General features: G+C 58.5%; 40 protein-coding genes and 2 pseudogenes (2 of these 42 cut by a window edge). 27 read left to right on the forward strand and 15 right to left on the reverse strand.

Features of this window, described 5'->3' with window-relative positions:
* Positions 1-414, reverse strand: partial view of a sulfate ABC transporter substrate-binding protein gene (locus tag PHX60_RS02150; RefSeq protein WP_300074032.1) — the beginning only. Its footprint begins 594 nt before the window's first position; 414 of the gene's 1,008 nt are visible here — the first part of the coding sequence; it begins with the start codon at positions 412-414; its stop codon lies off the left edge, out of view.
* Between the two features lie 143 nt (positions 415-557).
* Positions 558-788, reverse strand: a complete 231-nt coding sequence (locus PHX60_RS02155; protein WP_300074034.1) for a hypothetical protein — start codon at positions 786-788, stop codon at positions 558-560.
* A gap of 158 nt (positions 789-946) precedes the next feature.
* Between PHX60_RS02155 and PHX60_RS02160 the strand changes: the two genes are divergently transcribed.
* The gene (locus tag PHX60_RS02160) at positions 947-2,926 is read left to right on the forward strand and encodes a CotH kinase family protein (RefSeq protein ID WP_300074036.1); all 1,980 of its coding nucleotides are present in this window, start codon (positions 947-949) and stop codon (positions 2,924-2,926) included.
* Positions 2,927-2,951: 25 nt separating this feature from the next.
* On the opposite strand, the gene PHX60_RS02165 is transcribed toward PHX60_RS02160, so the two are convergent.
* Entirely contained in the window at positions 2,952-4,064 is a 1,113-nt protein-coding gene (locus tag PHX60_RS02165) for a site-specific integrase (protein WP_300074229.1), read from the reverse strand.
* 118 nt (positions 4,065-4,182) lie between these two features.
* Here PHX60_RS02165 and PHX60_RS02170 point away from each other — a divergent pair, with 118 nt between their 5' ends.
* The 5 genes from PHX60_RS02170 to PHX60_RS02190 all read left to right on the forward strand — a co-directional run bounded on the left by PHX60_RS02170 (position 4,183) and on the right by PHX60_RS02190 (position 9,190).
* On the forward strand, positions 4,183-5,184 hold the full coding sequence (locus PHX60_RS02170) for a DNA-binding protein (protein WP_300074038.1): 1,002 nt from the start codon (positions 4,183-4,185) through the stop codon (positions 5,182-5,184).
* A gap of 214 nt (positions 5,185-5,398) precedes the next feature.
* Complete coding sequence (locus tag PHX60_RS02175) at positions 5,399-6,514, forward strand: FAD-dependent oxidoreductase (protein ID WP_300074232.1); 1,116 nt, start codon at positions 5,399-5,401, stop codon at positions 6,512-6,514.
* On the forward strand, positions 6,511-7,422 hold the full coding sequence (gene gluQRS, locus PHX60_RS02180) for a tRNA glutamyl-Q(34) synthetase GluQRS (protein ID WP_300074040.1): 912 nt from the start codon (positions 6,511-6,513) through the stop codon (positions 7,420-7,422). Before PHX60_RS02175 ends, gluQRS begins: the two co-directional genes overlap by 4 nt.
* Complete coding sequence (gene trmB, locus PHX60_RS02185; protein ID WP_300074042.1) at positions 7,419-8,159, forward strand: tRNA (guanosine(46)-N7)-methyltransferase TrmB; 741 nt, start codon at positions 7,419-7,421, stop codon at positions 8,157-8,159. The genes gluQRS and trmB overlap by 4 nt, the downstream gene beginning before the upstream one ends.
* 8 nt (positions 8,160-8,167) lie before the next feature.
* On the forward strand, positions 8,168-9,190 hold the full coding sequence (locus tag PHX60_RS02190) for a GGDEF domain-containing protein (protein ID WP_300074044.1): 1,023 nt from the start codon (positions 8,168-8,170) through the stop codon (positions 9,188-9,190).
* 2 nt (positions 9,191-9,192) lie between these two features.
* On the opposite strand, the gene PHX60_RS02195 is transcribed toward PHX60_RS02190, so the two are convergent.
* Positions 9,193-9,948 (reverse strand): dihydrodipicolinate reductase C-terminal domain-containing protein, encoded by a 756-nt coding sequence (locus PHX60_RS02195; protein WP_300074047.1) that lies wholly within the window; start codon positions 9,946-9,948, stop codon positions 9,193-9,195.
* A gap of 151 nt (positions 9,949-10,099) precedes the next feature.
* On the opposite strand from PHX60_RS02195, the gene PHX60_RS02200 reads away from it, so the two are divergent.
* The 12 genes and pseudogenes from PHX60_RS02200 (at position 10,100) to PHX60_RS02255 (ending at position 19,271) form a co-directional block, all read left to right on the forward strand.
* The gene (locus PHX60_RS02200; RefSeq protein WP_300074051.1) at positions 10,100-11,143 is read left to right on the forward strand and encodes an ArsJ-associated glyceraldehyde-3-phosphate dehydrogenase; all 1,044 of its coding nucleotides are present in this window, start codon (positions 10,100-10,102) and stop codon (positions 11,141-11,143) included.
* A gap of 1 nt (position 11,144) precedes the next feature.
* Positions 11,145-12,383: an organoarsenical effux MFS transporter ArsJ gene (gene arsJ, locus PHX60_RS02205; RefSeq protein WP_300074054.1), complete on the forward strand. Its 1,239-nt coding sequence runs from the start codon at positions 11,145-11,147 to the stop codon at positions 12,381-12,383.
* Positions 12,376-12,555 (forward strand): annotated as a pseudogene (locus PHX60_RS02210) (helix-turn-helix domain-containing protein); the annotation flags it as partial. The gene arsJ and the pseudogene PHX60_RS02210, both read left to right, overlap by 8 nt.
* 177 nt (positions 12,556-12,732) lie before the next feature.
* A complete protein-coding gene (locus PHX60_RS02215) occupies positions 12,733-13,236 on the forward strand; it encodes an arsenate reductase ArsC (RefSeq protein ID WP_300074235.1) in 504 nt (167 codons plus the stop codon).
* A gap of 6 nt (positions 13,237-13,242) precedes the next feature.
* Positions 13,243-14,271 (forward strand): ACR3 family arsenite efflux transporter, encoded by a 1,029-nt coding sequence (arsB, locus tag PHX60_RS02220; RefSeq protein ID WP_300074057.1) that lies wholly within the window; start codon positions 13,243-13,245, stop codon positions 14,269-14,271.
* Positions 14,268-14,603 (forward strand): annotated as a pseudogene (arsC, locus tag PHX60_RS02225) (arsenate reductase (glutaredoxin)); the annotation flags it as partial. The gene arsB and the pseudogene arsC, both read left to right, overlap by 4 nt.
* 78 nt (positions 14,604-14,681) lie before the next feature.
* Positions 14,682-15,395 (forward strand): arsenical resistance protein ArsH, encoded by a 714-nt coding sequence (gene arsH / locus PHX60_RS02230; protein ID WP_300074238.1) that lies wholly within the window; start codon positions 14,682-14,684, stop codon positions 15,393-15,395.
* 9 nt (positions 15,396-15,404) lie between these two features.
* On the forward strand, positions 15,405-15,962 hold the full coding sequence (locus PHX60_RS02235; protein ID WP_300074059.1) for a sigma-70 family RNA polymerase sigma factor: 558 nt from the start codon (positions 15,405-15,407) through the stop codon (positions 15,960-15,962).
* 179 nt (positions 15,963-16,141) lie between these two features.
* Entirely contained in the window at positions 16,142-16,612 is a 471-nt protein-coding gene (locus tag PHX60_RS02240) for an OsmC family protein (RefSeq protein ID WP_300074062.1), read from the forward strand.
* The gene (locus PHX60_RS02245; RefSeq protein ID WP_300074065.1) at positions 16,612-17,535 is read left to right on the forward strand and encodes a cation diffusion facilitator family transporter; all 924 of its coding nucleotides are present in this window, start codon (positions 16,612-16,614) and stop codon (positions 17,533-17,535) included. Before PHX60_RS02240 ends, PHX60_RS02245 begins: the two co-directional genes overlap by 1 nt.
* A 20-nt stretch (positions 17,536-17,555) precedes the next feature.
* Positions 17,556-19,001 carry a permease gene (locus PHX60_RS02250; protein ID WP_300074068.1) on the forward strand — a complete coding sequence of 482 codons (1,446 nt, stop codon included), beginning with the start codon at positions 17,556-17,558 and terminating at the stop codon, positions 18,999-19,001.
* Positions 19,002-19,031: 30 nt separating this feature from the next.
* A complete protein-coding gene (locus PHX60_RS02255) occupies positions 19,032-19,271 on the forward strand; it encodes a thioredoxin family protein (protein ID WP_300074071.1) in 240 nt (79 codons plus the stop codon).
* A 63-nt stretch (positions 19,272-19,334) separates the two neighbouring features.
* Here the strand turns inward: PHX60_RS02255 and alaS are convergent, their stop codons facing one another.
* The 4 genes from alaS to recC all read right to left on the reverse strand — a co-directional run bounded on the left by alaS (position 19,335) and on the right by recC (position 31,390).
* On the reverse strand, positions 19,335-21,962 hold the full coding sequence (gene alaS, locus PHX60_RS02260) for an alanine--tRNA ligase (RefSeq protein ID WP_300074074.1): 2,628 nt from the start codon (positions 21,960-21,962) through the stop codon (positions 19,335-19,337).
* Positions 21,963-22,030: 68 nt separating this feature from the next.
* Positions 22,031-24,109 (reverse strand): exodeoxyribonuclease V subunit alpha, encoded by a 2,079-nt coding sequence (gene recD, locus PHX60_RS02265; RefSeq protein WP_300074077.1) that lies wholly within the window; start codon positions 24,107-24,109, stop codon positions 22,031-22,033.
* A complete protein-coding gene (gene recB / locus PHX60_RS02270) occupies positions 24,106-27,831 on the reverse strand; it encodes an exodeoxyribonuclease V subunit beta (RefSeq protein WP_300074080.1) in 3,726 nt (1,241 codons plus the stop codon). The genes recD and recB overlap by 4 nt, the downstream gene beginning before the upstream one ends.
* Entirely contained in the window at positions 27,818-31,390 is a 3,573-nt protein-coding gene (recC, locus tag PHX60_RS02275; RefSeq protein WP_300074083.1) for an exodeoxyribonuclease V subunit gamma, read from the reverse strand. The genes recB and recC overlap by 14 nt, the downstream gene beginning before the upstream one ends.
* A gap of 139 nt (positions 31,391-31,529) precedes the next feature.
* Between recC and PHX60_RS02280 the strand changes: the two genes are divergently transcribed.
* Together PHX60_RS02280 and PHX60_RS02285 are read left to right on the forward strand one after the other, a co-directional pair.
* A complete protein-coding gene (locus PHX60_RS02280) occupies positions 31,530-31,772 on the forward strand; it encodes a hypothetical protein (RefSeq protein ID WP_300074086.1) in 243 nt (80 codons plus the stop codon).
* Positions 31,773-32,007: 235 nt separating this feature from the next.
* Positions 32,008-32,709 (forward strand): pirin family protein, encoded by a 702-nt coding sequence (locus PHX60_RS02285; RefSeq protein WP_300074089.1) that lies wholly within the window; start codon positions 32,008-32,010, stop codon positions 32,707-32,709.
* Positions 32,710-32,723: 14 nt separating this feature from the next.
* Here the strand turns inward: PHX60_RS02285 and PHX60_RS02290 are convergent, their stop codons facing one another.
* Positions 32,724-33,560: a MinD/ParA family protein gene (locus PHX60_RS02290; protein ID WP_300074092.1), complete on the reverse strand. Its 837-nt coding sequence runs from the start codon at positions 33,558-33,560 to the stop codon at positions 32,724-32,726.
* Between the two features lie 10 nt (positions 33,561-33,570).
* Positions 33,571-34,347, reverse strand: a complete 777-nt coding sequence (locus PHX60_RS02295; RefSeq protein ID WP_300074241.1) for a GGDEF domain-containing protein — start codon at positions 34,345-34,347, stop codon at positions 33,571-33,573.
* 170 nt (positions 34,348-34,517) lie between these two features.
* Between PHX60_RS02295 and PHX60_RS02300 the strand changes: the two genes are divergently transcribed.
* The 7 genes from PHX60_RS02300 (at position 34,518) to PHX60_RS02330 (ending at position 49,357) form a co-directional block, all read left to right on the forward strand.
* Entirely contained in the window at positions 34,518-35,099 is a 582-nt protein-coding gene (locus PHX60_RS02300; protein ID WP_300074095.1) for a DUF2760 domain-containing protein, read from the forward strand.
* Positions 35,096-36,976, forward strand: a complete 1,881-nt coding sequence (locus tag PHX60_RS02305) for an Hsp70 family protein (protein WP_300074098.1) — start codon at positions 35,096-35,098, stop codon at positions 36,974-36,976. The genes PHX60_RS02300 and PHX60_RS02305 overlap by 4 nt, the downstream gene beginning before the upstream one ends.
* A complete protein-coding gene (locus PHX60_RS02310; protein WP_300074101.1) occupies positions 36,973-39,765 on the forward strand; it encodes an Hsp70 family protein in 2,793 nt (930 codons plus the stop codon). Before PHX60_RS02305 ends, PHX60_RS02310 begins: the two co-directional genes overlap by 4 nt.
* 115 nt (positions 39,766-39,880) lie before the next feature.
* Positions 39,881-43,405 carry a chromosome segregation protein SMC gene (gene smc, locus PHX60_RS02315; protein WP_300074105.1) on the forward strand — a complete coding sequence of 1,175 codons (3,525 nt, stop codon included), beginning with the start codon at positions 39,881-39,883 and terminating at the stop codon, positions 43,403-43,405.
* A gap of 28 nt (positions 43,406-43,433) precedes the next feature.
* Positions 43,434-44,624 (forward strand): cell division protein ZipA C-terminal FtsZ-binding domain-containing protein, encoded by a 1,191-nt coding sequence (locus PHX60_RS02320; protein WP_300074108.1) that lies wholly within the window; start codon positions 43,434-43,436, stop codon positions 44,622-44,624.
* A gap of 23 nt (positions 44,625-44,647) precedes the next feature.
* Positions 44,648-46,798, forward strand: coding sequence for an NAD-dependent DNA ligase LigA (ligA, locus tag PHX60_RS02325; protein ID WP_300074111.1), 2,151 nt, complete (start codon positions 44,648-44,650; stop codon positions 46,796-46,798).
* 24 nt (positions 46,799-46,822) lie between these two features.
* Positions 46,823-49,357: a transglycosylase domain-containing protein gene (locus PHX60_RS02330; RefSeq protein WP_300074113.1), complete on the forward strand. Its 2,535-nt coding sequence runs from the start codon at positions 46,823-46,825 to the stop codon at positions 49,355-49,357.
* Positions 49,358-49,426: 69 nt separating this feature from the next.
* Here the strand turns inward: PHX60_RS02330 and katG are convergent, their stop codons facing one another.
* The 5 genes from katG to PHX60_RS02355 all read right to left on the reverse strand — a co-directional run.
* Positions 49,427-51,604 carry a catalase/peroxidase HPI gene (katG, locus tag PHX60_RS02335; protein WP_300074116.1) on the reverse strand — a complete coding sequence of 726 codons (2,178 nt, stop codon included), beginning with the start codon at positions 51,602-51,604 and terminating at the stop codon, positions 49,427-49,429.
* Positions 51,605-51,712: 108 nt separating this feature from the next.
* Positions 51,713-51,964 (reverse strand): hypothetical protein, encoded by a 252-nt coding sequence (locus PHX60_RS02340; RefSeq protein ID WP_300074119.1) that lies wholly within the window; start codon positions 51,962-51,964, stop codon positions 51,713-51,715.
* 39 nt (positions 51,965-52,003) lie between these two features.
* The gene (locus PHX60_RS02345) at positions 52,004-52,885 is read right to left on the reverse strand and encodes a DNA/RNA non-specific endonuclease (protein ID WP_300074122.1); all 882 of its coding nucleotides are present in this window, start codon (positions 52,883-52,885) and stop codon (positions 52,004-52,006) included.
* 62 nt (positions 52,886-52,947) lie between these two features.
* A complete protein-coding gene (locus PHX60_RS02350) occupies positions 52,948-55,524 on the reverse strand; it encodes a chemotaxis protein CheW (RefSeq protein WP_300074125.1) in 2,577 nt (858 codons plus the stop codon).
* Between the two features lie 98 nt (positions 55,525-55,622).
* Positions 55,623-57,671, reverse strand: the 3' portion of a protein-coding gene (locus tag PHX60_RS02355; protein ID WP_366144325.1) for an EAL domain-containing protein. It continues 147 nt past the right edge of the window; 2,049 of the gene's 2,196 nt are visible here — the last part of the coding sequence; its start codon lies off the right edge, out of view — the gene reads right to left on this strand; the stop codon is at positions 55,623-55,625.

Raw genomic sequence — 57,671 nt, forward strand, 5'->3', positions numbered from 1 at the left:
CAAATCATCCCAGTCTTTGATGTTTTTCGGGTTGCCATTGCGTACCAAAAACAGCATGGTGGAGGTGGTGGGCGAGGCATCGTGTGGGAATTTTTTGGCCCAATCTTTGGCCACTACCCCATTGGCGGCCAAAAATTCGATGTCGGTGGTGGTATTCATGGTGACCACATCGGCATCGAGGCCATCTTTCACGGCGCGTGCTTGGGCGCTAGAGCCGCCATGCGCTTGGTCAATCTTGACATCTTTGCCGGTGGTATTGCGGTAGTGGGCGACAAAGGCCGGGTTGTAGTCTTTGTAAAACTCGCGCGCCACATCGTAGGAGGCATTGAGCAAGGTGGTGGTTTGTGCCGAGGCCATGCCACTGAGAGCCAGGGCGGCAGCCGCCAGAACGGACTTGAGTTGGAAAGAGGTCATGGACACGCTCACAAAAAAACAGCTTAGATGCGGCGATTGTGCCCATGCTCCCTTAAAACCACAAAGAATATATTTTTGTTAATTTATCAGGATATGGATATAAAGCCCCGCAATGCGTCCCTCGAACCCAACGGGACAGCGGCTTACTGGACACGGTACGCCGACGTATCGACCTTGAGCTGACCTGCAAGGCCACTCACCTGCCTTGTCCCCATTGCCAAACAGTCGGGCAAGGGTTCAGGAAGGCCCGCTGGTACACCGCTGTCTTTGATGTTGTCAAGTCCTACACAAAACGACGAAGAACCTTTTTTGGTCACGGATTCAGGCAGGTTGTCACCTTTGCATGAACGGCAGAGATAGATAATTTTTTTCAATCATTAAATTTCTTAAAATAATCAATCAGTTGTGATTTTATCACTACCAAAATTTCATCAGCGCATTAAAGATTGCGTAGTTTTCTATCGCACAGGCAGCTTAGAATTACGTGGCGAAAGCGGGAGCCAGTCTAAACACCGGAAATTAGTCAATCATCATGTCCCATTCAATCAAACAACTTTGTTGCGCGGCTTCTTTCCTGCTGCCAGCCTTGGCCGGCAGCCAAGAATTCCCTTTTTTTAGCGCCGCTCAAAACGGCTTCCGACTCAGTATTCCTTATCTGGAATACCACAGCGGGGCCAGCAAACAGGGCTTCCGGGCAGCGTTGACCAGCAACGACGGCGGACTCTTTCAGCTGGAACCGGGTTCGGTCGGTAGCGTCAGCCCACTCACTTCAGCGGTACATGCCACCACTATCGCTGAAGCCAACGGCGCTTTCAGGCTGAACATTCCCTATCTGGAGTATGCCGATGCCGGTGTCACCCGCGCCTTTCAGGCCGCGCTCAGCTCCACTGACCTCAACGTTTTTAGGCTAGACCCGGCATCGCTGCTCGAAGTGCCGGTGGAAGAATCGCCCTATGTCAAAGACAAGCCATCCGTCTATGCAGTCGAAGAAGCGAAAGTTTTGAACGCCACCGTAGTCACCACGGACGGAACTTATACCTTTGCCGACGTGAATGGCGATATAGATGGTAACGACGCAATCGTTCCAGAAGTGGCCGCCCATTTCATCATTGAGGGCTATCCTGATGATGGAAAAACGAGCAATGCCACGCTGCGCTTACGCGGCCAGAGTACACGCCTCTCGGCACAAAAATCCTACCGCATCAAACTCGCCAACGATGCCGCCGCTTGGCGCAATGAAAAAACCCTGCAATTCAACAAACATCCGTATGACCTGACCCGGATGCGTAACAAACTGGCCTTTGACCTGTTCCGAGACATTCCGCACCTTCCCAGCTTACGCACGCAATTTGCCCGCATCAGCATCACCAACAACAACGCCAACGGCATCAGTTACGCCAGCGGAAACTTTGGACTTTTCACCCATGTCGAAAAAATGGGCAAGGACTACCTCAGCAAGCGTGGCTTACCCACCGACGGCAACATTTACAAGGCCGAGGATTTCGATTTCCGCTGGAGTGCCAATCTCGCCCTGGACAGCAGTGGCAAGCCGCTCAATAAAACCGATTTCGAAAAGGTGTTAAGTCTGGAGGCCGACAACGGCAATCATGAAAAACTGCTGGCCATGCTCCAGGCGGTCAATGATGCAAGCACCGATTTTGAGGCCGTCTTTAGCCAATATTTTGACCGAAACAACTACCTGACTTGGTTGGCCACCAACATCCTGATAGGCAACCGGGACACCGTCAACCAAAACTTTGCGCTTTACCAGCCCAAGGCCAACGACAAATTCTATTTTCTGCCTTGGGATTACGATGGTGCCTTTGGCTTTGAAGACCAACCGGACCAACAAGCCGCTGGCCCGCTGTATGCCCCCTACCAGCAAACGCTGGCCAACTGGTGGGGCGTGGCCCTGCACCAGCGCTTCCTGAGTTCTCCCAAGCACCGGGACGAACTGGTGGCGATGGTGAACCAGCTTGCCGAACGTTACCTGACCGAAGCCCAAATCAAGGCAAAAATTGATGCCTACCGCCCCTTGATTGAACCCTTGGTAACCAGCCCCCCGGATTTGGAGCATCTGCCACTGGCCAGCCAAAGCGCCAGCAGCGAATGGGATGCCGAATGCAGCCGCATCGCCAAGGTGGTTCAAACCAATCTCGCTAACTTCACCCGCACGCTGGAAAGCCCCATGCCCTTCTGGCAATCGGCGACCAGCCAAGGTAACCAAATCAAGTTGAGCTGGGGGCCATCGGTGGATTTACAGGGCGACGCGGTGCGTTACAGCGCGATGATTTCGGCAAACCCCGATTTCTCCAATGTCAGACTGCAAAACAATTTGACCGAAAACGAATGGCTGGCACCGATGTTGCCGGATGGACGCTGGTATTTGAAGGTATCCGCCACCGACAGCAAAGGCAACACCCAAGAAGCGTTCGATAGAACCGAATCGGCCAATGCGCGCTATTTTGGCATCCTTCCTTTTGTGGTTCAGGGCGGTCAAATCGTGCAGTAATGCCAATGGCCAGTGGCCAATGGGGTCAGGGTTGCTGGTCTGGCCCCGCTGGTTTTGCCAAGGCATCGCCATCGAGCAACTGTGCCGCTGGATTGAGTACGCTGGTCTGGGCGCGAAAGTAACCCAACACCGTGGCCACGCTTTGGTGGCCGGTCATGGCCATCGTATCGGCCAGCGGCACATTTTGCCGCCCCGCCTCCGTCACAAAACCCGAGCGCAAAGAATGCGCCGAAAAATCCCCTTCTAACCCAGCCAAGGCGCAACGCGCCTGCACAATGTCGCGCACTGCGGCCGCCGACAATGGCCCACCCAAATGCCCTCCTTTGAGTACGCGCCTAAAAATCGGCCCACTGGTGATGCCGCTGGCTTCTAGCCAGACGTGCAGCGCTTGCCCAGCCATGCCCAAAATCGGTTTGTGGTTTTCTGGGCGGTCTTGGCCGCTTTGGTTGCTTTTAGAGCGTTGCAGGGTATAGACGAAATCCGTTGGCCCCACGCGCTGCAAGTAGTGCATTTCGGCCTCTGCCACTTCCGAGCGCCGCCGCCCGCCACTGGCCCAAGCAAACAACAACAAAGCCCGGTCACGCTGCCCGCGCAAAGCATCGTCACAGGTAGCCAGCAGGGCTTGGAGCGCATCTTTGGTCAAGGCGGCTTTTTTCTGTGCCAAAGCGCCACGCCGGGCATAGGCTTTGCGCGTGCGCGAGAGCAAATCCCGCACCTGCACATCCATACACGGATTGGCCAAGCCGCGCAGCTGGTGCGCCTTGGACATCACCGCCACCCGGTGCGCCAGCGTGGCATAGGCCATCGGGCCACTTTTGCCTTTGTAACCCTCTTTTTCTAATTGCGCGGCGATGGCAGCGGGCAATTCTGCCGCCAAGCCCTTGGCCGTGATGCGCTGGGCGTGGTCCACGATGAACTGAAACACACAAGCCACCGGCAGCGGCAGCTGGATACGACTGCCATAGCGCAAAGCGTACCACGCCGCCCAATAGCGCATCGCCGCGCGGTAGCTGGCCACGGTGTTGGCCGATTCACCTTCTTGCATCAGGGCGTCGATGGCGCTTTGTGTGTCCTCGCTCAGGCCACTGGGTTGTAAAGCAGCAGCGTGGTGCAGCAAAGAGAGCGGATTTTCTGTCATTGGCATGTTGTTTGTTCTAAAAAATATGTTAGATGTATGATATATTACAAATAATAGAAATAGCCCACGATAAGCATTCCTTATCGAGACCTATTTTACAAAGAAGGCCCTATCCCCCATGAACTCCCCCCTCTCTGGCCCCCGTGGCATCCAATACGAAGATGTGGCCCAAGCCGCTGATGCTCTGCTGCACGAAGGCTTGCGCCCCACCATTGAACGCATCCGCCAGCGCATAGGCCGAGGCTCGCCCAATACCGTCAGCCCGATGTTGGAGCGCTGGTTTGCTGGTTTAGGACAGCGCTTGCAAGACAGCGCCAGCGCGCCCGAACCCGCCGCTGGTTTGCCGCCGGTACTCTGGCAAGCGGTGCAAGAGGGGTGGTTGCAAGCCTGCCAGCAGGCCGAACAACAGGCCGCTGCCGCCCACCATGCCGAGCGCGAAGCCTTGGCACAGCAGGCGCAGCAGCTAGAGCAAGACCGCGTCCAGCTCCATGCGCGTGAAACCGCCCTGAATGAACGCCTACGCGCCTTAGAAGAATCTTTGCAGCTGTGTACGCAACAACTGCACGAAAGCAACGAACGCTGGAAAGCCAGCCAACGCAGCCTCGCCCAGCGTGATACCGAGATGAGCGCGCAACAAGGTTTGTTCGAGCGTCTATCGGCACAACACGCCACCTTACAGCAGCGCCTAGAAGAAGTGCAAACCCAGGCCCAGCAAGAGCGCCAGCAACTGCAAGAGCGCTACCAGCAAAATGAGCGCCGCTGGATGACCGAAGTGGACCGCGCCCGCCAACTCAACAAACAACTCAATCATCAGTTTGAGCAGGAATTGGAGGCGCAAGAACGCCAAAGCATCCAAATGCAAACCCAGCTAGAGCAGCAACTGGCCACACAACAACAACAAACCCAGCAACAACAAACACAAATCGCCCATTTGCAGCAGCAACTGGCGTTGGCGCAAGGCCAAGCCAGCCAAGCGACCTTGTTGCTCACGCAATGGCAAAGCCAGCAAGCTGTTGCCCCTCAAGCTAAAGTGCAAGCGCCAGAACGCAAACGTACTGGTTTGCGCCCGGCATTGCGGCGCAGTGCTACGCCGAGCAAGCGTTTGCCGCGCGGTGTCTAGCCACAGCGCCGTATAGCAAGGCCATATTTTTGCAGCCCATGCCGCTGGCAAACGCTGCAAAAGCTGGTGTTGGCAAAATTCTCGGGCGCAGGCAGTGTAGAGTGTGCCAAGGTCTGCGTCTCTGTTGTTTTCTTCTGCACTTGCTGAAAGGTTAGCCATGCCCCGTTCCTCTGCTGCCCGCGCTTCTAGCGCCTCCGTTGCCAAGGTACCTCAGATGCCCGCCAAAGTGCCGCGCCATTTCGCCGTGGTGGGTGCTGGCTTGGCGGGTATTGCCTGTGCGCGTACCCTGTTGCAAGCTGGCCATCGGGTCACGGTGTTTGAGCAGGCCGAGCGCGTGGGCGGACGCACCGCCAGCCATGAGTCCCCGTTTGGCAGTTTTGATGCCGGGGCGCAGTATTTCACCATCCGGGATGAGCGTTTTGCCTTGGCTCTGGATACCGTGCCCGGCCTGTATCGCCCTTGGAGTGCCAATGCCATTCGGGTGTTAGATGCCACCGGCCATGTGGCCTCGCCCAGCCAGCCGCCCGGCGAGGCCCATTGGGTCGCCACCCCCGGCATGGACGCTTTGGCCACTGCGTGGGCCGAGCCACTGCAACAGGGCGGCCACCTGCACACTCAAGCGCAAGTAGTCGCCATTGAGCGCGACCCGATTCATCCGCAACAATGGCAATTGCGTATCCAAGGCCCAGCGGGCGCGCAACAGGTGCTGGCGGGTTTTGATGCGGTGCTGTTGGCCCAACCAGCCGACTTGGCCCGCACGCTACTCACGCAATCCCAAATCGCCCCAGCGCTGGCGGCAGAGATTGCGGGCGTGATTACCGCCCCCTGCTGGTCGATGATGCTGGCCTTTCCGCAAGCGGTACACCCCGGTACCTTGGGGCCGCAATGGAATGCCGCACGCAGTACCCACCACCGCATCGCGTGGCTGGCGCGCGAGTCTTCCAAACCACAGCGCGGCTTGGTGGAGCGCTGGACGGTGCAAGCCAGCCCGGCATGGTCGCACGAGCATTTGCACGATGACCCCAGCCGCGTACAAGCCAAGCTGCTCAAAGCCTTTGCCGAAGTGACGGGCATCCACGCGCAACCCCAGTATGTCGAAATGCGCCGTTGGGCCTATGCACAAACCACCCAGCCGCTGGGCAAAACCCATTTAATCGACAGTGAACTCAACATCGGGGCCTGTGGTGATTGGTGTTTAGGCCATCGCTTAGAAGATGCCTTTATTTCTGGCCTAGAGCTGGCTTTGGCCGCAGACTTTAGTGCCAACTTTGAGCACAACATCATGCAGGCGATGCTTGATGCAGCAAAGGACTTGCCAGACGAGCAATGAGCCACCAACGCGCTTACCGGGGCCGCTTTGCCCCGTCCCCTACCGGGCCGCTTCATGCTGGCTCCTTGGTGGCAGCGCTGGCCAGTTGGTTAGATGCACGCGCTTGGAACGGCGGCCACGGTGGGCGCTGGCTGGTACGCATCGAAGATGTGGACACGCCGCGCTGCTTGCCCGATGCCGCAGAAACCATCTTGCACCAATTGGCCGCTTGCGGCTTGCAGCCCGATGGGCCGGTGCTTTGGCAATCGACACGCTCTGCCGCTTACCAACAAGCGTTAGACCATTTGCTGGCCCAAGGCTTGGCCTACCCCTGTGCCTGCTCGCGCAAACAGATTGCCGCCATCCAAGCAGCACAAGGCCATGCCCCAGAACGCCATGCCACCTTGCCTTACCCCGGCACTTGTCGCAATGGATTGCAAGGGCGCACCGCACGCGCATGGCGCTTTAATACACAAACGGCCCCGATAGTCGATTGGTACGACCGACGCTTGGGGCCACAGCAGCAAAATGTGGCCCAAACCGTGGGCGATTTTGTCCTGCGCCGTGCCGATGGCCTGTGGGCGTACCAACTGGCGGTGGTGGTGGACGACGCAGCCCAAGGCATCACCCATATCGTGCGCGGCCAAGATTTGGCCGACAATACGCCACGCCAAATGCTGCTGCAACGCGCCTTGGGTGTACCCACACCCCAGTACCTGCACACGCCGCTGGTGTGTGATGCCCACGGAGAAAAACTCTCCAAACAACAGGGTGCCCCGGCTTTGGATGTGAGCCAGCCGCTCACAGCCCTGGCTGCCGCCGCCCAAGTGCTGGGGCTAACAAAACCGACATCAGAACACGCTACACTGTCCGATGCCCTGAACCTGTGGGTACAAGCTTGGTCGCATCTCTACAATCGGCCCCCGTGACTGAAATTTCCCCTACTCCTCCTTCCGCGTCTGACAGTGCTGCCCCTGCGGGTGTGGCCTATCCCAAGACGATTAAAAGCTTTGTGCGCCGCGCTGGACGCACCACTACCGGCCAAACCAAAGCCTTTGCTGAGTTAGGGCCGCGCTTTATCTTGCCTTATAGCCCGCAACCCTTGGATGCACCAGCTGCCTTTGGTCGTGAGGCCCCACTGGTATTAGAAATTGGCTTTGGCATGGGCGAGGCCACCGCGCACATTGCGCGTGTGCGTCCCAACGACAACTTTTTGTGCTGCGAAGTGCATGAACCCGGCGTGGGTGCCTTGCTCAAACGCATTGGCGAGCAAGACTTGCACAATATCCGCATCGTGCAACACGATGCCGTAGAAGTCATAGACCAAATGCTGCCTCTGGCCAGTCTGGATGGCATCCACATCTTCTTCCCAGACCCGTGGCACAAAAAAAAGCACAACAAGCGCCGCCTGATTCAGCCGCCGCTGGTGGCTAAGTTGGCAGCACGGCTCAAGCCCGGCGGCTACCTGCACTGCGCTACCGACTGGCAACCCTACGCCGAGCAAATGCTGCACGTGCTGGGCATGGAACCCTTGCTGCACAACAGCAGTCAACAAGCCGATGGCTACGCCTTGCAACCCGATTACCGCCCCCTGACCAAGTTTGAAAACCGAGGCCTGCGCCTAGGCCACGGCGTGTGGGACTTGGTATTTTTGCGTCGCAGCTAATTTTGTTCATGAAGCCTATTTTGCAAAATCTGGTCGAAATGACAGGGCAGCGGGATCACCTGCGCCTAGAAGTTTCGGTGTTGTCCACCTTGCAAAAGCTGTCCAACATTGTCGAAGTGCGCGCCCTAGAACTGTTTTTGTTGGATGGGGTAATGCACCTGCGGCCACGCACTTGGAAAAACGCGCAAGAATGGGCCTCTACCGATGCCGACCCCGGCCAAGACCCGCAACGCCAGCCGCTAGAAAATGTGCCCGAACTGCACGCCTGCATCCAGCGCCGCGAAAGCTACGTCATTGCCACGCCACGCCGGGGCCGCCATGTGCTGTGGTTGCCCGTGTGGATGCACGACAAGGTTGGTACCTGCCTAGAAATTAGCCAAAAGCGGCCGTTTTCGGCACACCGGTTGGAAGTGATTACGGGCATCTTCAACGTCTATCAAAACTACCAAAGTTTGTTGGACTACAGCGAACGCGATGCTTTAACCGACCTGTACAACCGCAAAACTTTTGACGAGCAGTTTTCGCGCCAAGCTTATAGCAACGCCCCCATTTGCAATGATGATTTGCCCGATGGCCAAACAGCGGCACAGCAATGGCTGGCCGTGATTGATATTGACCATTTCAAGCAAGTCAACGACCGCTTTGGCCACCTGTATGGCGATGAGGTACTGATTTTGGTAGCCAATGTGCTACGCAGCTCGTTTCGTACCCAAGACCGCATTTTTCGCTTTGGCGGCGAAGAATTTGTGGTGTTGCTACGCTCGGTGCAGCTGGACGAGGCACGCAATGCCTTCAACCGCTTTCGTGAAAAAGTGCAAGAGTATCCGTTTCCACAGGTGGGCCAAGTCACCGTCAGTGTGGGCTTTGTCAATGCCACCCAAGGCTCGCCGGTAGAAATTTTGGGCCAAGCCGACCAAGCACTTTATTACGCCAAAGAACATGGGCGCAACCAAGTCTGTTTTTATGAAGACTTGATTGCCAGTGGCGATTTGGTTACCCAAGTCGCCCACGATGACGTAGAGTTTTTTTAGCCTTACGCCTGCGAGTGGCCTGCCAGCAGTTGATGGCGGATTTTTTGCATCAATAAATCGTCAAAACTGTAAAAGCCCTTGTCGCATTGGGCCAGTTCTTGCAAAGCAAAAGCAGCCCCAGTGCCAAAGGCTTCGCGGCGAATCGAGTCGTGAATCAGGCGCACGGTTTGGTGCGGAAAACCAAAAATCACCTCGTGGTGGCCCACAATGCCGCCCAGCCGCAGCGAGGTGATGCTACCGTCTTCTAGCTGCAAGGATTCGGCAATTTTGCGCGCCGTGCCCGAGATTTCGGGCTTTTCGCGAAAGTGCTGTTCTACCACTTCCACATCGGCAAACGGCGCAATTTCGCGCAGCATTTTGGCCGCCAACAGCAAAAAATTGATGCCCAAGGTGATGTTGGGTGAACTCATCACGCGCGTATCTTGGCCCATTTGGCGCAGGTACTCTAAATGCTCTGGGCTGTAGGCCGAGATGGCACTGACCAGCATGATGCCGCGTTGGCGCAGCACGGGGCCATAGCGATAGACGGCATCGGCCTGAGAAAAATCCACCAGCGCATCAACGGGATGCTGGTCCAACCACTGCTCTAAGTCCAAACCGTCTAAGCCCACCAGCTGCACTGGCTCTAGCCCTTGCAGCGGTGTGGCAGGCGCAGCACGGCCACGCATCACCCAGCACAGCTCAAAACGTGGGTCACTCGACAGCACATTGACTACCGCTTTACCCGCCCTGCCATAACCTAAAACGCCTACTTTCATCAAGTTGTCTCTCCTGCTTGTGGTTGGATGGCTATAAGACCGCGAACACGCTCTTAGGCTGCCACTATAACCAAAGACATCTTTTCGTCATAAAATTGTGCAATAGTTCAATAGTTATTAAATTATTGAATAGTTAGAAAGGCAAAAAATCATGAGAGTCGGTATCAACGGTATGGGGCGTATTGGGCGCTTGGCACTGCGGGCTGCTTTGGGGGCCGCAGAACGCGGCTTGGATGACCCCCGTGCAGGCAACCGCTTAGAGGTGGTACATCTGAACGAAATCAAAGGCGGTGCTGCCGCTACCGCGCACCTGTTGGCTTTTGACAGCGTGCAAGGAAAATGGCGTACTTCCATCCAAGCCGAGGGCGAAGCGGCCATTCTGATTGGCCAGCGACGCTTATCCTTTAGCAGCCATGCCCAAGCGGCAGACATTCCTTGGGGCGATTTGGGCGTGGATGTGGTGTTGGAATGCACCGGCAAATTTTTAACCCCCGAGACCCTCCAAGGCCATCTGCAACGCGGGGCCAAGCGGGTGATTGTGGCTGCACCCGTCAAGGTGGGTGGGGTGTTGAACATCGTGGTAGGTATCAACCACCAACAATACAACCCAGCGCATGACCAGATTGTGACGGCGGCCTCTTGCACTACCAATTGTTTGGCCCCCGTGGTCAAAGTGGTGCATGAGAACATCGGCATTCGGCATGGGCAAATCACCACTATCCACGACCCAACCAATACCAATTTAGTGGTGGATGCACCGCACAAAGACCTGCGCCGCGCCCGCAGTGCCATGCTCAGTTTGGCCCCCACCACCACCGGCAGCGCCAGCGCGATTGCCCTGATTTACCCCGAGCTGAAAGGCAAACTCAACGGCCATGCGGTGCGCGCACCCGTGCTGAATGCTTCACTCACCGATTGCGTGTTTGAACTGCAACGCGCTACCAGCGCTGAAGAAGTGAATGCCCTGTTCAAGGCGGCAGCAGCCGGGCCACTGGCAGGTATTTTGGGCTATGAGGAGCGCCCCTTGGTCAGTGCCGATTACGCCCACGACACGCGCAGCTCGATTATTGATGCCCTGTCCACACTGGTTACCGATGGCACTTTGCTCAAAGTTTATGCTTGGTACGATAACGAAATGGGCTATGCCTGCCGCATGGTCGATTTGGCCTGCCACATGCAAGACGTAGGCATTTAGTATGAACGCCGCTGAGCGCAACTATGCCATCGTCACGGCCTCGTACTGGGGCTTCACGCTCACCGACGGTGCTTTGCGGATGCTGGTGCTGCTGCATTTTTACCAGTTGGGCTATTCTTCGGTCACGCTGGCGTTTTTGTTTCTGCTCTATGAGGCGGCTGGTATTGCGGCCAATTTGCTCGGCGGCTGGCTGGCCACGCGCTACGGCATCACGCGCATGTTGACGGTCGGGCTGGTGACGCAAATTATCGGCTTTACCCTGCTGTCCTTGCTCAATCCGGCGTGGACGGCAGCCATGTCGGTGGCTTGGGTGGTGCTGGCGCAGGGCATTTGCGGTGTCGCCAAAGATTTGACCAAAACCGCCAGCAAATCCGCCATCAAAGTCACGCAAGCACAGGCCAAAGAGCAGGGCGCGGGCCAGTTGTTCCGCTGGGTGGCTTGGTTTACCGGCAGTAAAAATGCCATGAAGGGCATTGGCTTCTTTTTGGGCGGCTTGCTGTTGCAAACGCTGGGCTTTCAAGCCTCGCTCTGGGCGATGGCGGCTTTGCTGGCGCTGGTGTTGTTGGGGGTCGTCACCTCGTTGCCGCAGATGATGGGCAAGAGCAAAGCCTCTGGCTCGGCCAAAGAGTTATTTGCCAAAAATGCCGGTATCAATGCACTGGCCGCTGCCCGTGTGGTGTTGTTTGGTGCGCGTGATGTCTGGTTTGTGGTCAGTTTGCCGGTATTTTTGTATTCGGCGGGCTGGAACTTCACGATGGTGGGCAGCTTTTTAGCCGCTTGGACGATAGGTTACGGCCTGGTACAAGCACTGGCCCCGAGCTTGGTGCGCCGCAGCAGCGATGGCCTGAGCGCGGAAGTGCCAGCGGCACGCTGGTGGTCGGCCCTGCTGGCGCTGATTCCGGTGGGGCTGGCTTTGGCCGTGGCCTTCCAAGTGCCTGCTTTAGAGTGGGTGGTGGTGGGCGGGCTGTGCCTGTTTGGCTTTGCCTTTGCCGTTAATTCTTCGGTGCATTCTTACCTGATTTTGGCCTACGCTGGCTCCGAAAAGGCCGCAGAAGATGTTGGCTTTTATTACGCCGCCAATGCCCTGGGGCGCTTTGTGGGCACCTTGCTGTCTGGGCTACTCTACCAGTGGGGTGGCTTGCTCTATGCCCTGATAGGCTCTGCCATCATGCTCGGCTTATGCTGGCTGGCCACCCTGGCCCTTCCCTTATCGAAAGAAACAAGCAAGCACCATGAATGAAGCACAAGTAGTGCGCGCCCTGGGCGCTTTGGCACAAGAAACCCGCTTGCGCCTGTTTAGGCTGTTGGTGGTGGCGGGGCCAACCGGCCTGACCCCCGGCAGCATGGCCGATAGCTTAGGGGCCTCGGCCACGGTGTTGTCTTTTCATTTAAAAGAATTGCACGCCGCTGGCTTGGTACAGGTGCAGCGCCAAGGCCGATACCAAATTTACCGCGCCGCTATCACGCCCATGAACGAGTTGCTGTCTTACCTGACGGCCCATTGCTGCCAAGGCCAGCCTTGTATCGACACCCCTTTGCTGGTATGTGCATCTTGCGAAACCTTTGAAACCACGAAAGAAACTCTCACCATGTCTGATAAGCCGGTTTACAACGTACTTTTTATTTGCACCCACAATTCAGCGCGCAGCATCATGGCCGAAGCCTTGCTGAACCAGTTGGGCGGCGGCAAGTTTCGCGCCTACAGTGCCGGTAGCCGTCCGTCCAGCCAAGTGCATCCGCAAGCGCTGGCGCTGCTGCAACGCCACAAAATTCCTACCGAGGGTTTGTACAGCAAAAATTGGGAAGTTTTTGCCCAGCCGGATGCACCAAAAATGGATTTTGTGCTGACCGTGTGCGACCAAGCCGCTGGTGAAGTTTGCCCCGTTTGGCCCGGCCAACCGATGTCGGCCCATTGGGGGATGCAAGACCCGGCCAGCGTGAAAAGTAGCCCGGATAACCTGGACAAAGCTTTCAGCGAAGTATTCCGGGTGCTGCACCGGCGCATTTCGCTGTTTTTGAGCCTGCCGCTGCCTAAGCTGGACCAGCTATCGCTGCAAAAAGAACTGCGCCAGATTGGTAGCACTGCGGATTGATGCACTATGGGTTTGTTTGAACGCTTTTTGACCGTTTGGGTGGCTTTGGGCATTGGTGCTGGTGTCGCCTTGGGGCTGGCGCTGCCGGGTGTTTTTCAGGCCATTGCGGCCTTGGAATACGCCCAAGTCAATTTGGTGGTGGCGGTGTTTATCTGGGTGATGATTTACCCGATGATGATTCAGATTGACTGGGCCGCCGTGAAAGATGTGGGCAAAAAGCCGCAAGGGCTGATGCTCACGCTGGTGGTGAATTGGCTGATTAAACCGTTCACCATGGCAGCGCTGGGGGTGTTGTTTTTTCAAGTCCTTTTCGCCCCGTGGGTGGATGCCCAATCGGCCAGCGAATACATCGCGGGCATGATTTTGCTCGGCGTGGCCCCGTGTACGGCGATGGTGTTTGTTTGGAGTCAATTGGTCAAGGGCGATGCCAATTACACGCTGGTGCAGGTCTCGGTCAATGATTTGATTATGGTGGTGGCTTTTGCCCCCATTGCCGCCTTTTTGCTCGGCGTGACCAATGTCACCGTGCCTTGGGAAACCTTGGTACTTTCTACCGTGCTGTATGTGGTGCTGCCGCTGGCGGCTGGCATGGCAACACGGCATTTATTACAGCGGCGCTCGGCGCACGCGGTGGCTGATTTTGTCGCGCAGCTCAAGCCTTGGTCTATCGTCGGGCTGATTGCCACGGTGGTGCTGTTGTTTGGCTTTCAGGCCGGTACGATTGTCGCCAAGCCGCTGGTGATTGGCCTGATTGCCGTGCCGCTGGTACTGCAAACTTATGGCATCTTTTTTATCAGCTGGTGGGCGGCGCGTTGGCTCAAATTGCCGCACAACGTGGCCGGGCCTGCCTGCTTGATTGGCACGTCTAACTTTTTTGAGTTGGCCGTGGCAGTGGCGATTTCGCTGTTTGGCTTGAACTCGGGCGCGGCGTTAGCTACCGTGGTGGGCGTGCTGGTAGAAGTGCCGGTGATGCTGTCGCTGGTGGCGATGGTCAATGCTTGGAACCCTGACAAAACCCCAGAAAGCCGTTCATGACCCACATCACGATTTACCACAACCCCCAATGCGGCACTTCGCGTAACGTGCTGGCGCTAATGCGCCACTGCGGTATCGAGCCTACCATCATCGAGTACCTGCAAAATCCACCCAGCCGGGCCGAGTTGCAAGCCTTATTGCAGCGCATGGGGGTGTCAGTGCGCGAGGTGCTACGCCAAAAAGGCACGCCCTACGACGCACTGGATTTGGGCAACCCACGTTGGACGCAAGAGGAGCTACTCGACTTCATTGAGCAACACCCCATTTTGCTCAATCGCCCCATCGTGGTCACGCCCCAAGGGGTGCGGCTGTGTCGCCCGTCAGAACGGGTGCTTGACCTGCTGCCCCAGCCCTTGCCCAGCCCGTTTACCAAAGAAGACGGCGAGGTGGTATATGACCCGCGCAGTCGTCTGGCCGATTTGCCCCAAGTGGCCGCCGCGCATTTCCAAGTGCCTGACCCAGCACAGCTACGGCCTGCCCAAGCGTCCACCCATGCGCCGCGCTTTTTGCTGTTGTATGGCTCGCTGCGGGCGCGTTCTTTTAGCAGGCTGCTGGTACAAGAGGCAGCGCGCTTGCTCCAAGCAATGGGGGCAGAGGTCAGAATTTTTAACCCCAGCGGCCTACCGCTGCCTGACGATGCCCCCGAAACCCATCCCAAAGTGGCTGAGTTACGCGCTTTAACGCAGTGGGCTGAAGGCATGGTCTGGTGTTCTCCCGAGCGCCACGGGGCCATGACGGGCATCATGAAGACACAAATTGACTGGATTCCACTGACCCAAGGTGCTATACGTCCGACCCAAGGTAAAACGCTGGCGCTGATGCAAGTATGTGGCGGCTCACAATCGTTCAATGCCGTGAACCAAATGCGGGTGCTGGGGCGCTGGATGCGGATGCTCACCATCCCGAACCAGTCTTCGGTGGCCAAGGCGTTCCAGCAGTTTGATGAGCATGACCGCATGTTGCCCTCCAGCTACCACGACCGCGTGGTGGATGTGTTGGAAGAGCTGGTCAAATTTACCTTGCTCACGCGCGATGTGGCCCCCTATTTGGTGGACCGTTACAGCGAGCGCAAAGAAAGCGCCGATGCCCTGATGCGCCGGGTGAACTTATCGCAAGCGGCGTAACGGGGTGACATGGCCGCAAACTGTTTGCAAACGGCTTGGGCGCAGCACGCCGCCGAGTTGCGCGCTTGGCTGCTACACCATCTGCGCCAGCCACAAGATGTGGATGATTTGATGCAAGACTTGTTTCTCAAGGTGCTACGCCAAGGGGAACAGTTTTGCAGCGTTCACCATACCAGAGCATGGCTGTTTCAGGTGGCCCGCCATGCGCTGGCCGATCACTTCCGAGAGCCTTCCATGCGACTGGAATGGTGCGATGGGCTGGACGAGTTACCTGCTCCTGTCGATCTGCCCGACCCGATTGACCAGCTCGCTATATGCTTACCCCGTGCCTTGTCTGAATTACACCCAGCCGATCGAGAAGCCATTGTTTTTTGCGATATTGAAGGCCAGTCGCAGGCTGAGTATGCGGCCCGCGTGGGCTTGGGCCTGAGCGCCGCCAAGTCCCGGCTACAACGGGCGCGCCAACGCTTGCGCGCCCACCTGACAGATGCCTGCCAAGTGCAGTTTGACCAAGCTGGGCACGTTGAAGACTTTGTGCCCCGCCCTGCGCCCGAAAAAAACAGATGAATTTTTCAAAAAAGTGACATATTCAGGCTGAAAGCTGCGTCTTTTTGCGCCGTCCTCCGTCTTCAGGGGTATGAACACATTTGCAGTTACTGCGCTGAGTTGGCCCACCCGTCGTCCGGGGGCGTTTTTGTTGTTACCAGCAGCAGTTGCTGCTGAACCTACCCAATGGAGCCATAGTCATGAGCGAGCAAGCAAAGCTAACTTTTAGCGTGCAGGCGCGGCGTGTAGATAGCCACAGCAGTCAGGCAGAGTGCAAAGCGGCTACCTTGTTGTTAGATACCGACTTGGCCGGGCGGCTCGATGCCTTTAATCCTGCCGAGTTACTACTGGCGGCGCTGGCTGCCTGCATCATCAAGGGCATTGAGCGCGTAACGCCTATCCTCAAGTTTGATTTGCGTGGGGTAGAGGTTCGTTTGCAAGGGGTGCGCCAAGACGTGCCACCCAAGATGGAGTCCATCCGTTACGAAATTTTCATAGACACCGACGAATCGGATCAGCGTTTGCATTTGCTGCATGAAAACGTGAAGAAATACGGAACCGTGTTCAATACCCTTACACCGGGCACCTGCTTGGGTGGTATTTTGTGTCGAGGCCCCACTTTGACAAACCAGCTCAACGCTGCTTTGCGCCAACCAGAGGGCAGAGCCTAATGGGTGCAGGGCACGACCATAGCCACAGCCACGCCCCGGCCAACTTTAACCGGGCGTTTGCTGTGGGCATCGTGCTCAATTTGGGGTTCGTTGCGATTGAGGCTTTTTATGGCTGGAAAATCGACTCCCTGGCCCTGCTGGCCGATGCTGGGCACAACCTGAGCGATGTAGCCGGTTTGGTACTGGCTTGGGCCGGTGCTTGGGCGGCCAAGCTGCATTCCAACACCCGCCATAGCTACGGTTGGAAGCGAGGCTCCATCGTGGCGGCGGTACTCAATGCCCTGCTGTTGCTGCTGGCAATGGGCGCTTTGGCTTGGGAGGCGCTGGGCCGTTTAGGCACACCACAAGCTACCGAGGGCTGGACGATGATGGCGGTGGCGGGGGTGGGCATCGTCATTAACACCGCCACGGCCTTGCTGTTTATGCGCGGGCAAGCCGATGATTTGAACATCCGTGGCGCTTTTCTGCACATGCTGGCCGATGCCTTGGTCTCGTTGGGGGTGGTGCTGGGTGGCTTGCTTTACCTTTGGCAGGGCTGGAGCTGGATAGACCCAGTGATGAGTTTGGCCATTGCCGTGGTGATTGTCTGGGGCACTTGGGGGTTGCTGCGGCAATCGGTGCATTTGCTGTTGGATGGCGTGCCCGAGCGTATCAACCTGGCAGCGGTACGCCAACACCTGCTGGCGCTGCCGGGCGTGGCCGAGGTGCATGACCTGCACGTCTGGGCGCTGGGCAGTTCCGAGGTGGCCCTCAGCGCCCATGTGGTCTTGCAATCTGCCCAAACCGATGTCACCGCGCTGCTTCATCAGGCAGAACATCTGTTGCAAGAGCATTTTGATATTCACCATGCCACCTTGCAAGTGGAGCCGCCGGACTACGCGCCGTGCTGCGCCCTGCGTGCGGGCGCACAAGCTTGTTGCTAAGCCAAAGAGAGGGAACAACAATGGATTACTTTTTGCAATTGCTTGGAGGGGGCGCGGGAAATTTAGCGGCCTATTTGGCCGCCCATGTGTTGTTGTGCCTGTTGCCTGCCTTTTTTATTGCCGGTGCTATGGCAGCTTTGATTCCCAAGGCCAGCATCACTAGCTGGCTGGGGCGCAACACTCCAGCTTATGTTTCTTACCCGGCAGCGGCAGCGGCGGGGTCATTGTTGGCGGTGTGTTCTTGCACCATCGTGCCTCTGTTTGGTGGAATTTACCGCAAAGGGGCCGGTATTGGCCCTGCCATTACCTTTTTGTTTTTCGCGCCAGCGGGCAACATCATGGCGCTGGCCTATACCGGCAGCATTTTGGGGGTGGAATTTGCAGCGGCCCGTTTTATTCTGTGCCTCTTATTTGGCATCGGGATTGGGCTGCTGATGGCGATGCTGTTTTGGCGCGATGATGCCAGCCACGATGCCCAAACTGATGCCCTGTTTTCCGAGAAAGCCAGCGTGGGTTCTGCGGCCACAGGTTTATTGTTGTCGATGGTGGCTTTGCTGATTGCTGGCACGCTGAAATTGTGGCCTTTAACCAGCACCCTGAGCACTATCACCCTGCCGCTGTCTTGGGCGCAAGATTGGCAAAACACCTTGTTCCAATGGGTGCCCTACGATGCTGCCAAAGGCGAAGAAGGGGTTACGTTTCAAGGTTCGGTATTGATTTTTCTGCTGTTGTTGATTGCCAGCACCGCTTGGAAAGGGCTAGAAAATATCATCGAAGGAGCCAACCGCTGGACTTGGACCACCTTGGGCCTGACAGCGGCCACATTGCTGGTGGCCGCTTTGCGCTTAACGCCTAGCACCCAGGGGCTGGAACTGGCCATTACCGGGCGTTTTTTTGCTGTTGGCTTATGTCTGTGGGCGGTTTGGCATTACCTGCAAGCCTTAGAGGCCGATGACCGCCAAGCCTGGCTGTGGGAGGCTTGGCGCTTTGTGAAGCAAATTTTCGGGGTATTGGTGATTGGGGTGTTTATTGTCGGCATGGTGCGCCAAATCATTCAGCCTGAGTGGATTGAAAGCTGGGCCGGTAGCAACACCGTGCTGGCCAATATGGTAGCGGTGCTGTTCGGTGTGTTTATGTATTTTCCGACGCTGGTAGAAGTGCCGGTGGCCAAAATGTTCTTGGATTTGGGGATGCACCAAGGGCCGCTGTTGGCCTATTTGATGGCCGACCCCGAGTTAAGCCTGCAAAGCATTTTGATGGTGATTGCTGTGATTGGCCGCAAAAAGACTTTTTCTTATGTCGGGCTGGTGGCTATTTTCAGCGTCATGGCTGGGCTATCGTATGGGGCTTGGGTGGATGGCATGGCCTCATCCACGCTGGCCTTGGGCTTAGCGGCGTTTGTGGCGATGTTGGCTGGCTTGCTGGTCTGGCTACATCGGATGCAAGTGTCGCGCTCGCCGCTATAAACTTTTTTTTCAACCCGCAAGGAGACTTTTATGTTGACTGTCAAAATTCTTGGCCCCGGCTGTGCCAATTGCAAGAAACTCGAAACTATTGCCCGCGAGGCGGCCACCGAGGCTGGTGTTCAGGCTGAATTTGTCAAAGTGACCGATATGAAGGCCATCATGGCCTACGATTTGCTTTCTACGCCGGGCTTGGTTATCAATGAAAAGCTGGTTGCCAGCGGACGCATTCCCAGCAAGGCGGATGTGCAAACTTGGCTACAAGCAGCCTAAATCGGCCTAAAGCAGATGGGCTGGGCACAGGCGCGGTGCAACCTGCGCCCAGCCAGCTGGCGTTTAAACCCGTTCAGCGACCCAAGCGGGCACGCTGGCCAGTGCAGTAGGCAATTGGGTGGCGTTGGTGCCGCCAGCCATCGCCATATCGGGCTTGCCACCGCCCTTGCCGCCTACTTGTTGGGCGACAAAATTCACCAGCTCTCCGGCTTTGACTTTGCCCACGCTGTCGGCAGTGACACCTGCGGCCAGTTGCACCTTGTCGCCATCCACAGCGGCCAGCACGATGGCAGCGGTTTTGAGTTTGTCCTTGAGCTTGTCGAGCGTATCGCGCAGGGTTTTGGCATCTGCGCCGGGCAGCACGGCGGCCAACACCTTCAGGCCCTTGACCTCCACGGCTTGCAGCGCCAGCTCATCGCCTTGGCTAGAGGCCAGCTTGCCCTTGAGCGCGGCCAGTTCTTTTTCTAGGGCTTTGATTTGCTCCAGCGTTTGGGCAATGCGGCTGTTGACTTCTGCTGTGGGGGCGCGCAAGGTGGCAGCTGCTTGGGCTACGGTGTCTTCTAAGGATTGCAAGTATGCCAAGGCGTTGACACCCGTCACGGCCTCAATGCGGCGCACGCCAGCCGCTACGCCACTTTCGGCCACAATTTTGAACAGGCCAATATCGCCGGTGCGCTGCACATGGGTGCCGCCGCACAGTTCGCGGCTGGAGCCGATGTCCAACACGCGCACGGTTTCGCCGTATTTTTCGCCGAATAGCATCATCGCGCCGGTTTGTTGCGCCGCTTCAATGTCCATCACCCGCGCTTGGGTGGCGGCATTGGCCAAAATCTCGGCATTCACCAAAGCTTCAATCTGGCGGATTTCGGCATCGGTGACGGGGGCGTTGTGGGCAAAGTCAAAGCGGGTACGCTCGGCGTTGACCAAGCTGCCTTTTTGCTGCACATGGCTGCCCAACACTTCGCGCAGGGCTTTGTGCATCAAGTGGGTAGCGCTGTGGTTGCGTACCGTGGCAGCGCGCAGGGCCGTATCGACTTGGGCATTGACATGGTCACCGACATTGAGCGTGCCGGTTTCCAGCGTGCCGTGGTGGCCGAACACATCGGCCTTGATTTTGAGCGTGTCGGCCACGGCAAACTGGGCCGAACCACTGGTAATCTGGCCTTGGTCGCCCACTTGGCCGCCGCTTTCGGCATAGAAGGGGGTGGTGTCTAACACCACCACACCGCTTTGGCCGGATTTGATTTCGGCCACGCTCACGCCATCCACATACAGGGCCACAATTTTGGCAGCGGCTGCTTGCAGCTGCTCGTAGCCGGTAAAGCTATTGCCCGCGCCCGTATAGTCCAGCGCCTTGTCCATTTTGAACTTGCCTGCGGCACGGGCTTGGGCTTTTTGCCTTTCCATCGCCGCTGCAAAACCGGCTTCATCCACGGCCACGCTGCGCTCGCGGCAGACATCGTTGGTCAAATCGAGTGGGAAGCCAAAGGTATCGTGCAGTTTGAAGGCGATATCGCCGGGCAGGGTGTTGCTGCCATCGGCCAAAGCCGCATCCAAAATCTCCATGCCGTTGGCCAAGGTTTCGTAGAAGCGTTCTTCTTCGGCCTTGAGTACCTCGGTAATGCGCGCTTGTTGTTCGCGCAGTTGCGGGTAGCTGTCGCCCATCAACACGGCTAAGTCAGCCACCAGCTTGTGGAAGAACGGCGTTTTTTGGCCGAGCTTGTAGCCGTGGCGAATGGCGCGGCGGATGATGCGCCGTTGCACATAGCCCCGGCCTTCGTTGCTGGGCAATACGCCATCACTGACCAAGAACGCCGTGGCACGCACATGGTCGGCAATGACGCGCAGGCTGGGGTTGCCCAAGTCGGTGCTGCCGGTCTCGCGCGCTGCTGCTTTGATGAGGGCATCGAACAGGTCAATTTCGTAGTTGCTATGGACGTGCTGCAAGATGGCAGCCAAGCGCTCTAAGCCCATGCCGGTATCGACGCAAGGGGCGGGCAGCGGCGTAACTTTGCCTTGCTCGTCCATGTTGAACTGCATGAACACGTTGTTCCAGATTTCGATGAAGCGGTCGCCGTCTTCCTCGGGGCTGCCGGGGGGGCCGCCGGGGATGTGGTCGCCGTGGTCATAGAAGATTTCAGAACAAGGGCCACAAGGGCCGGTGTCGGCCATCATCCAAAAGTTGTCGGACTTGTAGCGGCCCCCTTTGTTGTCGCCAATGCGAATTACACGCTCGGGGGGCAGGCCGATTTCTTTGGTCCAGATGTCATAGGCTTCGTCGTCTTCGGCATAGACGGTGGCCAGCAGGCGCTCTTTGGGCAGTTTATAAACTTCGGTCAGCAGCTCCCAAGCCCACTTCAGGCTTTCGCGCTTAAAGTAGTCGCCAAAGCTCCAGTTGCCCAGCATCTCAAAAAAGGTATGGTGGCGGGCGGTGTAACCGACGTTTTCTAAGTCGTTGTGTTTGCCACCGGCACGCAAACAGGCTTGCACCGAGGCCGCGCGTACATAGCTGCGCTTGTCGCTGCCCAAAAACACGTCTTTAAATTGCACCATGCCCGAGTTGGTGAACATCAGCGTCGGGTCATTGCCCGGCACCAAGGGGCTGGAGGCCACCACAGTGTGCCCCTTAGAAGCAAAGAAATCCAAAAAGGTCTTGCGGATGTCGGCAACGGTAAAAATGGGTGTACTCATGGGGGTGTTATTCGAGGGGATAGGCGGGGGCAAAATAGCCACAGATTATAGATTTGGCCTTGCCCAATTTAGCCCAGCAAAGCAGCTAAGCCACTGGCGCGGCGCAAGGGGGCGGCGGCGGCGCGCGCCAAAGTGCCCGCTTGGGCTTCGACCAAAGAAAAATAGCCTCTGGCGCGGGTAATGCCGGTATAAACCAGTTGGCGATTGAGTACCTGCTCGCCGCTGTCGGGCAACACCAGCAGGGTGTGTTCAAACTCGGAGCCTTGGCTTTTGTGTACCGTCATGACAAAGGCGGTTTCGACATGCGCCAAACGCCCCACCGCCACCGAGCGCGTTTGTTCTCCATCCAAAAAATAAGCGCGCAAGGCTTGTCGGTTGCTAAAACTGGGCAACACTACGCCCACATCGCCATTAAAGATGCCCAAAGAGGCATCGTTGCGCGTCACCATCACCGGGCGGCCCGTAAACCATTCGCTGTGTGGGCGCAATAGCCCCGCTTGTTGCAGCGCTTTTTGTACCAGTGGATTGAGTTGTTCATCGCCCCAAGCGCCCTCATGCACCGCGCACAAAATACGGAAACGCTGAAAAGCCAACAGCACGCGCACCACCCATTGCTGGTGCTGTTCGGGCTGCTGCCAAACTTGGGGTTTGGCTTGTTGGATTTGGTGCAGATAGTCTGCATAGCTGGGCGCCGGGCCACGGCCTTGCACGGCCAAAGTGGCGACGTGGGCTGGGCTGCGCTGCTCTGCGCTATCGGCTATCCAGACTTCATCTTGGTAGAGCTGCTGGCCGTGGCCGTAATTGGCGGGAACCTTGCCTTGGTTGACGGCCAGCGCCAGCGCACCAATGGCACCACGAAAACGACGGCTTTGGCGCAGCATCACGGTTTGCTGCGCCAAAATGGGGGCGGCGGGGCTGGAATCGCAAAACTCCGACGGGATACTGCTGCCGGTCAGTTGGTGGATATAGCTTTGGCTGGCCGGGTTGTAACGTCCGGCTTGTGCATGGGTGCATAAATCACCCAACACGGCACCGGCTTCTACCGAGGCCAATTGGTCTTTATCGCCCAACAAAATCAATTGTGCTTGCGCGGGCACGGCTTGCAACAGGGCAGCCATCATCTCCAAATGAATCATCGAGGTTTCATCCACAATGAGTACATCCACCGCCAAGGGCTGGGCGGCATGGTGGCGAAACTGGCGCGTGTGCAAACTGGCCCCGAGCAGGGCATGGATGGTTTTGGCTTTGCCGATACGCGCAATCAGGGCGGCCAAGTTGGGCACCTGGGCTGGGCGCTGTGCGTGGGGCAAAGCCTCGACGGCGCGGTCGATGGAGTCTTGCAGCTCTTGTAAGGAGCTGGCGATGGATTCGCTCAGGCGCGCGGCGGCTTTGCCGGTGGGTGCGGCCAAGGCGACGCGCAGGGTTTCGGGTTGCGGGTGCAAGGCCAGCAGCAGCGCCAGCAAGCGCGCGGCGGTGTAGGTTTTGCCGGTGCCCGGCCCACCGGTGATGATGCTCAAGGGGGCGCGCAGGGCAATGGCGCAGGCTACCTGTTGCCAATCGGGTTGCTCTGGCTGGCCAGGGCCGAACAGTTGCGCTAACCAGCGTTGGGCGGCTGCATTGTCCATCTGGCGCTGGGTTTGCAAGCGTTGTTGTATCGCGGCCAGCACCTGCTGCTCATAGAGCCAATAACGGCGCAGATAGAGCAGTGGAGCAGCGTCGGAACCGCCCAATACCAAGGGCTGGCCTTGGTCCACTGCCTTGGGGGCCGTGGCGCAATACACCAAAGGGCTGGCGCGCAAAGCCTGCGCCCAGCCGTGGCTGTCGTGGGGCAGGTGGTGTGCGGGCTGGGCTTGCTGCCAAGTCTCTTGCCAAGCTTGGCGCGCTGCGGGTGGCCAGTCGATGTCTGGGCGATAGGGGGTTTGCAGGGTTTCCATCGGCAGACAGGTATGGCCGCGCCCTTCCATCTGCGTGAGCAAAGCTGCCGCCATGAGTACGGGCACCGACACAGCGGGGTCTAGCTGCCACAAAAAGCGGGCAAAAGCGCTATCGAGTTGGCGCAACCAGCCCGCATCGGACCAAGCACGCAACTGTGCCAAGGCTTGCTCTGGGGTTTCTAGGGTCTCTGGAGTGATAGAACGGTGGTTCAAGAGCGGTCTCCGCCAAACATGGCTTGCATACCTTGCAGGCAGTCTATGGAGGGGGGCACCCAGCAAATGCCTTGCTCTGGCCCGGCAATGCCACGGATAAAGAAATACAAGGCACCGCCCAAATGTTCCTCTGGCTGGTAGGCGGCGCCCAAACGTTGTTGCAACAGGCGGTGCAGGGCAAATTGGTACAAAATGGCTTGCACATCGTAGCGGCGCAAGACCATCTCCTCTTGCATGGCGGCCCGGCTGTAATCGGCATCTTGCTGGCCCAAGCGGCTGGATTTGTAATCCAACACCCAATAGCGCCCGCCATGACAAAACACCAAATCGGCAAACCCCATCAACATGCCATGCAATTGGCTGCTTTGTAGCTGGGGCCGCTGCAAATGAGAAAAAATATGCTGTTGGCATAAGCCGTCCAGCACGGTTGTGTTAATGGCCTGTGCTGGTAGCCAAAATTCCATTTCGGGCACCAAAGCTCCCTCCAAACCAGCCAGCGGCGCGCACAACTGCGGCAGCGGGGTTTGCACCACTTGTTGCAGCCATTGCAGCAGTTCAGCCGCTTCTTCTGCGCTGTGACCCGCGCGTTCGCAGCGCGCTAACAGGGCTTTTTGCCGTGCTTGGGCATCTTGCAGGGCGAAGTGGCCAGCGGCCAGCCATTCGAGTTGCTCGTGCAAAAAATTGCCGCTCAAGGCTCCCGGCTTAAAGCGGTGTGCAATTGCTTGCTCGCCCACTGGGGTGCTGATGGTGCTGATGCTGGTGGGCGCGTCGGCGCTCCATTCGTCTTGCGCGCGCCGGGCGGCCAGCGTGGTGCGTGCGCTGCCATAGACTACTCTGGTCAGGCGCGAGTAACTAGAGACGCTCCAAGTGCGGTCAAAATCGGCCACATAGTCGGGCAAGTGGTCGGCCAAATCAGCAGGCTGGGCCAACGCTGGCAAAAGGCTGCATGGCAGGGCTTGCTCTGCCGGGGGGGCCGCTTGTAAGTGAATAGGGCCACCGGCCACGGCTTGCAGCACCGGTAGCCAGTCGGACGCGGCGCGTTCTTTGGGGCCACCCAGCAGGTAACCCAAAGCACTCAGATGGCTTTGGCAACGCGGGCTGTTGCCTTTTTTTATCGTCGCAAAACCTACCCACAAGGCATGGCGCGCACGCGTCAGGGCCACGTACAGCAGGCGCAAATCTTCGCGCAAGCGCTCTTGCTCGGCCACTTGGCGTGTCTCATCGGACAGCTCTAGCACCAATTGTGGCGTGCCTTGGGCATCGGGCACGGTGGCAAATTGGTCGCGCCCGGAAACTGCCCGAAAATCAAACGCGAACGGCAACAGCACCAGCGGGTATTCCAGCCCCTTGCTTTTATGGATGGTCACGACTTTGACCAAATCGGCATCGCTTTCTAGGCGCAGCAGTTGCTCGTCGCTGTCTTGGGCTGGGGCGCTGATTTTGAGTTCTAACCAACGAATCAGGGCTTGTTCGCCGTCTAAATCGGTGCTGGCGCTGTGCAATAGCTCGGCCAGATGCAAAAAATTGGTCAGGCGGCGCTCGCCATCGCCTTCTGGGGCGGCCAGCCAACGCGCCGCCCAGCCCAAACGCTGTAAAGATTGGCGCAACATGGCCAACACGCCTTGCTGTGACCACACTTGGCGCAGCTGGCGCATCTGGTCGCAGTAGACATCAAAGGCTTCATCGTGGCTGGTGTACCACGCCAGTTCGTCGATGCTCAGGCCGACGGTGCGTGTAGCCAACGCGGCACGCACCAAGGCGGCATCTTGTGGCATCGCCACGCCACGCGACCAGTGCAGCAGGTCTTGGGCTTCGTTGCCATGAAACACCGAATCGCGCTCGGACAGATAAACCGAGGCCACGCGCCGTTGCTGCAAGGCGCGGCGCACCACGGCGGCTTCTTTGCCGGTGCGTACCAAAATGGCAATATCTGCCGGGCGCAGGCGCGTAAAGTGGCCGTCTGTATCCAACAAGCCAGTTTGGGCATCGGCCAGCCAAGCCACCACCTGCTCGGCGCATTGGACGGCAAAGCGCCAGCGCAGGGTGTCGGTGTCTTGCACTTGGCCCACATCATGCACGATGGTCAGGGCAGCGGCGGCGGGCAGACCGGCAATGTGCAAGCGTTCACTGCGCCCTTGGGCCTTGACTTCGACAAACGGTAAGCGGCTGCCGCCATCGCTGCCGCCACTGTGGCTGCTGTCGTTGTTGGCTGTGGGGCCAGCACTGCGGAATAAAAACGCCCCTTTGGGGTGGCTGCTGGGGTTTTTTTCGGCGTGTAAAAATAATCGGTTGACAGCAGTGACCAAATCTTTGGTGGAGCGGTAGTTGGTATCTAAGGCGTAATGGCGCTGTCCGGTGGCACTGCGCGCACGCAAATAGCTGTAAATATCGGCCCCTCGAAAGCCGTAGATAGATTGTTTCGGGTCGCCAATCAACAGCAGGGCTTGTTGCGCTGGATTGCTGGCCACGCCATAGAGTTGGTCAAACACCGCGTATTGCAGCGGCGAGGTGTCTTGGAACTCGTCAATCAGCGCCAGCGGGTATTGGGCCAGAATGCGCTGGCGCAAACGCTGGCCGTCGCTGCCTTGCAAAGCCGCGTGCAGGCGCTGCAATAAATCCTGAAAACCAAACTCGCCCGCTTGGCGCTTGAGCTGCTCGATGCGCCGTTGTACGCTGTGGGCGGCGTGCAAGCGCATCGGGGTGGCAGGGTTTGGCAGGCTTTGGTAGGCGGCAAAGACTTCGCTAAACCAGGCAAATTCACTTGGGATGTCGATGGCCGGGGCCTCTTTTTTGCGTGTCGCTTGCAGGCCGTGTTGGGTGAGCTTGTATAAAGCCTCTTCTTTCGGTAAAGCCAGCGGTAAGGGGTTGCTGGCCCATGTTTGCAACTGGGCAAACCATTTTGCGACGCTCTCGGTCTTGAGGGTGGTGGCGTTCCAGTGTTTTCGCTGTTGCGCCAGTTGCGCGAGCAACCAGTTTTGCATGGCCGGGATGTGTTGCTGGCGCTGTTGCAGTAGGTTTTGCAGGGCCGGTGGCAGTAAATTACTGACCAAATGATGCAGCGTGCCCCCTTGTACCTCTGGTGGTAGGGGGGGCAGGGGTACGGGCTGCTGCAACAAGGCGCGCACCTCTTGCGCCAAGCTATGCACGCTGGGCCACACCGATAGCACCGCCTCTAATGGGCCATTGGTGAGGGGATAGCATTCTTGCCGCCAGTAATCTTGCACGGCGGCTGTCATGACCGATTGTTCGTCGGCTACCAAGTTTTCGTCAAACACGCTGCCGCTGTCAAAGGCGTGTTCGCGCAACATGCGTTGGCACCACGCATCAATGGTGAACACGGCGCAATCGTCCATGTTTTCGGCGGCGTTGGCCAGTTGCCAGGCGGCTTGTTGGCGACTGTGGGGGTCAGGGTAGTCGGCCAGCAAGTTTTGCAGAAAAGGGTCTGGGGCTGGGGCATCCTCTGGGTTACGAAAGCAACGCGCAGCCTCTAGCAGGCGCTGGCGTATGCGCGCCGATAACTCGCGCGTGGCCGCGCGGGTAAACGTCATCACTAAAATTTCTGCCGGTGCCAAGGGGCGCACAAAGCGGCTGTCGGGCTGGCCGTGTCCCAACACCAAACGCACGTACAGCGCAGCAATCGTCCAAGTTTTGCCGGTGCCAGCGCTGGCCTCCATCAGGCGGCTGCCCCAGAGCGGAAAGTGCAAGGGTTCAAGTTTCTGCATGGCAAGGCTCGGCGAATGCGGTGGCGGTGGCGGTGGCGGTGGCAGGATGGGGGGTGCAGCGTACCTGGCTGGGCAGCCATTGCAGTAGCGGGGCGTACAGGGTTTGCGCCCACTGGGTGAACTCGCCACTGGCTTGCAAGGCAGCAAAATCGGGGAATTCGCGCGCCAAACACGGCTCGGTGCCTTCGCCGGGCAGCTCGTTGTGTTCACTGCCTTCGTAGGTGCTGGTAGCCGCGCTGGTGGCAGCATCGACTTTGTCTTGCTGGGCGACATAGGCCAAGGCGGTACGCAGGGGCAAGGGCAGGGGGCGCTGCATACCTTGCAGCCAGAGGTCTAACAGCAAGGGCCATTGTGCTTGCGCTATGTCTGGGCGGATGGCTTGGATGTCTAAGCGTGCATCTTGGCCCACCACCACAGCAGAGACACTTTGCCCGTTGGCCGCAGCTGCCAACAGGCGCAACCAGACTGGCAATAGCTTTTCTGGGCGCGGTTTTCCGGTTTTTTGCAGCAATTTGCTTGGCTCTAGGTGCAGACAAACCGTAGCGCTACCGTTGCTGTACAGCTGCTCTAACCAGTCTTGTAGCAGCACGCCGCCATGTTCTAGTTGCAAGGCTTGGCGCGGCGCAGTTTGTGGATATTCTTGGCGCACCTGCACCCACGCTTGGGCCAACGGCAGCAACACCTGTTGCAGGCTGTCTTGCTGGCGCTGGCCCAAGGCTTGCAACTGAAACACCCCGGCTTGGCGCTGGCGTTGCAACGATTGCACAATTTGTTGCTGCAATTGCGCGGCGCTGGCTTGCGGCGGCCAGCTGTCCATTTGCTGCCGTATCCAGTGGTAATGCTCTAACGCATTGCTGGCCAAAGGCTCGACATCCAAGTCGGGGGCGCGCTCGTCTGGCCAAACAATGCTTAACCGTTCCCGAAAAAACACTTTTACCGGGTTGCGTAAAAATTGCGCCAAGCGTTGCAGCGTTAGCGGCACTTGGGGGTCGGGGACAAAGGCGGGCAAGGGCGGGATGATGCTGCTGCTCTGACCAGCGTCGTCTGTGGGCGGGCTATGGTGCAGACTGCGCCACTCGTGGGCGTAGGTGTGCAGGGGGCTGTTTTGGGCAAAATAGCTGCGGCTAAAGGCTTGCAGCGGGTATTCGGTGGTGAGTTGCTCTACCACTTTTTTACCCCAACAGCTGCTCAGGTAATCGCGCAACTGTGCCACCAAGACCGACGGCGGCTGCTCGGTGTTGTCGCGCACGCTGCGGCCCGTCCAAGAGATATACAACGCACGCCGCGCCGACAACAGTGCTTCGAGCATCAATTGGCGGTCATCGTGCTGGCGTGAGCGGTCGCCGGGACGGTATTGGCCTGCTTGGCGCATCAAGTCAAAATCATTGTGCAGACTGCGCCGGGGGTAGTCGCCATCGTTCATGCCCAACAGGCACACCACTTCAAACGGAATGGCACGCATCGGCATCAGGGTACAAAAGGTCACCCCGCCAGCGCGGAATTTGTCATCCAACGAGGGCGGGTCTATCGCCTCCAGCCATGCACTTCTAAAATCTGCCAAGGGCAAGGGCTGCTCAAAACCAGCTTGCTCACAGGCTTGCAACCAGTGGTTCAAGCCCTCTAAGACCTGCTCTAGCATGGTTTGTTCGGCATCGTCTTGGGGGCGAAACATGGCATCTAACAGCACGCGCCCGCGTTGCGCCCAATCTTCAGGGCTGGCAGCGGTAGCGGCTTGGGCTACCCAATCCATCAGCGTTTGCAGCAGATGCGCCAAGCTACCGGCCCATTCGGCCTCCAGTCCGCCCACTTCGGCGTAAGGCACAATTTGCGCCCACGGCGTACCGGCGCTGGTGTCGGGGTTGCTGGGCAAAGCGCCGGTGGCATAGGCCAGCAACATGCGCTGCAAGCCAAACCAAGCGCTGTTTTGTTCGCCGCAAGCGGCTAAACCCAATTGGCTACGGTGCTGCTCATTCAAGCCCCAGCGAATGCCCGCACCTTGCATCCATTGTTTCAGGCGTGGCAGGCCCTCGGCGGCCATGCCAAAGCGCCGTGCTACGGCGGGCACTTCTAATAAATCGAGCAACTCACTCATGCCGCAGCGCTGGCGCGGCAGTTTGAGCAGCCATTCCAAGGCGCTCATGAGCGGGCTGGTGGCTTGGGCGCTGACGTCGGCGATGTCATAGGGGATGTAACGCGGGTCCGAGGCTTTGTATTGCTCAAACACGGCACGAATGGCCGGGGCCATCACGCCTATATCGGGCACCATCACCACGATGTCGCGCGGCTGCAAGGGTGCAGCTTCGGGGTGGCGCTCGGCACCAGCGAGCCAACGCAGCAATTGGTCGTGCAAAATTTCCAGCTCGCGCACCCGGTTGTGCGCGATATGAAAGCTGATGGAGCGGTCGCTGGACTGCCAAGGCCAGGGGCTGCTTGGCAATTGGGCATCCAGTGGCTCCAAATCCCGAATCGCTTGCTGCACCCGGCGCAGCATCGGAGTGTGGGGGCTGGATTCGGTCTCATCAAACATATCCAAGCGCAATTGCGGAAACTGCTGGCGCGTTTGCTCTACTTGGTCAAACGCATCCAACAGGCGGATAAAGTCGCGCCCCTGCCGCCCCCAGCTGGCCAGCAAGGGGTGGGCGTGTTGGTGCATGTCTGGCAAGGGCACTTGCGCCAAACTCACCCCACCACGCGCCTGCTGGCGCTGGCGCAGGGTACGAAACAGCTCGCGCCCCTCGATGATGTCGCCCCAGTAATAGCGGCAAGGATTGGGAATCGCCAAAATGACTTGCGTGTAAGGACTCAGGGCGGCCAAAGTGTGCAGGGTAGAGAGTGGCATATGGCTCATGCCAAACACCACCACCCGGCGCGCCACGCGCCCGGTGTAATCGGTGTGGCCCGCGCGCAGTTGCTCCATCGCCCGTTGGTGCAAATAAGGACGGATGGCTTGCTGCTGGCCATCGGCCAAAGTGCCCAACACCGCGCGCCACAACTGCGGTTGCCAACGCTGGTCTGGCGGCACGGGCGCGCTACGGCCATCGTGTTGCAACAAAACATCTTGGCCTTGGCCCCACGCCTGCAACCAATCGGCACGGTAGTTTTGGTATTGGTCGAACAAATCGGCCAATTTGGCGGCCAAGGGCAAGTCGCGCTCGTGGTGCGGATTGTGTTGGCGCAGATAACGCGCCACCGGGGCAAAATCGGGCTGCTCTAGCAACTCGGGCAGCACTTTCATAAGTCGCCATGTCATGGGGAGCTTGTCTAGCGGCGACTCGCGCGGCACCGCCCCTGCGCCCAGCACTTGGCGGTAGGTGCGCCACAAAAACCGGCTAGGCAACTCCACCTGCGTGGCGGCACAAGCGCCCGTCAGGCGGGCCATTTCCATTTTGAACCACTCGGCCATGCCGTTGCTTTGTACCAGTACCACCTCTTGCTCTAAGGGGTCTAAGGGCGTGTTTTGCAGCCAGTGCATCACCGTTTGCGCCAACCACTCCGACTGGTTGCCATGCAGGGTAATAAAACCGGGACGGATGGAGGAGGCAGCAGGTGAAGCGGGCAAGGTGGACCTCAGAGGGGGGGGTGCCAGACAGGGAGAAGGCCCGAATCTATATGATAAATCCCACTCCAAGCGCAAAAAATTGCCACTGTGACGTTTTGCTACTGGAAAATTTTGCCCACCTATCCGATGATGCTATGCCATGCTCAAAGAAAACCACCACTTCAACACCATCAGCAGCCTCTACCCCCACATTGGCGACAAGCTCGAAATGTTCTGGGGCCACTTGGATTTTGTGCGCTATGTAGATAAATTGATTTACGACACCCGCGATGGCGGGCGCAAGGGCTTTCCGCCCAATGTGTTCATGGCCTTGTACCATCTGTCAGAAGACCATTTGGAAGCCTTCCCGCATTTACGCAAGCTGACGCAAAAAGATTTTTAGTTTGCTGCTTCGGTAGAGCCTGGCCATCTCCCAGCCTTTTGAGCCAGCATTCCGCCCTAACACTGGTCTGCGTCACATCCTCCCAGTTTGCGCCGTTCAGCACCTCATCCAAGCGCTCCCGGTTGCCTAAGATGCGGGCAGCCTCTGCGGTTTGGTCTTCCCCACGCCCGTGGGGATATTTTTTGCTGCGCCTTACAGTGGTGGCTTTCGTTTAAGCCATCAAAGGAAAAACACCATGCTCACCCTTCGCAAATCACAAGACCGAGGCTATGCCGATCATGGCTGGCTGCGTTCTTACCACAGCTTTTCGTTTGCCAATTACTACGACCCAGCACACATGGGGTTTGGCAACCTGCGCGTTATCAATGAAGACTGGATTGCCCCCGGCACCGGCTTTGGTTCCCACGGCCACCGCGATATGGAAATCATCACCTATGTGCTGGCAGGTGAACTGGCGCACGAAGACAGCATGGGCCATGTCCGCACCATCAGCCCCGGCGAAGTCCAGCGCATGAGCGCCGGTAGCGGTGTGGTTCACAGCGAGTTCAACCATGCCGCCGGGCAGCAAACCCATTTATTGCAAATTTGGATAGCACCGCACACCCGTGGCATCGCCCCGAGCTACGAGCAAAAACGCTTTGATACAGCGCGTAAACAAGGCCGCCTCTGCCTGCTGGCCTCGCCCGATGGCGCGCAAGACTCGGTGCAAATCCATGCCGATGCCTCGTTGTATGCGGGTTTATTCAGTGGCCCAGAAGAGGCCACACTGGCACTGAACCCCGCGCGCAAAGCCTATGTATTTCTGGTGCGTGGCAGCTTGCAGGTCAATGGGCAGACTTTGACAGCCGGAGATGCCGCCTTGTTGAGCGAAGAAAGCACCCTGACCCTCAGCCAAGCGCAAGATGCCGAGGTGCTGGTGTTTGATTTAGCCGCCTGACGTTTGCCCGTTTTTTAGGCCGCCCGGGCCAACAAAGTCTCTACCATTTTGTTGGCCAGCTGCGATACCGCCAACGCTGCTGGGCAGCCGGGGGTGAGCAGTTGCAACAGCTGGCGGCGCATCACGGCCTCGCGCACAGCCGGGTCTGCCGGAATATCGCCCATGTGAATCAAACGCAGTGGGCGGCCAGAATCCGTCATGACAAAACGGTCAATCACCTGCTGCAATTGGCCAGTGATGGCGCGGCCATCGCCGGGGCGCGCTGCTTGGTTAACCACCATCCGCACATGCTGGCGTTTTTGTTGCATCGCCAGCACTTTGATGGCGGCATAGGCATCGGTGAGCGAGGTAGGCTCGGGTGTGGCCACCACCAGCACTTCAGAGGCCAAAGAGATAGAGAACAACACCACCTCAGAAATGCCCGCGCCGGTATCGAGCAAAATCACATCAAAGTACGGGGCCAGCTTTTGCACCGCATGGTAAAACTGGTTGCGTACCTCTTGCGTCAGGCGCGAGTATTCAATCATGCCCGAGCCAGCCAACAGCACCGAAAACCCCCCCGGTGCCGCTACCACGGCTTCTTCTAGGCGCGCTTTGCCAGTAAACACATCGTGCAGCGTCAATTTGGGGTGCAGGTTCAGCACCACATCCAAATTAGCCAGCCCCAAATCGGCATCGAGTACCAGCACGCGCTTACCACGCCGGGCTAGGGCAGCGGCTAAATTGGCAGAAACAAAAGTTTTGCCCACACCACCCTTGCCACTGGTGATGGCAATGATGCGGGCACCGGAGTACCGCGACGCCTCAGGGGTGTCTGCATGGAGGGTTTGGGTGGACGGCGCGTCGCTCATCTCGTCGCTTTCAAAAGGCGCTGTCGGTGGGGTTTTGCGGGGACGGATCATCCCAGCCGGACGGCGGATACAGCGTGCCAAACAGCAGGCCCTTTTCTTCGGCCGTCACGGTGCTACTGGGTTGTTCTTCGATATGGACACGGTTGCGCCCGGCAGATTTTGCCTTATAGAGTTGCAAATCAGCCCGATCGACCCACAGCGAGGCCGTCGAGCGTATCCATTGCAGCGCAAATGCGCCACCGATGCTGATGGTGACATGCACTTCTTTGGAGGAGGCCACCCGAATCGGCGTAGCCTCGACGGTTTGCCGAATGCGCTCGGCCACGGTGTGGCCAAACGCGGCTTGGCAGCCGGGCAAGACCACCGCAAATTCTTCGCCGCCGTAGCGGGCCAGGGTGTCCATAGGGCGCACACAGGTGGCCAAAATACGTGCCACTTCTTGCAAGACCCTATCGCCCGCCAAGTGGCCGTGGGTGTCGTTGACGTATTTGAAGTGGTCTATATCCAGCAGCAACAGCAGCGCAGACTCGCCCGAGCGCGCGACGCGGTCAATCTCGCACTCGACCACGTTCAAAAAATGGCGCCGATTGGCCAAGCCCGTGAGTGGGTCGCGCAAAGACAACTCACACAAGCCATCAATGAGCGATTGCAAAAAGCGCGTAGCGTTGGGGGGTGCGCTGGCCTGTGCCGTCACGGGGCCAACCAAGGCGCGCGCCTCGTCCAGACGCAGCTCGTGCAGGTCAACGAGGTGGGAAGCAGCAGCAGGTGAAACGGCAGGTGTAGGCACAGTAGGGCTAAGTGTAACCCCGCGCCGCTGGCTGTGCGGTGCAGGCACGTTGGATAATACGCTGCTATTGGCTATTCCTACCCGGCTTTGCTGGGCCGCTGTCAGGTGCGTGGCTTGCTTTCGCGTCACTTGGGGGCGTGTCCCGGCCTACCCAGAACAACATTTTCTGCATGACCACCCAAAAACCACCTTGTCTGATGCGCCGCATTGCGCTGGCTATTAGCAGTTTTTTTTCTATCATCGCCCAACCGGAGTTTGCTGCCCGTGTGGCGCAGTTGCGCGATGGCGTGAGCGCGCCTCCGGTACCCCCCGCCCCGGTGGCTGAGCCGCCGGTGTCTGCGCCTGCACCAGTGGCTCCGGTGTGGCAAGCACCGCCCGAGACAGCCGCCCTGCAATTGTTGGGCCTGTTGCAGCGTGAGGCACGCTTTGTGGATTTCATTGAGCAAGATGTGGCCGCGTTTTCGGATGCGGATATTGGCGGCGCAGCGCGCGTGGTGCATGAGGGCTGCCGCAAAGTGTTGCGCGAGCATTTCACGCTGGCCAGCGTGCGTACCGAGGCCGAAGGCAGCCGCATCACCCTGCCTGCCGGGTTTGATGCCAGCGCGGTGCGCGTGACGGGCAATGTGGTGGGCCAGCCACCGTTTACCGGCACACTGGTCCACCAAGGCTGGCGCGTTACCGATAGCCGCCTACCCCAACTGGCCCAAGGCCACGATGCCCGCGTTTTAGCTGCCGCCGAGGTCGAATTATGAGCAAAACACCGCAAACAACCCAGCCCGCGCCACGTTATACCGTGGGCATTGATTTGGGCACCACCCATTGCGCGCTTTCTTGGGTGGACACCCAAGCCAGCGATGGCGAAAAAGTCGTGCAAGGGGTGCTAGAGATTCCGCAACTGACCGGCCCCGGTGCGGTCGAAGGCAAACCTTTATTGCCCTCGTTCCTGTATTTGCCGCACGCCAGCGAGATGGCCCCCAATGATTTGGCCCTACCGTGGGCGGCCAGCCAAGATTTTGCCGTGGGTGAATTGGCGCGCACACGCGGTGCCGCCACGCCGATTCGCTTGGTCAGTAGCGCCAAAAGCTGGCTCTGCCATCCCGGCATCGACCGGCGCGGCCCCATTTTGCCGGTGGATGCGCCCGAAGAAGTACCGCGCGTCTCGCCGCTAGAGGCATCCATCCGCTACCTATCGCACCTGAAAGCCGCTTGGGACCAGCAACACCCCGAAGCGCCCTTGGCGCAGCAAGATGTCACCGTGACCATCCCGGCCTCGTTTGACCCAGCCGCGCGCGAACTGACCGCCGAAGCCGCCCAAGCGGCGGGCTTTAGCCACTTGACGGTGTTGGAAGAGCCGCAAGCCGCGCTTTACAGCTGGATTGAACGCAGCAATGGCCAATGGCGCAAGCAAGTGCGCCAAGGCGACATCATTTTGGTGGTGGACGTGGGCGGCGGCACGACCGACTTGTCTTTGATGGCCGTATTAGAGCGCGATGGCAATCTCGAATTGCAGCGCGTGGCCGTGGGTGAGCATATTTTGCTCGGTGGCGACAACATGGATTTGGCGCTGGCCTATGGTGTAGCCCGCAAGCTGGCCACCGAAGGCAAACAGCTAGACCCGTGGCAAACCCGCGCCTTGGCCCATGCCTGCCGCAGTGCCAAAGAAACCCTACTCAGTGACCCCGGCGTGATGGCGGTGCCGGTGGTGGTGCCTAGCCGAGGCTCGAAGTTGATTGGTGGCTCGATTCGCACCGAAGTCACGCGCCAAGAGTTGGAGCAAACCCTGCTGGAAGGCTTCTTCCCGTCCGCAGCGGTATCTGAGCAGCCTATCAGCCGCCCACGGGCCGCTTTGACGCAACTGGGTCTGCCCTATGCCCAAGATGCCGCTGTCACGCGCCATTTGGCCGCCTTCCTGACGCGCCAACGCGGTGCTACCGCGCAATTAGAAGGTTTAGGGCGCAGCCTGCCCGAGAGCGCCAGCTTCTTGCACCCCACAGCGGTCTTGTTCAATGGGGGCGTGCTTAAATCGGGCGCGATTTCCGAGCGCCTGCTGGGCATCCTCAATACTTGGTTACAGGCCGAGGCGGCCGCCCCAGCACGCTTGTTAGCTGGTGCCGATTTAGATTTGGCCGTGGCCCGTGGCGCTGCTTACTATGGCTATGTGCGCCGGGGGCGTGGGGTGCGGATTCGCGGTGGTACGGCGCAAGCCTACTACGTGGCGGTGGAGTCCTCCATGCCCGCCATTCCGGGCATGGAGCCGCCGATTCAGGCGTTGTGCTTGGCCCCCTTTGGCATGGAAGAAGGCAGCGAAGCCACTTTGCCTGGCCAAGAGTTTGGCTTGGTGGTGGGCGAGTCGGTGCATTTCCGCTTCTTTGGCTCTTCGGTGCGTCGCCAAGACCAAGTGGGCACCACTTTGGATTTTTGGGCACCCGACGAGCTGCACGAATTGCAAGCCATTGAAGCCCATTTGCCCACCCAAGGCCGTACGGCGGGCGAAGTGGTGCGCGTGCGCCTACATGCCCGCATCACCGAAGCCGGGGTACTGGAGTTAGAAGCCCTGCCTGTCGGTGGCTCCGAACGCTGGAAAGTGGAGTTTGATGCCCGGGGCGAAGCCCCGCCAAACCAGCCGTGAGCGCACGCTACAGCGTTGGCATTGACCTTGGCACCAGCCACACGGTGGTGGCCTATGCCGCCTTGGGCCGGGCCAAAGATGCCGCTGGCGTGCAGTTGTTGCCTATCCCGCAACTGGTGGGGCCGGGAGCGCTGGCGGCGCAGGTGCTATTGCCTTCGGTACGCTACCACCCCGCACCCAGCGAGTTAGCCCCCAGTGCGGCGCAAACGCCGTGGTCTGTGCCACCGCTGCCCGACGCTGACGCACCCGCCGCCATCGTCGGGCGTTATGCACGCGATTTGGGCGCGCAAGTGCCGGGGCGCTTGGTCAGTAGTGCCAAAAGTTGGTTGTCCCATGCCGGGGTGGACCGCATGGCGGCGATTTTGCCGTGGGGCGCGGCAGACGAAGTGCCCAAAATATCGCCCGTGGGGGCCAGTGCCAGTTATTTGGCCCATGTGCGGGCGGTGTGGAATGCGCGCTTTCCCAAGTCGCCGCTAGAACAGCAGGACATCATCCTGACCGTACCCGCCTCTTTTGACGAGGGTGCGCGTGCCTTGACCTTAGAAGCCGCTCGTCTGGCCGGTTTGCCCACGCTGCGCCTTTTGGAAGAACCCCAAGCCGCCTTTCAAGATTGGCTATTGCGCCACGCGGCGGATTGGGCCACGCAACTGGCCCCATCGCGCTTGGTACTCGTGTGTGATGTCGGCGGCGGCACGACCGACCTGACGCTGATTCAAGTGGAACACGGCGCGGCAGGGGCCGTGCCACAACTGACGCGCATCGGTGTGGGTGACCATCTGATGCTGGGCGGCGACAACATGGATTTGGCGCTGGCCCATTGGGTCGAGCGCCGTTTGGGCCACAACGCCCCACTCTCGGCCACCCGCTTGGCCCAATTGGTGCAACGCTGCCGAGTCGCCAAAGAATTGTTACTTGGGCCAGATGCACCCGAACGTACCAGCGTCACCCTGCTAGGCGCAGGCGCGCAACTGCTGGGGGCCGCCCGTTCGGTGGAGGTGGGCCGCAGCGACATTGAGCAACTGGTGGTGAATGGCTTTTTGCCGTTAGAGCCTGCCAGCGCCCGCCCACAACGGCGGCGGGCAGGCATTGTGGAGTTTGGCCTGCCTTACCCCGCCGATGCGGCCATCAGCCGCCATTTGGCCGATTTTTTGGCCCGTCACGCCGAAGTGGGCTTGCCCGACACCTTGTTGCTCAACGGCGGTGTGTTTCGTGCGCCAGCCTTGGCCCAGCGTTTAGAGCAATTGCTCAGTGCTTGGCGTGGCACGCCAGTGCAAGTGCTGCACAACGATGCCCCCGATGTGGCGGTGGCCCGTGGTGCGGTGGCCTATGCCTTGGTGCGCGCTGGGCGCGTGCCCGCCTTGGGTGCTGGCATTGGTGGCGGTTCAGCGCGCAGTTATTTTCTGCTGTTAGAAGACGGACAACCGCGGAGCCAGCCCCAAGCCATCTGCGTGCTGCCACGCGGCACGCCCGAGGGGCTGCCGGTGCCCCTGACCGAGCATGTTTTTGCCCTGCGTCTGGGGCAGGCCGTGCGGTTTCATTTGCTCTCTTCTTCGGCCAGTATGCCTTGGCAAGCCGGGGATGTCATTGATTTGCACGATAGCAATATGGCCGCACAAGCCCAGTGGGTGCGCTTACCACAGTTATCGGCGGTGCTTGCAGCCCCCGAAGGCCAACGCCGCCGCGAGGTGCGGGTGCAACTCACAGCCAGCATTACCGAAGTGGGTACGCTAGAAATGCACTGCACACAGGTAGAAGATGCCCAACAGTGCTGGTCTTTAGCCTTTGAATTACGCGGCGGCCTAGAGGCCGAACAGAGTGCCGCGGATGCCAGCGCAGCAGCACCCCATCCACGCTTGCCCGAAGCCATCGCCCAAATTGAACGCATTTTTGGCACTGGTACCCACAAACCCGAGCCGCGCGAGGTACGCCAACTGCGCCAAACGCTAGAGCGCCTGCTGGGCAAACGCGAAGATTGGAGCTTACCCCTGTTACGCGCCCTGTTTGATGCACTGTGGGCCGGGGCCAAACGCCGCCGCCGCAGTGCCGAACACGAGCGCGTTTGGCTCAATTTGGCAGGATATTGCCTGCGCCCCGGAAGCGGGGCACCCTTAGATGCTTGGCGCGTAGAACAACTGTGGAGCCTCTTCCCCCAAGGCATCCAATACACCACTGAAAGCGGCAATTGGTCAGAATGGTGGACCCTCTGGCGGCGTGCTGCTGCGGGCCTGAACGAAGCACAGCAATTGCAATTGCTAGAGCCTCTGGTGGGCCATTTAGAGACGGTGGCCGATGCCCCACGCAGTAAATCGCCCTTGCACAGCAGCTACGACGATATGGTGCGCTTGGCCGCCACGCTAGAGCAAGTGCCAACGGCGCACCGCGTCGATGTCGGTCATTGGTTGTTAGACCGCTGGCAGCGTCAGCCTGACAAAAACCCGCCGTGGTGGGCGCTGGGCCGTTTGGGCGCGCGTGTGCCGCTGTATGGCAGCGCCCACCATGTCGTGCCTGTGGATACCGCCAGCGTATGGTTGCAAGTGCTGTTGGGCTTGGATTGGAAACAAACCGAACCTGCCGCCTTTGCCGCCACGCAATTGGCCCGTTGCAGCGGCGACCGCGCCCGCGACTTGCCTTGGCCACTGCGCGAGCAGGTCATTGCACGCCTACAAGCAGCAAAAGCCCCCCCCACATGGGCCGCAATGGTGCGCGAAGTGCTGGCGCTGGACGAAGCCGACCAACGCCGCAGTTTTGGCGAAGCCTTACCGCCGGGGCTGCAATTGCTGCGCGCCTAAGCCCGCTCGGGTAACATTCGCACCTTGTAGGCTGCTTGGTGCATCAACGTGCTGGGCAGTGCTGGCCGCATGGCCCTGGCGGCTGCGCCAGCGGCGCGGTGTTACAGGGTAAACCGTGCGTCTCAATTCCATCAAACTCTCAGGTTTTAAATCTTTTGCCGAACCCACCCACTTTATGCTGCCGGGGCAGTTGGTGGGGGTGGTCGGCCCTAACGGCTGCGGTAAATCCAACATCATGGATGCCGTGCGCTGGGTGCTGGGCGAGAGCAAAGCCTCGGAGTTGCGCGGCGAATCCATGCAGGACGTGATTTTTAACGGCACCACGCGGCGCAAACAAGCCAGCCGCGCCAGTGTTGAACTCATTTTTAACAACGATGACCACCGCGCTGGCGGCCAGTGGAACCAATACACCGAGATTGCCGTCAAGCGCGTACTCACCCGCGACGGCAACAGCAGCTACTACATCAACAACCAGCCGGTGCGTCGGCGTGATGTGCAAGACGTGTTTTTGGGCACCGGCTTGGGGCCACGCGCCTATGCCATCATCGGCCAAGGCACCATCAACCGCATTTTAGAATCCCGCCCCGAAGATTTACGCCTGTTCTTAGAAGAGGCTGCTGGGGTTTCCAAATACAAAGAGCGCCGCCGCGAAACCGAAAACCGCCTGCAAGACACGCGCGAAAATCTCACGCGGGTAGAAGACATCCTGCGCGAACTCAACACCAACTTAGAAAAACTAGAAAAACAAGCCGAAGTCGCACAAAAATACCACGCCTTGCAGGCCAGCGCGACCCTCAAGCAACAGCAACTGTGGTTTTTCAAGCGTGCCGATGCCCAAGCCGAACAAGCCGCCGTGCAAGCCCAAGGCCTGCAAGCCGTAAACGACTTGGAAGCGCGTATGGCCGAGTTGCGCCATTTAGAATCCCAACTCGAAACCATCCGCCAAGCCCACTATGCTGCTGGCGATAGTGTCACCCAAGCGCAAGGCCAAGTCTATGAAACCAATGCCGAAATTGGCCGCCTAGAGGCCGAAATCCGCTATGTGGTCGAAGCGCGCCAACGGGTACAGTTGCGTTTGGGCACCTTGGCCGAACAAATCAGCCAATGGGACACGCGCAGCGCAGACGCACAGCAGGAACTGGAAAATCTGGCCGGTGCGGGCCTAGAGGCCGAAGAACAAGCCGAACTGCTACAAGCCCAGTTAGAAGAACAATCTCTGCGCCTGCCCGATTTAGAAGAGGCCCTGCGCCACAGCCAAAGCCATGCCAACACGCAACGCGCCAACGTGGTGCAGGTACAGCAGCAAATCCAAGTGCTGGCCGCCGAGCAGCGCAGCATTGAAGAGCAAAGCCGCCAACTGCAAACCCGCCACGAGCGTCTGCGCGCCGAACGCCAAGCCTTGGCCGCCCCCGATGCCAGCAGCGTACAACAATTGCAGCAGCAACTGCAAGCCGCGCAAGCCGCCTTAGAGACCACCCAAGCCCGTTTGGCCCAAACCCAAGAAGAAGCCCCACAACGCGATGCAGCGCGCCGCCAGCAACAACAAATTTTCAACACCGAAAACGCGCACCAAGCCGCCTTGGCCGCCCGCTTGCAAGCGCTGCAAGCCTTGCAAGAAAAACTCAAAACCGATGGCAAATTGCAACCTTGGTTGCTGCGCCACGGCTTAGAGGGCTTGGCGGCCCTCTGGACGCGCCTGCACATCGAACCCGGTTGGGAAAAAGCCCTAGAGGCCGCCCTGCGCGAGCGCCTGTCTGCGCTAGAAGTGGGCAGCCTAGACCGGGTGCGTGGACTGGCTGGCACCAGCGGCGAGGGGCCACCGGCCAAACTGGCGTTTTTCAGTAGCGCGCAGGCGGTATTTCGCCCCTGTGCGACCGCCTTACCGCGTTTGGCCGACAACTTGCGTCTGCACGATGCCAGCTTGCAAGCCGTGTTGCAAGATTGGCTACAAGGCTGCTACACCGCCCAAACCTTGGACGAAGCCCTGAACCGGCGCGCCCAGCTTCAACCCGGAGAAACCCTCTATGTGCCCGATGGCCATGCTGTCACCTTGCACAGCGTAGCCTTTTATGCTCCGGATTCGGAGCAGGCCGGATTGTTAGCACGCGCCCAAGAAATCGAGCATCTGGACAAAGAACTGCGCGCGCAAACCCTCATCACCGAACAAGCGCAAGCCGCCTTGCAACGGGCCGAGGCCGCCTCTGCCGAAAGCGTGCAACAACTCGCCGCCCTGCGCCGCGAAGCCACCGAGGCCCAAACCCAAGCCCACGCCTTGCAGGTGGAGCATCTGCGCTTAGCGCAACTGCTGGCGCAAACCCAAGCCCGCAGCGCGCAAATTGGTGCCGATTTAGACGAAGTGCAAGCCCAGCTCGACGATTTACAAGAGCGCCGCGTGCTGGCCGAAGCCCGGTTTGAGAGTTTGGACATGCAGCTGGCCGACAGCCAAGAAGCCCAAGCGCAACTCGATGACCGGGTGCTAGAGGCCGAACGCCGCCTAGACCAATGCCGCCAGCAGCAGCGCAGCCTAGAGCGCCAAGCCCAAGAAGCCCTGTTTACCCAGCGTAGCCTCACCGCGCGCCGCGCCGAACTCGCGCGCACCTTAGACACAGCCCAGCAACAAAGCACCAACTTGGCCGATGAGCGCCTGCGCGCCCAAGCCGAATTAGAACGCCTGTCCGATGCTGCCGCCCAAGGGGGTTTGCAAGAACTGTTGGCGTTAAAAATCGAGCGCGAACAAGCCTTGGCCACCCAGCGCAGCCAATACGACGATTTAACGCTGCAACTGCGCCACAGCGATGAGCAGCGCTTACAGTTAGAACGCGCCCTAGAACCTCTGCGCCAGCGCATCACCGATTGTCAGCTGAAAGAACAAGCCGCCCGTTTAGGGCTAGAGCAATTTAACAACCTGCTCACAGAGGCACAAGCCGATTTAGAGGCCATAGAACGCTCGATACGAGAGGGCCAAGTGCGCGCCAACGGTTTACAGTCCGAGATTGACCGCCTACAACGCGAAATTGCTGCCCTCGGGGCTGTCAACTTAGCTGCCCTCGAAGAACTGGCCGCCGCCCGCGAGCGCAAAACTTTTTTGGATACCCAAACCACCGACCTGACCGATGCCATGCAAACGCTGGAAGATGCCATTCGCAAAATTGATGCCGAAACGCGCGATTTGCTCTCGGGCACCTTCGATGCCGTGAACCAGCATTTTGGCCGCATGTTCCCAGAACTGTTTGGCGGGGGCAATGCGCGCCTTATCATCACAGGCGATGAAATTTTGAACTCAGGCGTACAGGTCATGGCCCAACCGCCGGGCAAGAAAAACCAAACCATCCACCTGCTCTCGGGCGGCGAAAAAGCCCTGACCGCCATTGCCTTGGTGTTTGCTATCTTCCAACTCAACCCCGCCCCCTTTTGCTTATTGGATGAGGTCGATGCCCCCTTGGATGATGCCAACACCGAACGATATGCCAAACTGGTAACCCATATGAGCCGCCAAACCCAATTTTTGTTCATCAGCCACAACAAAATTGCGATGGAAATGGCTGAACAATTGATTGGTGTCACCATGCAAGAGCAAGGCGTTTCACGCATTGTGGCCGTGGACATGGATTCGGCCCTCTCGATGGCCGATGCCACCTGAACATTATTTACCCGCACACACCACTCTCATGAGCAACTTGCAAATCAGTCTGGCCGTTATTGGTGCCGTGTTGCTGGCCCTAATCGTTGCCTACAACGCCTGGACAAACCACCGCAACAGCCCTAAAAAACCCAAGCCCACCGAGCCTGGCACCGAGGCACCAGCATCGGCACTGCGCCAAGAACCCGCCTTTGACCATTTACTAGACCAAGCCTTGCATGGCGGCAGCGTCCATGCCCAGCCCCCAGCAGCTCCGGCCTCTCCTTTGGCCCCAAACAGTGATGCCGCAGACGACGACGCAGCAGCGCTACCAATTCCTGCAAAAAACCCACCCAAGGCCAGCACGCCCGCCCCAGCGGCCCCCACAGCCGCCAAGCCAGTACCCCCCCCTGACCGGCGCTTGAGCCTGGATAAACTCATTGATGCCATCGCCACGCTGCATTGCGAGCAGGCCGTGCCCGGCGATGCCGTCTTGGCCGCCCTGCCGCCCACGCGGCGCGTTGGCAGCAAATTTTTTGCCATTGAAGGCTGGAACGACAGCAACCAACAATGGGAACAGCCCGTAGCTACCCAACGCTATAGCCGCTTTCAGGCCGGGGTACAACTGGCCAACCGCACTGGGGCTTTGAGCGAGATTGAGTTCTCGGAGTTTGTGCAAAAAGTACAAGCCTTTGCCGATACCCTGCACGCGGCCGCCGAGTTTCCTGAAATGCCGCACGAGGTGGTGCGCGCCAAATCCTTAGATAACTTTGCCAGCCAGCACGATGCCCAATTGACCTTTGTGCTGCGCGCCCGCCAAGCGGCTTGGAGCGCGGGCTATTTGCAACAAAATGCCTCGCGCATGGGCTTTGTACCCGGTTCGATGGCCGGACGCATGTTGCTGCCTGCCCCCACCCCTGGAATGCCGCCGGTGCTGATTTTGGCATTTGATACCCAAGCCGCCTTGGCCGAAGATTTGGAACAATCTGCGGTGCGCGACTTGATGCTCTGTTTGGATGTGGCCCAAGTCAATCGCTCAGAACAGCCCTTCAACCGCCTGCGCGAGGTAGCTACCGTGTTATGCCGCACGATGGATGGCGTGCTGTGCGACCAAAACGGCCAACCCCTGCCCGCAATGGCAATGGACCCTATCGCCACCGATTTAGAACTGCTCTACGACCAACTCGACAGCCACGGTTTGTCTGCCGGTTCAGCGCTGGCTCGGCGCTTGTTCAGTTAATTTACCCACCAAGGTAAGCTGCCGTGACCCATTCTGCATCCCTCGACCTCTTTGCCCCTGCTGCCACTGCCACCCCGGCAGAAGAAGCCGCCCAACTGCGCGCTTGTTTGCACCGTTGGGCGCAGCAATACTATGTGCAAGATGCGCCCGAGGTGCCCGATGCCGAATACGACCGGGTCTATCAACAGCTGCAAGCCCTAGAGGCCACACACCCGGAGCTAATCACTCCAGACTCGCCCACGCAACGCATCATTGGCGCGGTGATGGATGGCTTGGCCCCGGTGCGCCATGCGCTGCCCATGCTGTCCATTCGTACCGAAACCGATGTGACAGCAGCTGGGGCAGAAAAATTTGAGCAACAACTGCGTTCCTATCTGGCCACAGAACAAAAACGGGCCGAACGCGGTGAGCGCCCAGCATTGTGCCCTTTGGCACTAGAAGTTCTGGCTGGAGCGCCTATCCGTTACGTAGCCGAACCCAAGTTCGACGGTTTGGCCATGAGTTTGCGTTACGAAAACGGCCTATTGGTGCAAGCCGCCACCCGAGGCGATGGCGAAGTGGGCGAAGACGTAACACACAACATCCGCACCATTCGGCAAATACCCTTCGCCTTGCCCGAAGGCGTGCCCCAGGTGTTAGAAGTGCGCGGCGAAGTTTATATGGGCCGGGCTGATTTTGAGCGCCTCAACCAAGAACAAAGCGCACGCGGACAAAAAACCTTTGTCAATCCACGCAATGCCGCTGCCGGAGCGGTGCGCCAATTGGATGCCAATATCACCGCCCAACGCCCCCTGCGCTTTTTTGCCTATGGTGTTGGCCAAGTAGTCCCCCAAGCTACCGAAAATGCAGTACCGTGGCAAAGCCATTACGCGCTACTGCAAACCCTGAAAAGTTGGGGCTTTCCGGTGGCAGAGCAGGTAACGCCACTGGTCGGGGCCGAGGCGCTGATGGGCTTTCACCAACGCATTGGCCAGCAACGTGATCAACTGCCCTACGATATTGATGGCGTGGTCTATAAAGTAGATGATTTGGCCTTACAGCAAGAGCTAGGCTTTAAAACCCGTGAACCCCGCTGGGCCGTGGCCCATAAATACCCCGCGCAAGAGATGATGACCGTGGTCGATGGCATCGACATCCAAGTGGGGCGCACGGGCAAACTCACCCCAGTAGCACGGCTGGCCCCGGTGTTTGTGGGCGGTGTCACGGTGACCAATGCCACGTTGCACAACTTGTTTGAATTGCGCCGCAAAAAAGTGCGTGTGGGCGATTCAGTGATAGTGCGCCGCGCCGGGGATGTGATTCCTGAAATCGTGGGCCGGGTAGCCGCAAATGTTGCCCGTCCGCGTTATGTGGCCAATTTTCGTATGCCTGCCATTTGCCCGGTCTGCAATAGCCCGGTAGTGCGTGAACGCGCTGAAACCGAATACCGCTGCACCGGCGGCCTGTTTTGCCCGGCACAACGCAAAGAGGCCATTTTGCATTTTGCGGCCCGCCGTGCGATGGACATTGAAGGCTTGGGCGGCAAATTGGTAGAACAATTGGTGGATGCGGGCGTAGTCCGCACCCTGCCTGATTTGTACCGCTTGGGGTTGACCGCCTTGGTAGCGCTGGAGCGCATGGCCGAAAAATCAGCACAAAACATTTTGGCGGCGCTAGAACAATCCAAACAAACCACCCTACCCCGCTTTTTGTTTGCTTTGGGCATTCGCCATGTGGGCGAATCGACCGCCAAAGATTTAGCCCGGCATTTTGGCAGCCTTGATGCCATCATGAACGCTACGGTAGAACAATTGCTGCAAGTCAACGATGTGGGGCCGGTGGTGGCGCAAAGCATCCGCCTGTTCTTTGACCAACCGCACCACCGCGAAGTGGTAGAACAATTGCGTGCTTGTGGTGTTGTTTGGCCCGAAGGTGCGCCGTCCGAGCGCGCATTGCAGCCCTTGGCGGGTAAAACCATCGTCCTGACCGGCACCTTGCCCACCCTGAGCCGCGATGCCGCCAAAGACATGCTCGAAGCCGCTGGGGTCAAAGTTTCTGGCTCAGTGAGTAAAAAAACCAGCTATGTCGTCGCAGGCGCGGAAGCCGGTAGCAAACTCACCAAAGCCCAAGAGCTGGGCCTGCCGGTGCTGGATGAAGCCGGTTTACTGGCACTGTTGGCCTCTCCTGCGCCGTAAAACGCATACAGACGATTCTGTTGGATGCCTCTTTCTCCGGTTTTACTTTCTGCGCGCACGCGCCTACTGGCCGCCAGTGTGGTGCTGCGTCAAACGCTGGTCGCACACTTGCGCCGCCCTAATCGGCGCACCCTGTGGGCTGCGCTGGCTGCGGGGCCGCTGCTGTTGTTGCTCTATACCCTGCTGCTGATTCCCTTTACCCCCGCCATCAGCGATATTCGCAAAGCCAAAACCGAGCAACCAGCGCAGGTACTCTCGCGCGATGGCAAACTACTGGCCGAATACAAATGGGCGCACCGCGAATGGGTGCCGCTGAAAAGCATTTCTCCGGCAGTAGTAGATGCCCTCATCGCCACCGAAGACCACCGCTTTTATGAACATTGGGGCATGGACGGGCGGCGCGTATTAGGGGCAGCAGTCGCTACCGTTTCAGGCAAACGCCAAGGCGGTTCTACCATCACCCAGCAATTGGCGCGCAATCGCTTCCCAGAAGAAATTGGCCGCGCCCCCACGCTCACGCGCAAACTCAAAGAAGCGATTACCGCCTTCAAAATCGAGCTACTCTACTCGAAAGAAGAGATTTTAGAAACTTACCTCAACACCGTGCCGTTTTTGTACAACGCCCACGGTATTGAGATGGCCGCGCGCACCTATTTTGATACTTCGGCAGATAAACTCACGGTACTGCAAAGCGCCACCCTGATTGGAATGCTCAAGGGCACCAGTTATTACAACCCGGTACTCAACCCCGAACGGGCGCAAAATCGGCGCAATACCGTGCTGGCGCAGATGGTCAAGCGCGATAAATTGAAACCAGCGCAATTTGAAGCCCTGAAAAAACGCCCCTTACGCATTGATTTTGAACGCCAAACCGAACCCCAAAGCCCAGCGCCGCATTTTTCGCAACAATTGCGTAAATGGCTGATTGCATGGGCCGACCGCAATGGCTACAACCTCTATACCGATGGACTGGTGATTCACACCACCCTAGATTCGCGTTTGCAAGCCGTGGCCAATCAAGCCGTAGCCCGGCAAGGCCGCCAATTGCAAGCCGTGGCCGATGCCGCATGGAACCAACGCAACGGCTGGCAAGCGCGCAATCCCTTGGTAGCTACCTTGGTGCGCGAATCGCCCGAGTTCCGCGCAGCGGTAGATAAAGGCCAAACGCCCGACGAAGCTGCCAAAACCCTGCTGGCCGACAATGTTTTTTTGCGTAGTTTGCGCCAAAATAAAGTGCGCGTACAAGCCGGATTTTTAGCCCTAGAACCAGCCAGCGGCGAAATTCGTGCTTGGGTAGGTAGCCGCGATTTTGCCCAAGATGCGTTTGACCATGTGCAACAGGCCCGCCGCCAGCCCGGTTCTACCTTCAAGCCCTTTGTCTATGGGGCCGCTTTTGCCCAAGGCCACAGCCCGAGCGAGACCTTGGTGGATAAAGCGGTAGAAATCAACTTGCCCGGCGGTGAAGTATGGCGACCCAGCGATGGCGGCCCACCCAGCGGCCAAGCCATGAGCTTGCGTAACGCTTTGGCCCAATCCAAAAACACCATCACGGCCCAACTAATGCAGCAGGTAGGCCCCGAGCGTGTGGCCGATTTAGCCCGCATCATGGGTGTGCGCGACAGCAAACTGCAAGCCGTCCCCGCCTTGGCCTTGGGCACCAGCCCGGTCACGCTGAAAGAAATGGTAGCGGCCTATGGCACCATCGCCAATACAGGCCGTTATATCGAGCCGCGCTGGGTCACACGCATAGAAAACCACCGAGGCCAAGTGCTGCAAGAATTTGACTCAGCGCGGCCACAAAAAGCCCTGCCCATCCAAGCTGCCCAAGATTTACGCGATGCCTTGCGCGCCGTGATTGACCAAGGCACTGGGCGGGCCATTCGCAGTCGCTATGGCATCAGCGCCGATGTGGCAGGCAAAACCGGCACCACACAAGACAACGCCGACGGCTGGTTTATTTTGATGCACCCGCAGCTGGTGGCTGGAGCTTGGGCCGGATTTAACGACAGCCGCATCACCCTCAACGACCACTGGGGCCAAGGGGCGCGCAGTGCGCTGCCAATGGTGGGAGAGTTTTTTCAGCAAGCTCTGCGTAGCAAGCAAATAGATGCCAAAGTGCGTTTTGTCGAGGAGCCACGCTCGCGCTGGTGGAGTCACTTGAAGGAACGCCTGCGCGACTGGGTGCAAGATTGGGCCAATGCCACTTCTACCCCCGAGGAAGCCGAAACCGCCCCAGCAGCGCGGCCAGCACCCAGCAAACCCAGTAGCAGCCCAGCGCCCGCCGTGGTAGAACCGGTAAGCTCAGAACCTGCGATTACTGAATCGCCAGCACTGCCACCGCTGCCACTGCCACCGCCGATGCCAAACCAACTGCCACCGGGCTGGACACTACCGCAACAACAACAACAACAACAACCAGCGGCCACGTCTGGGGCACCTGTGGTTATTTTGCGCGAAGTGCCACCGGGAACCCAAAGTGCTGCGCCGCCCATGCCCAACGACGCAATCCGATGGCCCTCGGAGCCAGAGTTTGAATTTCCAGCGGCAGGCGAAAACTAAGCCTCAAAAAATCAAGCTCCCAGCAGCAACACCGCTGGGAGCTTGATAAAGCGCATGAAGTGCGTTCAGTTATGCCAGCAAATCAAAGCGGTCAGCATTCATCACCTTGACCCAAGCCGCCACAAAATCTTGCACCAACTTTTGCTGGTTATCGTCTTGGGCATAAACTTCGGCATAGGCCCGCAAGATAGCGTTGGAGCCAAACACCAAATCAACGCGGGTGGCCGTCCAACGGGTGTTGCCGGTTTTGCGCTCGCGGATGTCGTAGCTGTTGCGCCCAGTCGGCACCCAGCTATAAGCCATATCCGTGAGGTTGACGAAAAAGTCATTGCTCAACACCCCGACGCGGTCGGTAAAGACACCGTGGGCGCTGCCGCCGTGGTTGGTACCCAGTACGCGCATACCGCCCACCAATACCGTCATTTCGGCAGCGGTCAGGCCCATAAGTTGGGCGCGGTCGAGCAACAATTCTTCTGGTTTGACCACGTAATGCTGTTTTTGCCAATTGCGGAAACCATCGGCCAGAGGTTCTAGCACCTCAAAAGACTCGGCATCGGTCTGCTCTGCGCTGGCATCGCCGCGTCCAGGCGCAAAAGGCACTTGGATGGTAACCCCTGCTGCTTGGGCCGCTTGTTCAACCCCCCAATTGCCTGCCAACACTATCACATCGGCCACACTGGCCCCGGTGTCGGCGGCAATGCCTTCGTACACCGCCAACACTTTCGCCAAGCGTTCTGGCTCGTTGCCTAACCAGTCTTTTTGCGGAGCCAAACGGATGCGCGCCCCATTGGCCCCACCCCGCTTGTCGGAGCCTCGGAAGGTACGGGCGCTGTCCCAAGCGGTGCTAACGACTTCGCTGATGCTCAAACCACTGGCAGCAATGCGGGCCTTGACCGCTTCCACGTCGTAATCGGTACGGCCTGCGGGTACCGGGTCTTGCCAGATTAAATCTTCTTGCGGCACTTCGGGGCCAATGTAGCGTGATTTTGGCCCCATATCGCGGTGCGTGAGCTTGAACCAAGCACGGGCGAACACTTGCTCAAAATAAGCTTGGTCGTTGCGAAAACGCTCGGCGATTTTGCGGTACTCTGGGTCAAAGCGCAGTGCCATGTCGGCATCGGTCATGATGGGCTTTTTGCGGATGCTGGGGTCTTCTACATCCACTGGCATGTCTTCTGGTTGGATGTTGACCGGCTCCCATTGCCAAGCACCTGCTGGCGATTTTTGCAGCCACCAATCGTGTTTGAATAGCATTTCAAAATAACCGTTGTCCCACTGGGTGGGGTGGCTTGTCCATGCACCTTCAATGCCGCTGGTGACGGTATCGCGGCCTACGCCCCTGCTGGTGTGGTTCATCCAGCCCAAGCCTTGCTCTTGCACGTCGGCACCCTCGGGGGCCGGGCCTAAGTTCGCAGCACTGCCATTGCCGTGGGCCTTGCCAACCGTGTGGCCGCCTGCTGTCAGGGCCACGGTTTCTTCGTCGTTCATGGCCATACGCGCAAAGGTGACACGCATATCATGCGCGGTTTTGAGCGGGTCAGGTTTGCCATCGACCCCTTCAGGGTTGACATAAATCAGCCCCATCATCACGGCGGCCAGTGGGTTGTCTAGGTCACGTTCGCCCGAGTAGCGACTGCCTTCGCTGCCGCTAGGGGCCAGCCATTGTTTTTCTGCGCCCCAGTAGATGTCTTTTTCGGGGTGCCAAATGTCTTCGCGGCCAAAGGCAAAGCCAAAGGTTTTGAAGCCCATAGACTCATACGCGACGTTACCAGCCAGCACCATCAAGTCAGCCCAGCTGAGGCGATTGCCGTATTTCTTTTTGATGGGCCACAGCAGGCGACGCGCCTTGTCTAGGTTGCCGTTATCGGGCCAAGAGTTGAGTGGCGCAAAACGTTGGTTGCCAGTGCCTGCCCCCCCACGGCCATCGGCAATGCGGTAGGTACCTGCTGCGTGCCATGCCATACGAATCATCAAACCGCCATAGTGACCCCAATCGGCGGGCCACCAATCTTGGCTACTGGTCATGAGGGCGCTAAGGTCTTGTTTGAGTGCCGTTACATCCAGTTTTTTGACTTCTTCTCGGTAGTTGAAGCCGAGAGAAAGTGGCTTGGTTTTGCTGTCTTGTTGGTGCAGGATGTCAAGATTGAGCGCCTCGGGCCACCATTCGATGTTGGATTTGCCATGAGCGGTGTTGCTGCCATGTACCACTGGGCAACCAATGGGATTAGATAGGTTTTGTACTTGCATGTAAGTTCCTTTCAAAGAACAAGGGACAACAAAAATCACCGCTCATAGCACTCTATTTGCAAATGATGTTTATTTAGGATAACAGCATTTGCAGCAACCCGCGTGCAGTCAGAGAAACGGATTGGGTACAGTTTGCGCGGGCTTGATTTCTACCGATTCGGGCAGCTTTTTTTCCCGCTCTAGGGTTTTGACGATGCGCGTGGCCACAATGCGAAGCTCGTTGGCCAGCGCCAGCCCTTGCTGGTCTTTGGTCAGTACCAAGTCACCGGTCAGGGTGATGCGGTCAAGGCGGTTTTCAATTTCTAACCCACCGATGCGAATTACCTCGCTCTCGTTGCTGTAGGGCTTAAAGTCTTGCATGGGCTATCCTGTTGTACTAAAAATTGCTGAATGGCGGTATCACTTGGAGATGATGCGCTGAATGAAGTTGAGCAAAATTTGTAGCAAGTCTTTGAGTTGGAATCCTTCTTCAGCTGGTGGGGCTTTGTCTTGGTTGCCGCCGCCACCACGCTGTGCCAGCGGTTTGGGCAAATCTGCCACTTTGGTACGCACAGCAGCAGGCACACCCGGCAAAACGTTCAAGCCCACCATTTTTTCCAAATCGGCCACGCTGATAGCAGCGTAATCTTTAGTTTCATCGTTGCTGATAAGGTAAACCCCAGCTCGCTGCTGTTTCGGGCTGTAAACTGCCTTCCACAAATGGGTGGGCACCAATACATTGCCCACTTTTTTCAGGTCGCTACCTACAAAAGCTGGGCCACTGATGACATACAGCTCGCCCTCATCCATAGCCCATTGCCGGGCTGCCGCCTCAAGGCCGGCCCAAACCCCGGCATTGTTGGCGTGGATTTGCGGCACCATATTGGCCAAAGAGAACGATTCGCGCTGGGCTTCACGGGTCGGCATATCGGCATTCGGGGCCAAATGGCCTCGGTCGTAGCCGCTGCGCTGGTAGTCTTCTAACTCGGCACGGTCGGCAGGGCGCAGAGCGGTTTCGGCATGAAAGCTGTCTTTGCGCGCCAAGTTCTTGGCTTGGGCCAAATTGGCGCGCGTGAGGTGTTCCGCCGCATACAAGGGGGTACGACTGACCCCAGAATGCAGCACCGCAAAGGCAATAAAACAGACCTCTTGGGTGCGCGCTTTGATTTTGGGCTGGGTAATGACGGGGGCCTGTCCGGCCACAAAATGCTCGGGGCAATCGGTGGCAGCGGCCAAGGCCGGGGTAGCCAGCGCCAGCAAGAGCAGCGGCAGGCGGGCAGAAAAAGTAGGCAAGGACAACATAGGCCCCATTGTGCCCATCGCTGCCGCTGCTGTGGCATTTTTCTGTCGTTAAGGGTGCCCTTTTAAGCTGCCAGTGCCTCTACCGACAGCGCGGGATGGCGGCACAACATTGCCACCAGTTGCCCCACATCCAAGCATTGAATCAAGGTTTGCCCCGGATGCCCTTTGATCAGGTGGGTAATCAACTTGCCTGCAGTTCCGGGCAAACCGGGTGCTTTCACAATGCGTTGATGGGCAAACAAGCCCACACCATGCAGTTCACTGGCCAACAAACCCACCGATTGCTCACCGTGCCGCAACACAATCACTTGGCTTTGCGGGGTTTGTGGCGATGCTTTACCCGACAACAGTTGGCCCAAATCAAACACCCAGACATAGCTAGATATATTGCCTTGGGTCTTCAATGCCAAAGTACCCACACAATAGGCTTGCCGACTGGCTGATACAGGTGCAATAGCTGTGGCGGGCAAAGCCTCGCAGACACTGGCTGCATCCAGCGCCAACAGAGATGGGCCCACAAAAAACGTGGCCATCTCGCGCCCCTCGGTGGCTGAAACTTCGGTCAACAGAGCTGCCCGTTGGCGATGAACCGCATCCACTGCACTACTTTGTACGGCCCCCAAGCGCTCAAAAGAAAGCGCCAACACATCGTCACGATAGCCGTCGCTGCGCTTAAATTCTCGGTAGCCTGACGAAGCGGAAGCTCCAACAATGCAATAGTGGCCATCCAACACCATGACGCGCGACAGACTGTGCCCTGCTTCCAGTTGCAACAACTCGGGCGGTAAAACCAAGTGGCTACCGCTAGGGTAGTCGGGGCAGGTACTGGCCAACACCTGCCCTTGGCGGTTGATAAAGGCGGCCTGCACGCCGGGTTTGTCTAGCGTGCTCCCCTCTAGCATGGCCTGCAGCTCTCGGGGGGCACTGAACACAATGCCAATACCACCCAGCACCGCCGGATGCCGTCCAGAGGCCCGGATAGCTGCATGGTACACATAGGTGGCCTGCCCACGGCATAGGGGTGAAGCGCGCCAAGGACTGACGTGGTAAGACTGGGTGTTGGGCAGCGCCAGCACAGCGGCCAGCGTATCGGCTTCTATAGATAGCTCTAGTACGCTACGGCCATCCTCTAACCGAGGACGGCTGCTGGCGACAATGCGCCCATGCCGGTCATAGACCACTAAATGCTCATAAACGGTGTACAGGGCATGGATGCGCTCTAACACGCCGGTGATACGCGCCAAGGCGGCAGGGTCGGGCGGGGGTGCATCATCGTGCGCCATGCCAGCGAGTAACACAGCCAATTCCGGTGTTTGTGCCCACCAACGGCAATCGTTGGCGCGCTCATACAAGTTACGGTCTAACAAGCTAACCAGCAGATGGGTCAACAATTCGCTATCGCGGGTGCGTGAACCCAAGGCAGTGCCATACAAGTCACAGATAGATTGTTGAAATACTTGGTTGGTACGTGCCCCCGTTTGGCCTACTTGCTCTAATACCGCCTTGAGTTTTTGTTCGCTGCCACGCTCGGTGGCCGTCATGACTTGGCCGTTCCAAACCACACGCCGAATGGTTTGGGCTGCCAACACAATTTCATTCAAGGGTGGACAAAAGGTTTGGGCATGGGCTAACAAACCCAAAGCGACTGCTGGCTCTAGGCGGTCAATGGTTTGGCTTTGTTTTGTGGCAAAAGCCAATTCAATCGGCACCATCACCTGTCCAGCCCATGCTTTAGGCCCAGGATAGCCTTGGTACGCTTGTGCCAGCGCTGTCTGCACCAAATAAGTGCGACCTGCACAGACCATCGGTTCAGGCGCACCATGATGGTTCACGGGCACTTTGGCCCCCACGGGCAACCAGAGCGGGTCGCTGCTGGCAATGACCCGCTGTTGTCCATTGAGCAGCACGGCCAGACTGCGCCGGTCATGTTGTTCCCGGTCTTGAAAAATTCCGTCCATCTCACTGGCAAAATCAAAGCTCAGGCACAGCACGCCGACTGGCTCGCTGGTACGCGGGTCTAAGATGCGCTGGGAATAAAGTAAAGCATGGGGTTTACCGGGGCGCAAGTTGCTGGCCCGAAAGGTTTCGACATAGCCTCGACTTTGCAAGGTTTGGGCGATCAGCGGGTCTAAGCTGCCTTCGATCGGCGAGTCGCTATCGGTATGCACCAACACAGTGCCTTGGGCGTCGAGCAACAAAATCTCGTCATAAACGGTGTATTTGTCGCGGTATTCACGCAGGCGTTCTAACACCGGCTCCGGGTCAGTGTCGATACCAGCCACAAAGCGGCACAATTTTTCGTCGGTGGCCAAAAAGCCTACGTCTGCCGTGCGCTCGTACAGGTTGCGCACCAGCATGTCAATCACTTGGCGCGCGCTGGTACCCAATTCGGCCATTACTTGCTGGATCGACTCTTGCACCAAGGACGTGACCAATTCGCTCTCTAGCCGTTGAAAGCCCTCGCGCGTGGCGCTCATCATGGGCAGCAGACTGCGGGCCTCGGCGGGGCAGTTCATTTTGGCCGAAGCCTCAATCAGCCGCCACATCAGGTTCAGTTCGCGCAGTGCGTTTTCGCACCGGGCAACGTCGCGCATGAAAGGGATAAAGGTGTCGGTATGGATGGTGGCACTGGAGGACATAGCAGACGGGCCTTTCTAGGCAGAGACGGAGCTAAGTCACAGAAATGCAAGAGTCGGGCCAAGGGTTTGCCCTAGAGCTTAGGTGTGCTCAATAGCCGTTATCTGCTCGGCGGGGCGGGGTTTTGTACCTGCCAAGGCAAGGGAGCCTCCCAACGCCCCACCCAATCCACAAATTCGTTCAGTGGCATCGGTTTGGCAATGCAATAACCTTGCGCCAAGTCGCAACCCAGCTCCAACAACATGCTACCTTGGGCCACCGTTTCTACCCCTTCGGCAATGACGTGGTAGTCAAACGAGCGCGCCAGCCCAATCACCCCCTGCACAATGGCTAAGTCACCAGCATCGTCGGCCATGCCTTGCACAAAGCTTTGGTCGATTTTGATGGTTTCTAACGGTAGGCGGCGCAAATAGGTTAAGGACGAGTAACCCGTACCAAAATCATCCAAGGCCGTGCATACACCCATTTCACGCAGGCGTAGCAAGGTGTTGGCAACTGGCTCTAGGTTGTACAGGGCAGCGGTTTCGGTGATTTCAATCCGCAGACGGCCGGGGGGCAACTCCGGATGGCAGGCCATGCGCTGGCCCAACCAATCGGCAAAATTGGCCTGCTGTAAATGCGGCGCGGCAATGTTCACACTGACGGGCAGCGGCAGGCCGTGGCGGTGCAAAATGACGGCCATCTCTAGGGCAGTATCTACTACCCAAGCACCAAAAATCGGCTCTAAGGGCGTGCCCTGCATTTGTGGCAAAAAGGCACCCGGTGCCAGCAAGCCTTTTTCGGGGTGCTGCCAGCGCACCAAGGCTTCGGCCCCCACCACAGTGCCTTGGCGCATATCTACCTTGGGTTGCAGGTAAAGTACAAACTGTTGCTGTGTTAAGGCAAGGTGCAAGCGGGCAGTATGCGCCAGCACCTGCTGCGCCGCCTTTTCAGAGTCTGCATCAAACTGCAAGAACCGATTGCGCCCAGCCTGTTTGGCGTGGTACATGGCTTGGTCGGCGTGGCGCAACAGGGTGTCGGCATCGGCATCGTCTTGCGGGTACAGGGTGTAACCAATGCTGGCCGTGACCGTGACGCGCTCTTGGCCGACACTGTAGGGAGCCGCTAGGCTTTCCATGACATGGCGCAGGGCTTTTTCGCAGTCGGCAGCGCTTTGCAAGCCAGGCAACAAAATCACAAACTCATCGCCGCCCAGCCGGGCCACGCAATCGGTAGCGCGCAAAGCCTGGGTCAGGCGGTTGGCCGCTGCCACCAATAAATGGTCGCCCGCTTCGTGGCCATGCTGGTCATTGACGGGTTTAAAGCCGTCTAAGTCCAAATAAGCCACACCCAAAATAGTACCCAAAGTGCGCGCTTGTTCCATCGCTTGGGCCAGAAAACGGGCCAATAACACCCGATTGGGCAAACCAGTCAGGGAATCATGGTGGGCTAAGCGGTTCAGCTGCTGCTCGTGTTCGTGCTGGGGGGTCACGTCTATCGAGACCCCCAACATACGCAACGGGTGGCCGCTGGCCGTATCGTAAGCCACGCTTTTGCCTAAATTGCGAATCCAGCGCACGCCGCCGTGGTGTTGCGGCACGCGCCAAGTGGCATCAAAATGCGTTACCGAGTGGCGCGTATGCCGATCCAATTCCCGTGCAATTTTGGGAATGTCTTCCGACACGCTGCATTGCTGCCAAGGTACTGGCTCGCTGGCTCCCTCGTCATCGGGATGAAAGCCACGCATGGCCAACCAACGGGCATCACCTTGGATGCAGCCAGTTTGCAAATCCCAGTCCCAACGGCCCAAAGAGGCCGCCGCCAGCGTGAGCGAGAGCAGCGCTTCGCGCTCGCGTACCTGCGCCTCGGCACGTTTGGAGGCATCAATGTCTTGCATCACCCCCCGAATACGCACCACTTGGCCGTTTTCTAGCACCGGCTCGCCCAAAGCGCGCATCCAAACCAAGCGGCCATCGGCGCGCACAATTTGAATTTCTACATTCCACTCTACCCGCTGGCGAATACATTGGCGCAGGGCATTGCGGAAGGTCTCGTGCCACACTGGGGCCACATGGCGCTGCACATAATCGCGCGGCAAGGGGCTGCCGGGCGGCAAACCGTGGATTTCGTAGCACACATCGGACCAATACACCGGCCCCTGGCCCGGTTG

This window comes from Giesbergeria sp. (assembly GCF_028686475.1).
Taxonomy (GTDB): domain Bacteria; phylum Pseudomonadota; class Gammaproteobacteria; order Burkholderiales; family Burkholderiaceae_C; genus Simplicispira.

Excerpts from the sequence above, each read along its gene's own strand:
- PHX60_RS02165 (WP_300074229.1), bottom strand. The coding sequence starts at position 4,064 with ATGACAGAAAATCCGCTCTCTTTGCTGCACCACGCTGCTGCTTTACAA.
- arsB (WP_300074057.1), top strand. The coding sequence starts at position 13,243 with ATGGGTTTGTTTGAACGCTTTTTGACCGTTTGGGTGGCTTTGGGCATT.
- PHX60_RS02250 (WP_300074068.1), top strand. The coding sequence starts at position 17,556 with ATGGATTACTTTTTGCAATTGCTTGGAGGGGGCGCGGGAAATTTAGCG.
- PHX60_RS02215 (WP_300074235.1), top strand. The coding sequence starts at position 12,733 with ATGTCTGATAAGCCGGTTTACAACGTACTTTTTATTTGCACCCACAAT.
- PHX60_RS02285 (WP_300074089.1), top strand. The coding sequence starts at position 32,008 with ATGCTCACCCTTCGCAAATCACAAGACCGAGGCTATGCCGATCATGGC.
- gluQRS (WP_300074040.1), top strand. The coding sequence starts at position 6,511 with ATGAGCCACCAACGCGCTTACCGGGGCCGCTTTGCCCCGTCCCCTACC.
- PHX60_RS02195 (WP_300074047.1), bottom strand. The coding sequence starts at position 9,948 with ATGAAAGTAGGCGTTTTAGGTTATGGCAGGGCGGGTAAAGCGGTAGTC.
- PHX60_RS02305 (WP_300074098.1), top strand. The coding sequence starts at position 35,096 with ATGAGCAAAACACCGCAAACAACCCAGCCCGCGCCACGTTATACCGTG.
- PHX60_RS02200 (WP_300074051.1), top strand. The coding sequence starts at position 10,100 with ATGAGAGTCGGTATCAACGGTATGGGGCGTATTGGGCGCTTGGCACTG.
- PHX60_RS02340 (WP_300074119.1), bottom strand. The coding sequence starts at position 51,964 with ATGCAAGACTTTAAGCCCTACAGCAACGAGAGCGAGGTAATTCGCATC.
- PHX60_RS02240 (WP_300074062.1), top strand. The coding sequence starts at position 16,142 with ATGAGCGAGCAAGCAAAGCTAACTTTTAGCGTGCAGGCGCGGCGTGTA.
- PHX60_RS02300 (WP_300074095.1), top strand. The coding sequence starts at position 34,518 with ATGACCACCCAAAAACCACCTTGTCTGATGCGCCGCATTGCGCTGGCT.
- PHX60_RS02160 (WP_300074036.1), top strand. The coding sequence starts at position 947 with ATGTCCCATTCAATCAAACAACTTTGTTGCGCGGCTTCTTTCCTGCTG.
- PHX60_RS02170 (WP_300074038.1), top strand. The coding sequence starts at position 4,183 with ATGAACTCCCCCCTCTCTGGCCCCCGTGGCATCCAATACGAAGATGTG.
- PHX60_RS02245 (WP_300074065.1), top strand. The coding sequence starts at position 16,612 with ATGGGTGCAGGGCACGACCATAGCCACAGCCACGCCCCGGCCAACTTT.
- PHX60_RS02235 (WP_300074059.1), top strand. The coding sequence starts at position 15,405 with ATGGCCGCAAACTGTTTGCAAACGGCTTGGGCGCAGCACGCCGCCGAG.
- PHX60_RS02290 (WP_300074092.1), bottom strand. The coding sequence starts at position 33,560 with ATGAGCGACGCGCCGTCCACCCAAACCCTCCATGCAGACACCCCTGAG.
- recB (WP_300074080.1), bottom strand. The coding sequence starts at position 27,831 with ATGCAGAAACTTGAACCCTTGCACTTTCCGCTCTGGGGCAGCCGCCTG.
- PHX60_RS02255 (WP_300074071.1), top strand. The coding sequence starts at position 19,032 with ATGTTGACTGTCAAAATTCTTGGCCCCGGCTGTGCCAATTGCAAGAAA.
- alaS (WP_300074074.1), bottom strand. The coding sequence starts at position 21,962 with ATGAGTACACCCATTTTTACCGTTGCCGACATCCGCAAGACCTTTTTG.
- PHX60_RS02345 (WP_300074122.1), bottom strand. The coding sequence starts at position 52,885 with ATGTTGTCCTTGCCTACTTTTTCTGCCCGCCTGCCGCTGCTCTTGCTG.
- PHX60_RS02280 (WP_300074086.1), top strand. The coding sequence starts at position 31,530 with ATGCTCAAAGAAAACCACCACTTCAACACCATCAGCAGCCTCTACCCC.
- katG (WP_300074116.1), bottom strand. The coding sequence starts at position 51,604 with ATGCAAGTACAAAACCTATCTAATCCCATTGGTTGCCCAGTGGTACAT.
- PHX60_RS02175 (WP_300074232.1), top strand. The coding sequence starts at position 5,399 with ATGCCCGCCAAAGTGCCGCGCCATTTCGCCGTGGTGGGTGCTGGCTTG.
- arsJ (WP_300074054.1), top strand. The coding sequence starts at position 11,145 with ATGAACGCCGCTGAGCGCAACTATGCCATCGTCACGGCCTCGTACTGG.
- PHX60_RS02330 (WP_300074113.1), top strand. The coding sequence starts at position 46,823 with ATGCCTCTTTCTCCGGTTTTACTTTCTGCGCGCACGCGCCTACTGGCC.
- PHX60_RS02320 (WP_300074108.1), top strand. The coding sequence starts at position 43,434 with ATGAGCAACTTGCAAATCAGTCTGGCCGTTATTGGTGCCGTGTTGCTG.
- PHX60_RS02190 (WP_300074044.1), top strand. The coding sequence starts at position 8,168 with ATGAAGCCTATTTTGCAAAATCTGGTCGAAATGACAGGGCAGCGGGAT.
- PHX60_RS02350 (WP_300074125.1), bottom strand. The coding sequence starts at position 55,524 with ATGTCCTCCAGTGCCACCATCCATACCGACACCTTTATCCCTTTCATG.